At 72.3% G+C, this 54995-nt stretch carries 36 protein-coding genes and 1 other RNA gene; 18 read left to right on the forward strand and 19 right to left on the reverse strand.

Annotated features, from left to right (window positions below):
* Positions 1-316: 316 nt before the first annotated feature.
* From ACGFRF_RS38550 to ACGFRF_RS38565, 4 genes are all read right to left on the reverse strand, one after another.
* Positions 317-1516: an acyltransferase gene (locus tag ACGFRF_RS38550; RefSeq protein WP_393748370.1), complete on the reverse strand. Its 1200-nt coding sequence runs from the start codon at positions 1514-1516 to the stop codon at positions 317-319.
* 140 nt (positions 1517-1656) lie between these two features.
* A complete protein-coding gene (locus tag ACGFRF_RS38555) occupies positions 1657-3837 on the reverse strand; it encodes a glycosyltransferase (protein ID WP_393748269.1) in 2181 nt (726 codons plus the stop codon).
* A 19-nt stretch (positions 3838-3856) separates the two neighbouring features.
* Positions 3857-4672 carry a hypothetical protein gene (locus tag ACGFRF_RS38560; RefSeq protein WP_393748271.1) on the reverse strand — a complete coding sequence of 272 codons (816 nt, stop codon included), beginning with the start codon at positions 4670-4672 and terminating at the stop codon, positions 3857-3859.
* 270 nt (positions 4673-4942) lie between these two features.
* Positions 4943-5914 carry a LysR family transcriptional regulator gene (locus ACGFRF_RS38565; protein ID WP_393748273.1) on the reverse strand — a complete coding sequence of 324 codons (972 nt, stop codon included), beginning with the start codon at positions 5912-5914 and terminating at the stop codon, positions 4943-4945.
* 84 nt (positions 5915-5998) lie between these two features.
* Between ACGFRF_RS38565 and ACGFRF_RS38570 the strand changes: the two genes are divergently transcribed.
* Positions 5999-7246 (forward strand): MFS transporter, encoded by a 1248-nt coding sequence (locus ACGFRF_RS38570; protein WP_393748275.1) that lies wholly within the window; start codon positions 5999-6001, stop codon positions 7244-7246.
* Positions 7247-7358: 112 nt separating this feature from the next.
* Here ACGFRF_RS38570 and ssrA read toward each other — a convergent pair.
* From ssrA to ftsE, 5 genes are all read right to left on the reverse strand, one after another.
* Positions 7359-7727, reverse strand: a transfer-messenger RNA (tmRNA) gene (gene ssrA / locus ACGFRF_RS38575).
* 110 nt (positions 7728-7837) lie between these two features.
* Positions 7838-8383, reverse strand: coding sequence for an SsrA-binding protein SmpB (gene smpB / locus ACGFRF_RS38580; protein WP_391845018.1), 546 nt, complete (start codon positions 8381-8383; stop codon positions 7838-7840).
* Between the two features lie 56 nt (positions 8384-8439).
* Complete coding sequence (locus tag ACGFRF_RS38585) at positions 8440-9609, reverse strand: S41 family peptidase (RefSeq protein WP_393748277.1); 1170 nt, start codon at positions 9607-9609, stop codon at positions 8440-8442.
* 67 nt (positions 9610-9676) lie between these two features.
* Positions 9677-10594, reverse strand: a complete 918-nt coding sequence (gene ftsX, locus ACGFRF_RS38590) for a permease-like cell division protein FtsX (RefSeq protein WP_393748279.1) — start codon at positions 10592-10594, stop codon at positions 9677-9679.
* 35 nt (positions 10595-10629) lie between these two features.
* Positions 10630-11319, reverse strand: a complete 690-nt coding sequence (gene ftsE, locus ACGFRF_RS38595; RefSeq protein WP_031159396.1) for a cell division ATP-binding protein FtsE — start codon at positions 11317-11319, stop codon at positions 10630-10632.
* 238 nt (positions 11320-11557) lie between these two features.
* Here ftsE and ACGFRF_RS38600 point away from each other — a divergent pair, with 238 nt between their 5' ends.
* On the forward strand, positions 11558-11749 hold the full coding sequence (locus ACGFRF_RS38600; protein WP_393748281.1) for a hypothetical protein: 192 nt from the start codon (positions 11558-11560) through the stop codon (positions 11747-11749).
* 98 nt (positions 11750-11847) lie between these two features.
* Here ACGFRF_RS38600 and ACGFRF_RS38605 read toward each other — a convergent pair whose 3' ends face one another.
* The 4 genes from ACGFRF_RS38605 to ACGFRF_RS38620 form a co-directional block, all read right to left on the reverse strand.
* Positions 11848-12732, reverse strand: coding sequence for a hypothetical protein (locus ACGFRF_RS38605; protein WP_393748283.1), 885 nt, complete (start codon positions 12730-12732; stop codon positions 11848-11850).
* A gap of 297 nt (positions 12733-13029) precedes the next feature.
* Positions 13030-14136: a peptide chain release factor 2 gene (prfB, locus tag ACGFRF_RS38610; RefSeq protein ID WP_393748285.1), complete on the reverse strand. Its 1107-nt coding sequence runs from the start codon at positions 14134-14136 to the stop codon at positions 13030-13032.
* 73 nt (positions 14137-14209) lie between these two features.
* A complete protein-coding gene (locus ACGFRF_RS38615; protein ID WP_393748287.1) occupies positions 14210-15436 on the reverse strand; it encodes a serine/threonine-protein kinase in 1227 nt (408 codons plus the stop codon).
* 134 nt (positions 15437-15570) lie between these two features.
* The gene (locus ACGFRF_RS38620; RefSeq protein WP_393748289.1) at positions 15571-17277 is read right to left on the reverse strand and encodes a serine/threonine-protein kinase; all 1707 of its coding nucleotides are present in this window, start codon (positions 17275-17277) and stop codon (positions 15571-15573) included.
* A gap of 363 nt (positions 17278-17640) precedes the next feature.
* Here ACGFRF_RS38620 and ACGFRF_RS38625 point away from each other — a divergent pair, with 363 nt between their 5' ends.
* The 7 genes from ACGFRF_RS38625 (at position 17641) to ACGFRF_RS38655 (ending at position 32772) form a co-directional block, all read left to right on the forward strand.
* A complete protein-coding gene (locus ACGFRF_RS38625) occupies positions 17641-21930 on the forward strand; it encodes an FHA domain-containing protein (protein WP_393748291.1) in 4290 nt (1429 codons plus the stop codon).
* A gap of 242 nt (positions 21931-22172) precedes the next feature.
* Positions 22173-23549, forward strand: a complete 1377-nt coding sequence (locus ACGFRF_RS38630; RefSeq protein ID WP_393748293.1) for an ABC transporter substrate-binding protein — start codon at positions 22173-22175, stop codon at positions 23547-23549.
* A gap of 7 nt (positions 23550-23556) precedes the next feature.
* Positions 23557-24900, forward strand: a complete 1344-nt coding sequence (locus ACGFRF_RS38635; protein WP_393748295.1) for a carbohydrate ABC transporter permease — start codon at positions 23557-23559, stop codon at positions 24898-24900.
* A complete protein-coding gene (locus ACGFRF_RS38640; RefSeq protein ID WP_393748297.1) occupies positions 24897-25808 on the forward strand; it encodes a carbohydrate ABC transporter permease in 912 nt (303 codons plus the stop codon). Before ACGFRF_RS38635 ends, ACGFRF_RS38640 begins: the two co-directional genes overlap by 4 nt.
* A 155-nt stretch (positions 25809-25963) precedes the next feature.
* Positions 25964-28231 (forward strand): CDP-glycerol glycerophosphotransferase family protein, encoded by a 2268-nt coding sequence (locus tag ACGFRF_RS38645; RefSeq protein ID WP_393748299.1) that lies wholly within the window; start codon positions 25964-25966, stop codon positions 28229-28231.
* A 125-nt stretch (positions 28232-28356) separates the two neighbouring features.
* The gene (locus ACGFRF_RS38650; protein WP_393748301.1) at positions 28357-30558 is read left to right on the forward strand and encodes a CDP-glycerol glycerophosphotransferase family protein; all 2202 of its coding nucleotides are present in this window, start codon (positions 28357-28359) and stop codon (positions 30556-30558) included.
* Positions 30559-30564: 6 nt separating this feature from the next.
* Positions 30565-32772, forward strand: coding sequence for a CDP-glycerol glycerophosphotransferase family protein (locus tag ACGFRF_RS38655; RefSeq protein WP_393748303.1), 2208 nt, complete (start codon positions 30565-30567; stop codon positions 32770-32772).
* A 55-nt stretch (positions 32773-32827) separates the two neighbouring features.
* On the opposite strand, the gene ACGFRF_RS38660 is transcribed toward ACGFRF_RS38655, so the two are convergent.
* Complete coding sequence (locus ACGFRF_RS38660) at positions 32828-33241, reverse strand: organic hydroperoxide resistance protein (protein ID WP_393748305.1); 414 nt, start codon at positions 33239-33241, stop codon at positions 32828-32830.
* A 125-nt stretch (positions 33242-33366) separates the two neighbouring features.
* Here ACGFRF_RS38660 and ACGFRF_RS38665 point away from each other — a divergent pair, with 125 nt between their 5' ends.
* On the forward strand, positions 33367-33867 hold the full coding sequence (locus tag ACGFRF_RS38665) for a MarR family winged helix-turn-helix transcriptional regulator (protein ID WP_393748307.1): 501 nt from the start codon (positions 33367-33369) through the stop codon (positions 33865-33867).
* 67 nt (positions 33868-33934) lie between these two features.
* Here the strand turns inward: ACGFRF_RS38665 and ACGFRF_RS38670 are convergent, their stop codons facing one another.
* Positions 33935-35446: a glycosyltransferase family 39 protein gene (locus ACGFRF_RS38670; protein WP_393748309.1), complete on the reverse strand. Its 1512-nt coding sequence runs from the start codon at positions 35444-35446 to the stop codon at positions 33935-33937.
* 202 nt (positions 35447-35648) lie between these two features.
* Between ACGFRF_RS38670 and ACGFRF_RS38675 the strand changes: the two genes are divergently transcribed.
* Genes ACGFRF_RS38675 through galE form a run of 3 tightly spaced genes read left to right on the forward strand, consistent with a single transcriptional unit; the run spans position 35649 to position 39648 of the window.
* Complete coding sequence (locus ACGFRF_RS38675) at positions 35649-36920, forward strand: glycosyltransferase 87 family protein (protein ID WP_393748311.1); 1272 nt, start codon at positions 35649-35651, stop codon at positions 36918-36920.
* Between the two features lie 44 nt (positions 36921-36964).
* Positions 36965-38629 (forward strand): glycosyltransferase family 2 protein, encoded by a 1665-nt coding sequence (locus ACGFRF_RS38680; RefSeq protein ID WP_393748313.1) that lies wholly within the window; start codon positions 36965-36967, stop codon positions 38627-38629.
* A gap of 38 nt (positions 38630-38667) precedes the next feature.
* Positions 38668-39648, forward strand: a complete 981-nt coding sequence (gene galE, locus ACGFRF_RS38685) for a UDP-glucose 4-epimerase GalE (protein WP_393748315.1) — start codon at positions 38668-38670, stop codon at positions 39646-39648.
* 108 nt (positions 39649-39756) lie between these two features.
* On the opposite strand, the gene ACGFRF_RS38690 is transcribed toward galE, so the two are convergent.
* Positions 39757-40395: a TetR/AcrR family transcriptional regulator gene (locus ACGFRF_RS38690; protein WP_393748317.1), complete on the reverse strand. Its 639-nt coding sequence runs from the start codon at positions 40393-40395 to the stop codon at positions 39757-39759.
* Positions 40396-40598: 203 nt separating this feature from the next.
* Here ACGFRF_RS38690 and ACGFRF_RS38695 point away from each other — a divergent pair, with 203 nt between their 5' ends.
* The 4 genes from ACGFRF_RS38695 to ACGFRF_RS38710 all read left to right on the forward strand — a co-directional run bounded on the left by ACGFRF_RS38695 (position 40599) and on the right by ACGFRF_RS38710 (position 46449).
* On the forward strand, positions 40599-41513 hold the full coding sequence (locus ACGFRF_RS38695) for an ABC transporter permease (protein ID WP_393748319.1): 915 nt from the start codon (positions 40599-40601) through the stop codon (positions 41511-41513).
* Positions 41506-42348: an ABC transporter ATP-binding protein gene (locus ACGFRF_RS38700; protein ID WP_393748321.1), complete on the forward strand. Its 843-nt coding sequence runs from the start codon at positions 41506-41508 to the stop codon at positions 42346-42348. The genes ACGFRF_RS38695 and ACGFRF_RS38700 overlap by 8 nt, the downstream gene beginning before the upstream one ends.
* Before the next feature lie 226 nt (positions 42349-42574).
* Positions 42575-44788, forward strand: coding sequence for a CDP-glycerol glycerophosphotransferase family protein (locus ACGFRF_RS38705; protein ID WP_393748323.1), 2214 nt, complete (start codon positions 42575-42577; stop codon positions 44786-44788).
* Complete coding sequence (locus tag ACGFRF_RS38710) at positions 44785-46449, forward strand: glycosyltransferase family 2 protein (RefSeq protein ID WP_393748325.1); 1665 nt, start codon at positions 44785-44787, stop codon at positions 46447-46449. The genes ACGFRF_RS38705 and ACGFRF_RS38710 overlap by 4 nt, the downstream gene beginning before the upstream one ends.
* A 268-nt stretch (positions 46450-46717) precedes the next feature.
* Here ACGFRF_RS38710 and ACGFRF_RS38715 read toward each other — a convergent pair whose 3' ends face one another.
* The 3 genes from ACGFRF_RS38715 to ACGFRF_RS38725 form a co-directional block, all read right to left on the reverse strand.
* A complete protein-coding gene (locus ACGFRF_RS38715; protein WP_393748327.1) occupies positions 46718-48232 on the reverse strand; it encodes a hypothetical protein in 1515 nt (504 codons plus the stop codon).
* On the reverse strand, positions 48213-48428 hold the full coding sequence (locus tag ACGFRF_RS38720) for a hypothetical protein (protein WP_393748329.1): 216 nt from the start codon (positions 48426-48428) through the stop codon (positions 48213-48215). The genes ACGFRF_RS38715 and ACGFRF_RS38720 overlap by 20 nt, the downstream gene beginning before the upstream one ends.
* 132 nt (positions 48429-48560) lie before the next feature.
* The gene (locus ACGFRF_RS38725; protein ID WP_393748331.1) at positions 48561-53504 is read right to left on the reverse strand and encodes an NAD-glutamate dehydrogenase; all 4944 of its coding nucleotides are present in this window, start codon (positions 53502-53504) and stop codon (positions 48561-48563) included.
* Between the two features lie 542 nt (positions 53505-54046).
* On the opposite strand from ACGFRF_RS38725, the gene ACGFRF_RS38730 reads away from it, so the two are divergent.
* Entirely contained in the window at positions 54047-54613 is a 567-nt protein-coding gene (locus ACGFRF_RS38730; RefSeq protein ID WP_393748333.1) for a DJ-1/PfpI family protein, read from the forward strand.
* Positions 54614-54995: the final 382 nt, after the last annotated feature.

Consider the following 54995-nt stretch of genomic DNA (forward strand, 5'->3'; position numbering starts at 1 on the left):
CCCCCCCCCCCCCCCCCCCCCCCCCCCCCCCCCCCCCCCCCCCCCCCCCCCCCCCCCCCCCCCCCCCCCCCCCCCCCCCCCCCCCCCCCCCCGCCGCTCTGACCTCAGTGGATGTAATTGCTCTCACGAAAGGTGAGTCAGCATGTTCGGGGTAATGACAGTGAGCGAGAAGCTCACGATGGCCGGCATGATTGTTGCCGCGATCGTCCTTGTGGTCGGAGCCGCTCGCTGGCTCTCGAGCCGAAAGTGATGATCGTGGCACGGCGGGGCCGGGTTCCGGCTCCGCCGTGCCGACGGCTCTGCCGTTTCCAGGGCGTCAGGCCCGATGCGCCAGCGGCTTGGGGCGGGCCCGCTTCTCCTGTGACCCGTCCGGCCACAGCCGTGGCTTCCGCTTCGCGGCCAGGTCCTCGACCCAGCCGAACCAGACGACGCAGCTGAGGATGAACATCCAGGTCACGGCGAGTACCGGCCAGGGGCTCTCCAGCAGCCACGAGAAGTGCTCGTACATCACGTCGAACTGCCACAGCTGGTCCCACAGCGTGGCGGCGACGAGGATGCACAGGTTGTGCCAGAGGTAGATCGTCACCGCCCGCGAGTTGAGCAGCGTGATCAGCCGGTCGAAGGGGCGCAGCCAGCGGGGCCAGTCGGTCCAGGACGGGCTGATGTGCAGGAGCAGCAGCACGGTGGCGAAGGACCACAGGGACTGGGCGAACGGGATGTCGTCCAGGTCGTGCCCCTCCTTGAAGCCGTGACTGAGCGCGTACCACAGGCCGACGGCGGCGATGACCGGGGCCACCGAGGGGACGACGTAGCGGGGCATGCGCTTCAGCACGCCCTCCTGGTGCGCCATGCCCAGGATCCAGCAGGCGCCGAAGGTGCTGAAGTCCGTCAGGGCGGACGGGATGCGCTCCCCGGGCAGGTTGAGGTAGCCGAACTCGAAGGCCGCGGAGAGGGCGATCGGCGACAGGACGGTCGCCCACGGCAGCGCCCGCAGGGCCTTGAGCAGGAACGGGGAGAGCAGGACGTACCAGAGGTAGGCGCGGATGTACCAGAGCGGGCCGGCCAGTTCCGCCGCCCAGTCCTCGCCGAGGATGCCGTGGATGCCCTTGAGGCCCTCGGCGTACGGCGGATCGCTCAGCGGCAGGATCCAGAAGCCGAGGTGCAGCCACCACCAGCCGGGGTGACCGTCGTCGTTGGGACCCCACCCCTGCAGCACCATGCCCGTCACCCCGAGGGCGCCGAGCAGCCACAGCGGCGGCAGCAGCCGGCGCAGCCTGCTGCGGACGACCTGCAGCGGCGGACGCTTGAGCGAGCGGGCCATGAGGTTGCCCGCGAGGGCGAACATCACGCCCATGGAGGGGAAGACGACGGGCAGCCAGGCCCACCCCATGAGGTGGTAGAAGACGACACGGAAGAGGGCCACCGCGCGCAGGAGGTCGAAGTACCGGTCGCGCACGGGCGTGCGCCGCTGCTCCGGCCGCGGGGGCGAAGTGGGCTCGTCCGTGCCGGACGGCAGGGTGGGAACGGTCACGTGCTGGGCTTCCTGGGTGGTCGTCGTCGGGGCCGGCCGGTACGCGAAGGGCGGGGCCGGCCGGTATGCGAAAGGCGGGGCCGGCTGCCCGTCCCGCGCCGGGCCGGGCTCGAAGGGTGAGGTGGTCATCCGGCGGTCCGCCCACCCATGACGGGCCCCCTCGGCACCGGCGCTGCCGGGGGTGCGGCCACGCCGCCGTTGCGGCGCAGTTTCTGCCAGCGCAGGCGGCCGCCGGTGAGCGCCGTGATCCAGGACTGGAGCAGCACGACGTACATGAGCTGGCGGTACAGGATCTGTTGCAGGGGCAGCGAGATCAGCGGGGTCAGCGGCTCACGGTCCAGCCAGAACGCGTACGCCGCGCACACCGCCTGGATCGCGAGGACGCCGAACCAGGCGCCGATCGTCTTCTCGGTGGGGCCGAACACCAGGCCGTACACGAGGAAGATGTCGATCAGCGGGGCCAGGAGCGGGGCGAGGACCATGAAGAGCGACACCAGGGGCAGGCCCACCCGGCCGAACCGCCCGGACGGGCCGCGCTCGAAGAGGGCGCGGCGGTGCTTCCAGATCGCCTGCATGGTGCCGTACGACCAGCGGTAGCGCTGGGACCACAGTTGCTGGACGGACTCGGGTGCCTCGGTCCAGGCGCGCGCGTTCTCGGCGTACACCACGCGCCAGCCGTCCCGGTGCAGCGCCATCGTGATGTCGGTGTCCTCGGCGAGGGTGTCGTCGCTCATGCCGCCGACGCGTTCGAGGGCCGAGCGGCGGAAGGCGCCGACGGCGCCGGGGATGGTCGGCATGCAGCGCAGGACGTCGTACATGCGCCGGTCGAGGTTGAAGCCCATCACGTACTCGATGTGCTGCCAGGCCCCGATGAGCGTGTCCTTGTTGCCGACCTTGGCGTTGCCTGCGACGGCCCCGACCCGCGGGTCGGCGAAGGGCTGCACGAGTTCGCGGACGGTGGCGGGCTCGAAGACGGTGTCGCCGTCCATCATGACGATCAGGTCGTACCGGGCGTTGGCCAGACCGCGGTTGAGGGCGGCCGGTTTGCCCGCGTTGAGCTGACGGATCACGCGGACTCCGGGCAGCCCCAGTCCCTCCACGATCCGTGCCGTGCCGTCGGTGGAGCCGTCGTCGATGACGAGGACCTCGACGGGATGCTCGCTGCGCATCAGCGAACGGACGGTGTTCTCGATGCACTTGGCCTCGTTGTACGCCGGGACCAGCACCGACACGGGTTCGGTCACCGGATGATCACCCCAGCGGAAGCCACGGCGCCGGGTCCGGCGGGCGTGCACGCCGGACAGCAGGAGCATCAGGCCGAACCGCCCGAACACCAGGAAGCCGATGACCGCGAGGCCCACGACCAGGGCAGCGGTGAGGTGGTCCGCCGCCGTCACCAGGAAGATCCAGGCCTTCCCCTTCCACAGGTCGAGGCCGGTCACCGGGGTGTCCGCGCTCGGGGCGCGCAGCGCCTCGGTGAGCGTCTGGAACTCGTAGCCCTGCCGCTGGAGCTGGGGCAGGAACCGGTCCAGGGCCTGGACCGTCTGGTGGCGGTCGCCGCCCGAGTCGTGCATGAGGACGACCGCGCCCTTGCCGCCCTTGGGGGTGGCCTTGCGGATGATCGCGTCGACGCCCGGCTTGCGCCAGTCCTCGCTGTCGGTGTCGTTGACGACCGTGAGGTAACCGCGGCTGCCTATGTACTCGGTGACCGGCCAGGACTTGTTGTCCATGGCGTCGGCGAAGGAGGAGTACGGCGGCCGGAACAGCGAACTGCGGATGCCGGCCGCTCCGGCGAGCGTCAGCTGGTTCTGGGAGAGCTCCCAGTCGATGCGCTTCTTGGAGTGGTACGACAGATCGGGGTGATTGAAGGTGTGCAGGCCGACCTCGTGGCCCTCGTCCACCATGCGCCGGACGAGGTCCGGGTGGCGCGAGGTCATCGTGCCGGTGACGAAGAAGACCGCGTGCGCGTGGTGCTTCTTGAGGATGTCGAGGACCTTCGGTGTCCAGGTCGGGTCGGGACCGTCGTCGAAGGTGAGGACGATGCGGTGGTCGGGCACCCGCATGCTGTCCGTCCGGCCGCCCCGGGTGTCGATGACCGGGCCGCCTTCGAGGATCTTCTCCGGCACCTTGTCGCTCGCGGCCTCGGGCTGAATGCGGTAGTCGGCGAGGATCTCGTTGTGCACGTATCCGCGCAGCATGAGCATCGCCAGGGTCGCGCACAGGACCAGGACGGGCAGCAGGTAGCGCAGCGGCAGCCGGGGGCGCCGGGCGGGGGACGGGGTACGGCGACGGGAACGTGTTGCCATCAGAGGGTGTTTCCCCTGGTCAGAGAGTGATCTTGGGGTGCCGGGTCGGGTGCCCCCGGGTGGGGGTGCCCGTGCCGCCCGACGCCGGCGGCGCGGGAACGGAGGAGGCGGCGCCGGTGGGCGTGGACGGGTCCGGGGAAACGCCGGTGGAAGGGGCCGACGCGGACGGGGACTTCTCGGTGGCGCCCACGGGGCTGGTCTCGGCGGAGGTGCCGGCCGCCGGCCCGTCGGCGGAGGTGCCGGCCTGGGGGCGGAAGGTTCCAGCACCTCCTCCGGCGGTGGGGCGCGCCGTGGGGGAGGCGGCCGGGCCGGTCGCCGCGCCGGTTCCCGGGGTCGCGGCGTTGGAGGTACTGGGCAGCGGCGAGGTGTCGATCTGGCTGGCGGGCTTCTCCTCGTTCTGACCCGGCACCGGCAGCCACGGCGCGTCGGAGCTGCCGGACATCAGGGTGGCGACGATGACGACGGCGAAGACCGTGCAGGCGACGGCGACGAGCACGCCGAGGAGGCGGAAACGGCGGCTGCGGCGGCCCGACTCGTCGACGAAGACCGGTCCGTCGGCGTCGCTGCCGCGCGGCGCACCGGCGGCCGGGCTCAGCCGGACGTCACCGAGCTGGACGGCGTCGAGCTGCACCGTCACCTCGTGCGGGTCATGGGTGGGGTCGGCGGCGGACCCGGCGGGCGTCCGCGGGCCGCGTTGCGCGGAGTCGAGCGCGCTCCTGGCGGACTCGCCCCAGGGGTCGCGGAGGGCGCCGCTGGGCTTGGGGAAGCCGGGGGCACCGGCGTTCCTGCCGACCGAGCGGATGGACAGGACCATGGTCTGCTCGGTTTCGGCCACCGGGGGCAGGGGCTCCGGGAGGGCACGGCTGTCACCCCCCGGTGCCGGCAGGTCCCGCATCGCCGATGCGACTGCGGGCCACTCCGGTTGGGCGTCTTCTCGCCACTCTTTCACGCGCGCACATCCCCCCACGGGATTGTTCCGGGTGCGCTGACGACTCCGGGCACCCGTCGATCGAACCAGGCCCCCACCCGGCCCGAGCGCCCCCAATACCACACCGTGCCCGGGCCATGAATGTAGCGCACGCGGAGGGCTGGTGCCTGCCACGTGTCAGTTATGTACGCTCATCACACGATCATCAGTGGCCGGAATCCATCCATCGGTGGGCCGTCGGAGCCACCTCTCCGCCTCCGCGACCTCGGTCGCCGCCCTGCGCAGCGCGTCCAATCCGGGATGGACCAGCCCCTTCCGCCACACCAGGGAGACGGGAGAGAGCGGGACGGGATCGACGAGGGGCCGCCGTACCGTCCGGGGCATGGCCGGAAAGTCCACGACGGCCAGCACCGGATTCCGGGTCTTGGCCATGATCCGCTCGAACTCCTCGTCCCCGACGGCCAGCGGAACGGGTGAGGCGAGCCGGATGCCGTGCCCCTCGAAGAGCTGACGTGCCAGGTCGGTCCACTCCCGGGTGCGCGGGTTCCCGGCGCCTGCGTACACCTCCTCCCCGGCCAGCGCGGCCGGGGACACCTCCGCCAGGGCGGCCAGGGGGTGGTCCTCCGGCAGGATGACGGCCATCGGCTCGAAGCGCACCGGCTGCTGCTCCAGACCGGACCGCAGTGCCGGGTCCAGGCCGGCGAAACGGCCGAAGGAGGCGTCCAGCCGGCCGGCCAGCAGTTCGGCGGCGGCTCCGGTGAGACCGCTCTCGTAGCGGGCCATCAGCTCGCAGTCGGGGGCGAGTTCCCGGGCCCGGTGCAGCACCCGGCGGCCGGTGACCAGGCCCGGCGTGTTGAGATCCACGAGCAGCGGGCGGGCCTGCCCGAACGCGGCGAGCAGATCGTCCTGGGCGGCCAGGACCCGCCGGGCGTGCGGCAGCAGGCGCTCGCCGTCGGCGGTCGGTGTCACCTGCCGGGTGGTCCGCACGAACAGTTCCACGCCCAGCTCCCGTTCCAGCCGCCGTACGTCCCGGCTGAGCGCCTGCTGGGCGACGTACAGACGGGCGGCGGCCCGGGTGAAGTGGAGTTCCTCGGCGACGGCGACGAAGGCGCGCAGCAGGCGGGGGTCCAGGTGGGCGGGCGCGGGCATGACGGCGAACTTACAACACAGGTGCGTCAATCGGTCCCGAGAAGGTGTTGGACCCCGTGATCCGCTCCGGGTGACCGTGGAGCCATGCCGCAGCAGACCACCGAAGAGCGACGCATACCGGCCACGGCACCGCAACGGTCCGGGTACCGCCGCCTGTTCCGCCTTCCCGGCGCCCGCGCCTTCACGGCCGGCAATCTCCTCGCCCGGCTGCCCATGGGCATGTTCGGCGTGAGCGCCGTCGTGATGATCGCCGGTGCCCGGGGCTCGTACGCCCTGGCCGGTGCCGTCACCGCGACCGGGCTCGCCGCGACCGCGCTGGCCGGGCCGTGGATCGCCCGGCTCGTCGACCGGCACGGGCAGACCCGGGTCGCCGTGCCGGCCACGCTCGTCTCCGTGCTCGGCAGCCTCGCCCTGCTCCTGTGCGTTCGCTACGACGCCCCCGGCTGGACCCTGTTCGCCGCCTACGCGGCCACCGCGACGACCCCCAACATCGGCGGTCTGTCCCGTGCCCGCTGGGCCCACCTGCTGCGCGACGACCCGGGCGCGCTGCACGCCGCGAACTCCTTCGAGCAGGCCGCCGACGAGCTGTGCTTCATGCTCGGGCCGGTGCTCGCGTCCTTCCTGACCGGCACGTTCTTCCCGGAGGCGGGCACCCTCGCCGGGGCGGCGCTGCTGCTGTCGGGCATGCTGCTGTTCACCGCGCAGCGGGCGACCGAGCCGCCGGCCCGGGCCCGTTCGAAGGCGCCGTCGCCGCTGCGCAGCCCCGGCATCCCGCCGCTGCTGGCCTGCTTCACGGCCACCGGCGCGGTGTTCGGCTCGATGGAGGTCGTCACGATCGCGTACGCCGACGCGCAGGGGCATCGGGCGGCGGCCGGTGTCGTGCTCGCGCTCCAGGCGGCGGGCTCGTGCGCGGCGGGGCTGGTGTACGGGGCGCTGAAGCCGGCCGGCCTCGGTCTGACCCGGTGCCTGGCGGCGATGGCCGCGCTGATGACCCTGCCCTGGCTGTCCGCCACGCTCACCGGTTCCCTTCCGGTGCTGGCGGGGACGCTGCTGGTGGCGGGCATGGCGACCGCGCCGACCATGGTGACGGCGATGACCCTGGTGCAGCGGCGCACGCCGGCCGACCGGCTCAACGAGGGCATGAGCCTGGTGGTGACCGCCCTGCTCGCCGGGATCGCCGCCGGTTCCGCGACCGGCGGCTGGGCGGTCGAGCATCTCTCGCCGGCCTCCGCCTTCGCCGTCTCGACGGGAGCCGCGACGCTCGCCCTGGGCCTGGCCTGCCTCACCCGCGCCGACGGGTGCCGCGCAGCCGACGGCACCGCGGCCCCCTAGGGCGAACGCTGCCGTACACCCGCCCGCGGAACAGGGTCCACACCCCATGGCAAAGGCCCCGCCGCTTCGAGCGACGGGGCCTTTGCCCACATGGGGTACCCCCGGAGGGGTGTCGTGGAGATGGCGGGAATCGAACCCGCGTCCAACGGTGCGGAATCAGGGCTTCTCCGTGTGCAGTCCGCTGTGCTTTTCTCGGCCCCGGCGATCACGCGAACAAGTCGCCGACGGGCCCAGTCACTGTTTGGTTTCCCTCTTCACCCCGTGACCGGGATCAAGGTTTAGTTCCCTAGCTGATGCCAGGATCCGGGTCGGGAACAGTCCCGGGCTGACACTTCGCAAGTCGCTACTTAGGCAGCGAGGGCGAAGGAATCGCGCTTGGTGTTGGCGATTATTTTTTTCGGCCTGTGGTTTACGAGATCATGGCCGCTTCCTCGACACGCTTCCCCTGCTTCGACAGCCGCTGTCGAAACCGATCATCCCCATGTTGATTTTTCAAACCCCTCCGTGGAGGGGGCGCGCACCCGCTGCGGAGTGCACTGCCATCGTACGTGACCAACACGCGCCGGTGCCAGCCTATTCCCGGCGGCCCGGTCAGACGCCCCGCTGCTTGCGCTTCGCCGCCGCGATGGCGCGGTCCGACTCCCGCCGGTCCTGCTTCTCCCGCAGGGTCTGCCGCTTGTCGTACTCCTTCTTGCCCCGGGCGAGGGCGATCTCGGCCTTGGCGCGCCCGTCCTTGAAGTACAGGGCCAGGGGCACGATCGTGTGACCCGTCTCCTGGGACTTGGACTCCAGCTTGTCGATCTCCTCGCGGTGCAGGAGCAGCTTGCGCTTGCGGCGCACGGAGTGGTTGGTCCAGGTGCCCTGGCTGTACTCGGGGATGTGGGCGTTGTGCAGCCACGCCTCGTTCCCGTCGATCTGGACGAAGCCGTCGGTCAGCGAGGCGCGCCCCTGACGCAGCGACTTCACCTCGGTGCCGGTGAGCACGAGCCCGGCCTCGTAGGTGTCGATGATCGCGTAGTCGTGCCGTGCCTTCTTGTTCTGCGCGACGATCTTGCGCTTGCCGTCCTTGGCCGCCTTCGCGGCCCCTCCGCCCTGCTTGGGCTGGGACTCCTTGGGTACGTACATTCCCTTGCTCATAGTGCCGACCATTTTCGCACCATGGAGGGGGTGCGGGGGAAGCGCATTATCGGGATCTACGACGGGTCGCCGAGGCCGGTGAGGACCGTCTCGGCCCGTTGCAGGGCCCCCGCGCCCGCCTCCAGGTCGGGGGTGACGCCCCGGCCGTCGACCGTGTGTCCGGACGGGGTGCGGTAATGGCCGACGGTCAGCTCGGCCACCGAGCCGTCGGGGAGCTTCGTCGGCATCTGGATGGAGCCCTTGCCGAAGGTGCGGGAGCCGATCACCACCGCGCGGCCCCGGTCCTGCAGGGCGCCGGTGAGCAGTTCGGCCGCGCTCATCGTGCCGCCGTCGACGAGGGTGACCAGGGGCCGGTCGGTGTCGCCGCCGGGGTCGGCGTGCAGGGCGCGCTGGGCTCCCTCGACGTCGTAGGTCGCGACCAGGCCGCCGTCGAGGAAGGCGGAGGCGGTGTCCACGGCCTCGGTGACCAGGCCGCCGGAGTTGCCCCGCAGGTCGAGGACGATCCCGGCGTCGGCCGGGGCCTCGCGCAGGGCCGCGCGGACGGCGTCGGCGGAGCCCTTGGTGAACGCGGCGATCTTGATGACGGTGACCCCGCCGGGCAGCCTGCGGACGGTCACGGAGTCGGTGGACAGCCGGGCGCGGTGCAGCTTCTCGGTCCACGCGCGCGTGCCGCGCTGCAGACCGAGGGTGACCGTCGTACCGGCCGGGGCGTCCTCGGCATCGCCGCGCAGTAAGGAGACCACCTCGGTGACCGGCCGCCCGTCGACCTTGCTGCCGTCGACGCTGCGCAGCCGGTCGCCCCTGCGGATCCCGGCGGCGGCCGCGGGCGAGCCGGGCTGCACCTTGGTCACCTCGATCCGGCCGTCCCGCTCGCGCCGCGCCCACAGGCCGACGCCGGTGTACCGGCCGTCGAGGGCCTCCTGGAACTCCTCGTACTCGCCCTCGGAGTAGACGGCGCCCCACCGGTCCCCGCTGCGGCTGACGGCCCGCTCCGCGGCCTCCGTCGGGGACTTGCCGTCGGCCATCGCCTCGGCGGCGGCCCGCCGCACGGCCTCGTGCCGTCCGGCCAGGCCCACCGGCCCCGAGGCGGCCTTGCGCGCGGGGTGTTCGGGCTGCGGGAAGGATCCGGTGGCGGCACCGGCGACCAGCACGCCGGCGAAGACCAAGGTCAGGGCGGCCCCGCGGCGGAGGCGACGGGGCTGACAGAACAGGTCACGGCCTGACATGGCGGTGAGTCTAGGACAACGCGAAGGGCCGTACGGCCGGTTGCTCGTACGGCCCCCTTGGCATGCGTCACACCTTCAGGTACTTGCGCAGCGCGAAGAACGCCGCCAGTGAAGGCATCAGCACGCTCGTGGCGAGGATCAGCGGCAGTTTGGTCAACACCGCGTCCCAGCCGACGAAGTTGATCAGCGTGAGCTTGTCGGACAGGGCCATGCCGTGGTCGATCGTGAAGTACCGGCCGATCACGAGGAACACGCAGGCGAGGCTGCCGCCGATGAGACCGGCGACGGCCGCCTCGGCGATGAACGGCGCCTGGATGTAGAAGCCCGAGGCGCCGACCAGGCGCATGATCCCGGTCTCCCGCCGACGGCTGAACGCCGAGACGCGCACGGTGTTGACGATCAGCAGCAGCGCGACGAGCAGCATCAGCGCCATCACGCCGAGCGCCGCCCGGTTCATCAGGCCGAGCAACTGGAAGAGGTTGTCCAGGATGCCCTTCTGGTCCTGCACCGACTGCACCCCGTCACGCCCGTTGAACGCGGACGCGATCACCTGGTACTTCTGCGGGTCCTTGAGCTTGATCCGGTACGACTCCTGCATCTGGTCCGGCGTCAGGGAGCCGGCCAGCGGGGAGTTGCCGAACTGCTCCTTGTAGTGCTTGTACGCCTGGTCCTGGGACTCGTAGTTGACCTGGTCGACGACCGGCATCTTCTTCAGGTCGGCGAGGATCTGCTTCTTCTGGTCCTCGGTGACCGCGCCCTTGGCGCAGTTGACGTCCGAATCGGCATCGTGCTTGTTGCACAGGAAGATCGAGACGTTGACCTTGTCGTACCAGTAGCCCTTCATGGTGCTGACCTGGTCGCTCATCAGCAGGGAGCCGCCGAAGAGCGCCAGCGACAGGGCTACGGAGACGATGACGGCGAAGGTCATCGTCAGATTGCGGCGGAGACCGACACCGATCTCCGACAGGACGAACTGGGCGCGCATGGCGTCTGGTCAAGCCTTTCCGTCGTGAACTTGCTTCAGTGCTGGTAGCCGTAGACGCCGCGGGCCTGGTCGCGGACGAGGCGGCCCTTCTCCAGCTCGATGACGCGCTTGCGCATCTGGTCCACGATGTTCTGGTCGTGCGTCGCCATGATGACGGTGGTGCCCGTCCGGTTGATGCGGTCGAGCAGCTTCATGATGCCGACGGAGGTCTGCGGGTCGAGGTTGCCGGTGGGCTCGTCGGCGATCAGCAGCTTGGGCCGGTTGACGAAGGCCCGCGCGATGGCCACGCGCTGCTGCTCACCACCGGACAACTCGCCCGGCATGCGGTCCTCCTTGCCGCCGAGCCCGACGAGGTCGAGCACCTGCGGCACGGACTTGCGGATCTCGCCCCGGGACTTTCCGATGACCTCCTGTGCGAAGGCCACGTTCTCCGCGACCGTCTTGTTCGGCAGGAGCCGGAAGTCCTGGAAGACCGTCCCCAGCTGGCGGCGCATCTGCGGCACCTTCCAGTTGGAGAGGCGCGCGAGGTCCTTGCCCAGCACGTGCACCTGGCCGTGGCTGCACCGCTCCTCGCGGAGGACGAGCCGCAGGAAGGTGGACTTTCCGGAGCCGGAGGACCCGACGAGGAAGACGAACTCGCCCTTTTCCACCTCCAGGGAGACATCCCTCAGGGCTGGGCGGGTCTGCTTGGGATAGACCTTGGAGACGTTGTCGAATCGGATCACGGATGCACCACGAGTCGCCGGGGGTAGATGAGCGTGACCATACGCGAACCGGGTGCGCAAGTGCAGTCGCAGGTGGAGGTTGGGCAAGACTTGTACGTTTTTGTACCGGCCTCTGTTCTCACCCCGTGATTCCGGGGCCCCGCGCACGCTCCGCGGGAACCTGGCACAGTGGAGGGGGGAACGTTCCGGTTCCCGTGCGCGTTGTATGTGTGATGGCCGGTGCAAGGAGGGCGAGCGCATGACGTACGACCGGTTGGTGTGCGCGAACTGCGCGGCGCCCGTGAGCGAGGGCCGGTGCCCGGTGTGCCGTGCCAACCGCGAGCGGCTGCAGCAGGAGGGCTTCCTCGGGGGCCTGAACCCGATGGCGCTGATCGCGCTGCTGGCGGTGCTGATCGCAGCGGTGGCGCTGCTGGCGCACCAGACCGCGTAGGCAGGCAGCGAGCCCGGAAGCGGCGAAGGGCCCGGAGCGCCGAGCTCCGGGCCCTTGTGCGCACGGCGTGCGCGCAGCGCGTGACCGTACGGCTACGGTCAGGCGGCCGCGCCGCCCCGGCCGCCGGCCAGACGCGGCAGAATGCGGAAGCCGATACCGCCGGCGATCATCGTCGCGGCACCGATGAGCAGGAACGCGGTCTGACCGGCACCGGTCTCGGCGAGCTGCTTGTCGCCGCCCTGGGCCGTGGTGTCGGAACCGGTGTCGGTGAGGGCCGAGGAGCCCTCCTGCTGGGAGGAGTTGTTGTTGCCACCGTCGGGGGTGGTGTTGTTGCCCCCGGTGCTGGTGGAGCCACCGTCGCTGGAACCACCGGAAGTGCCACCGGACGTGCTGGAGCCGCCCGAGTTGCCGCCATTGCCACCCGAGTTGCCGCCGTTGCCGCCCGAGTTGCCGCCGTTACCGGACCCACCGTTACCGGAGCCACCGTTGCCGGAGCCACCGTTGCCGCCCTCGGTGCTGCCCTGGGTCGAACCCTCGGTGCTGCCCTGGGTCGAGCCCTCGGTGGCACCCTGGGTCGAACCCTCGGTGGAGCCCTGGATGGCCCCCTCCGTGGTGCCTTCGGTGGAGCCCTGGATCGCCCCCTCCGTGGTGCCCTCGGTCGAGCCCTCGGTGCTGCCCTGGATGGAGCCCTCGGTGGAGCCCTGGACGGCCCCCTCCGTGGCACCCTGGGTCGAACCCTCGGTGGCGCCCAGAGTGGCACCCTCGGTCACGCCCAGGGTGGCACCCTCGGTCGCGCCCTCGGTCGTGCCTTCGGTCGTACCCTCGGTGTCGCCACCGTCCGTGGTCACGCCGATGCTGATCGGACCCGCCTGGACATCAAGGTCCAGGGCAGAGGCCGCACCAGCGGCGGTCAGCGACGCACCGGCCGCGATCACGGCGCCGGCGGCTATCCGCGCGACCCGGATCCGCGTCTTCTTCGTCATATGGTTGCTACCCCCAGTAGCTGTTCGTCAATGAGGCGGCGCGCGGGGCTTGCCGTGATCGACGGAGGCAGCTGGGTGACGAAATCCGCGTCAACTCGATCCCCCGGTTCACATGCGCCCCTTGAGTACGCATGCCGCGCCTCACCCTTCCGATTTTTCAAAGCAACGTCAAGGCCATTGCGGGCGCAATGTCCGGTGAGGCGGTGTTTATGGGGAGTTGAAGCCTGTGACTGTGATGTAAAACCCAGACATACGGCAACTGCCGCCTCCAGGGCGGCAGTTGTCATGTCGACAAAGTTACTTCTCCTGCTGCTTGCGCCAGCGAATACCGGCCTCGAGGAACCCGTCGATCTCACCGTTGAACACGGCCTCGGGGTTGCCCACCTCGTGCTCGGTGCGCAGGTCCTTGACCATCTGGTACGGGTGCAGCACGTACGAACGCATCTGGTTGCCCCAGGAGTTGCCGCCGTCGCCCTTGAGGGCGTCCATCTTGGCCTGCTCCTCCTGCCGGCGCCGCTCCAGCAACTTGGCCTGCAGGACGTTCATCGCGGTGGCCTTGTTCTGGATCTGCGACCGCTCGTTCTGGCAGGAGACCACGATGCCGGTGGGGAGGTGGGTGATGCGGACCGCGGAGTCGGTCGTGTTGACGCCCTGGCCACCCGGCCCGGAGGACCGGTAGACGTCGATACGCAGGTCGGACTCGTCGATCTCGACGTGGTCGGACTGCTCGACGACGGGAAGCACCTCCACACCCGCGAAGGAGGTCTGGCGGCGCCCCTGGTTGTCGTAGGGCGAGATCCGGACGAGCCGGTGCGTGCCCTGCTCCACGGAGAGGGTGCCGTAGGCGTACGGCACCTGCACGGCGAAGGTGGTCGACTTGATGCCGGCCTCTTCCGCGTACGACGTCTCGTAGACCTCGGTCTTGTAGCCGTGCTGCTCGGCCCAGCGCAGGTACATGCGCTGGAGCTTCTCGGCGAAGTCGGCGGCGTCCACGCCACCGGCCTCGGCGCGGATGTTGACGAGCGCCTCACGGGCGTCGTACTCACCGCTGAGCAGCGTCCGGACCTCCATCTCGTCCAGCGCCTTCCGCACGGAGACCAGCTCGGACTCGGCCTCGGCGCGGGTGTCCGGGTCGTTCTCCTCCTCGGCCATCTCGAAGAGGACGGCGAGATCGTCGATCCGGCCTCGCAGCGCCTCCGCCTTCCTGACCTCGGCCTGGAGGTGGGAGAGCTTGCTGGTGATCTTCTGCGCCTCGTCCGGGTTGTCCCACAGGGACGGCGCGGCCGCCTGCTCCTCGAGCACGGCGATGTCTGCCCTCAGCTTGTCGAGGTCCAGGACGGCCTCGATCGACTCCATGGTCGAGGAGAGGGACTTCAGCTCTTCGGATACATCGACGACTGCCACGCCTCCAGCGTAACGGCTCCGCAGGGTGGGCAGGGCAGGGTGCGCCCGGCCCCGCCTCGGCCCCGCCCTCCGCTCAGGGCGCCGACGTGCTGTGGGTGTCCTGGGCCGGCTGGTCGTCACCGCCGGAAGAGGCCCACCACGCGCCGACACCGATCACCGCCGCGACGACCACGCCTGCCACGCCCAGCGTGATCCGGCGCCGCCGCACAGTCGCCCGGTGCCGGGCCGAGCCCGGCCTCGGCGCACCGGGCGCCCGCGGCACGCGCGCCGTCCCGTGGGCGCCGCCCGCCAGCTCGTCCGGCCCCGGCACCCGCATCGAGGTGTGCGTGTCCCGGTTGGAGTCCGGCTTGGCCCCGGGGACCAGGGAGACCGCACCCCGCCGTCGTACCGGCTCCCCGCCGGTCGGGGCCGACGGCGCCGGCTCGTCCGCGCCCTCCTCGGCGACGTCCGGCTCGTCCACGTCCAGCGGCGGCATCCCGGCCAGCGTCGGCAACTGCTCGCGCAGCCGCGCCGCCAGCTCCGAGGCGCGCAACCGGGAGGCGGGCGCCTTGGCCAGGCACTGCACGAGCAGTTGCCACAGCTCCTCGGGGATGCCGGGCAGCGGTACGACGGTCTCGGTGACATGACGGCGCAGGACCGCACCCGGGTGTCCGCCGCCGAAGGGGGTGAAGCCGGCCAGCAGCTCGTACAGGACCGTCGCCAGCGCGTAGATGTCCACGGCGGCGCGCGGGGGCAGGCCCTCGACGATCTCCGGGGCCAGGTAGTCCGGCGTGCCGATGATCTTCGTGGCCCGGGTCCGCTTCGGCGAGTCGATCAGCTTGGCGACGCCGAAGTCGGTGAGCAGCGCCGGGTGCGCTCCGCCGGGGCCGAGCGGGCCCTGCATGTCCAGCAGGACGTTCTCGGGCTTGACGTCCCGGTGGACGACGCCGGCCGCGTGGGCCGCCGCCAGCGCGTCGGCGACGTCGGCGACGATCGCCACGGCCGCCTCGGGGGCGAGCCGCCGCTCACGTTCCAGGCGGGTGCGCAGGTCGGTGCCCCGGACCAGGTCCATGACCAGGGCCAGGTCGTTTCCGTCGACCACCAGGTCGCGTACGGAGACGATGTGCGGATGCTCCAGGCCGAGCAGCGCCGTGCGCTCCTGGACGAAGCGTCCGACGAGCTCCTGGTCGGAGGCGAGGTCCTCACGCAGCAGCTTGACGGCGACGGGGCCCTCCGGTCCCTCGCCCAGCCACACCGTGCCGGCGCTGCCCCGCCCCAGGATCTGGTGCGCGGTGTACCGGCTGCCGATCTTCCGTGCCAAGACTGCTCCTACAGACGCGTGTTGTCGTTAAAACTACGCGTCCGACGAGCCAACCTTCACCGCGGAGACGGAAATCACCCGCCAGATGTCGACAAATCCCCAACCCTGCGATCGGTTTCGGCTGCTTCGCCCGCTCAGTTTCCGCTGCCGGAGGAGCCGCCCAGGTCCTTGATCCAGTCGCCCACCTTGCCGGCCCAGTCGCTCATCTGGTCCCAGTAGCCCTTGCCGGTGCCGATCCAGTCCTGCAACGGCGTCAGCTCCCAGATCAGCCAGCTCGCGACGACCAGGATGACGATCGTGAACAGGCACCCCTTGAGGCAGCCCAGCCCGGGGATCTTCGTCGGGTTGGCACTGCGCTGCCGGGGCGCCCGGGGCTCGCGCGCGGGCCGCTGCGGCTCCGGGGCGGGCGGCGCGTACCGCTGCGGCTGCTGCGGCCGGGCGTACTGCTGGGGCTGCGGCGGGGCGTACTGCTGGGGCTGCTGCTGCGGGTGGCCGTACCCGGTCGGCGCCTGCTGCCGGCCGCGCGGCTGCGGCTGCTGCGGGCGGGCCTGCGGGGTCTGGCGCGGCTGCTGCTGGGGCCGGGCGACCTGCCGCTGGGGGCGGCGGCGCAGCGGGTCCTCGTCCGGGTCGAGGTACTGGATCTGCGTCTGCTCGTTGCGGTCACGGGCGGCGCGCAGCTGGGTCTGCCAGGGGTGCGGCTGATCGGGCTGCTGCCCCTGCTGACCCTGGGGCACCGGTGGCAGGACGGCCGTCGGGTCCGCCGCGCCGGTGTTCGGCAGCACGGCGGTGGGGTCGGCGGCACCGGCCGGGCCGCCGGTGTGCGGCAGGACGCTGGTCGCGGCGTTCGGGTCGTACGTCCCCGGCGGCGCGTTCGTCGGCAGCACCTGGGTGGGGTCGGCGGCACCGGGCACCCCGGGGACGGCGGTCGGCGCCGGGTCGGGGGCGAGCAGGGCGCCGACGCCCTCGGCGGCGGCGATCTGGGCGGCGTTCGCGTGCACGCCGATGCCCTCGGCGACGACCCGCAGCCCGCGCGCGAGGTTCTCGGCGCTCGGCCGCTCGTCGGGGTTCTTGCGCAGGCAGCGCTCTATCACCGTCCACAGCGGGTCCGGGACGGTGGAGGGGCGGCGCGGCTCGGCGCTCAGGTGCTGGTGCAGGACCTCCAGGGCGGTGCCGCCGGAGAACGGCGGGCGGCCGGTGACCAGCTCGTACAGCAGGATGCCGGCGCCGTAGATGTCGACCGCGGAGGTCTGCGGGCGGCCCTCGGCGGACTCGGGCGCCACGTACGCGGGCGTGCCGACGAACTCGTGGGTGCGGGTCAGGCCGGGGGAGTCGGCGAGGCGGGCGATGCCGAAGTCGGTCAGCATCGGGTGCATCTGGCCCTCGTACTGCTGGAGCAGGACGTTGGCGGGCTTCAGGTCGCGGTGGACCACGCCGTCGGCGTGGCTCGCGGCGAGCGCGTCGGCGATCTGGGCCGTCATCAGCGCGGCCGCGACCGGCGAGAAGGGGCCGTTCTCGCGCAGGTAGCGGTGCAGGTCGGGGCCGTCGACGAGGTCCATGACCAGCGCCAGCAGATCGCCCTCTACGACCAGGTCGCGGACCCGGACGATGTTCGGGTGGGTGAGGCGCAGCAGGACGGAGCGCTCGCGCAGGAAGCGCATCACGATGTCCGGGTCGCTCGCCAGCTCCTCCTTGAGGACCTTGATCGCGACCGTCTCCCCGGGCTGGCCGGGCACGGCCGCCTCGGCGCCCGCGGTCTCGCGCTGGCGGGCACGCCAGACGGTGCCTGTGGCGCCGCGTCCGAGCGGCTCCTCAAGCAGGTACTTGCTGCCGACTGGCCGCACGTCACGCGCTCCCTGCTGCTTGCTGATGCTTGCTTGCCTGCATTCCGGTGTCCCGAACCACTGTAGTGCCGTGCTTCAGGGCACTACGTACGCGTTACCGAGCATGTTCGAAGGAAAGACGCTCCGTCCGGTCTCGTGGTTGCCGGGGGCCGGACGTGACCGATCTCAACTGATCACGGGCGTGCCACTGGTCAGGCACTTTTGGGGGCAGAGCCGACCAATCAAGATCACTTGTCACCGGGTGCGGGGCGCCGTGTCGGTGGCAGGTGCGAGGATGCCTCCCAGTACTGGCCGACGTGCTCGTGTGGGGTGGGGGGAAGTCCGCGCCCGCGCAGACCCGCGCAGAAGGGACCGCTGACGCCGATGCAGATCCGGCTGACCGTCGTAGACCCGCTCGGCCCGTCCCCGCAGCGGGGCCGCGCCGCGAGCCGCGACGTGCTGGTCACCGCGCCCACGGGCACGGACCTGGCCGCGGTCGCGTCGGCACTGGCCGGTGCTGTCACCGGCGAGGGCGGCACCGGCCGCGACGCCGGCGGTTCCGCCGTGGTCCTGTACGCCGGTACCGACCGCCTGGACCCCCGCCGCTGCGTCCTCGGTGAGCCTCCGCTGGTCGACGGTGCCGTGCTGTCCCTCGGCGGTCCCGCGGCCCCCGAGCCGCACCCCGAGCTGGACGACGCGCCTACCCAGCTGCACGTGGTCGCGGGCCCGGACGCGGGCGGGGTCCATCTGCTGCACGGCGGCCGCATCACCGTGGGCCGTTCCGCCGAGGCCGACGTGCCGCTGGACGACCCCGACGTCTCCCGGCTGCACTGCGCGGTCACGGTCGGCGCCGACGGTCGCGTCTCGGTGGCCGACCTGAACTCCACGAACGGGACGGCCCTCGACGGCACGCGCGTGAGCGAGCGGCCGGTGCGGTTCCCTGCGGGGGCGCTGCTGAGGATCGGGGAGTCCGCGCTGCGGGTGACTCCGTCCGGGGGTCCGGGGGCGCGGGTCCGGGCGGTGGCGGACGGGGAGGGGTGCGTGCGGGTCGCCCTCTCGGGCGGGGACGCGGGTGTGGATCCCGGCGCGGGCGCGCCCGGGTCCGTGTTCCCACCCGCGCCGTCCGTGCGGGAATCGTCGACGGGTGCGGGTGGCCCCGGTGGGGCGGAAGTGCCGTCGGCGCGTGCGGGTGGGGCCGGCGGGGGGCGGTCCACGTCGGCGGGCGCGGCGTCCGGGGCCGCGGCCGGGGGGCCTGCCGTACCCGGTGCCGGTTCCGGCGCCGCCGGACACGCGCGCGTGGTGCCCGGGTCGGCCGTCGGCGCCGCTGGTTCCGCCGGCTCGGCACATCACGCCTACGACGCCGCCGGCTGGGACGCCTCCGGCGGCGGCACGGACGCTCAGGAGCACCGGCCCGGCGAGCCCCCGGTGGTCCCGGGCCAGCCCGCGGCACCGAGCATCGAGAACCGCGGCGGGGGGCGGGGGGCGAGCGGTACGGCCTCCGAGACCTGGAGCGGCGGCCCCGGGGGCGCCGGCGCGGCGCCCGAAGGGTGGAGCGGGGGCCCGCAGGGGACCCGTACGGGCTCCGGTCGCTGGAGCGGGGCCTCCGGGACGACCGGCGCGGCACCCGAGAACCGCGGCGGGGGGCCCGAGGCGACAGGACCGACGTCCGAGTCCTGGAGCGGGGGCCGGGGAGTGGGCGGTACGGCCTCCCAGAACTTGAGCGGGGGCCCCAGGGGCTCCAGCGCGGCACCCGAGGGCCGTAACGAGGGCCCGCAGGAGACCACCCGTATGGCCTCCGGCCGCTGGAGTGGCGGCTCCGCGGCGGGCGGTGCGGTGTCCGAGGACCGCGGCGGGGGGCGGGCGGGAAGCGGCGCGGGTTCCGGTGGCGAGACGCATGCCGGGCGGTTCGGCGTCGGTGGGGCGGCCGGGATGTCCGCAGACCCGGACGCCGGTGGGGCGGCACGCGGTCAGGTGGACGGCGGCACGTACCGCGGGGAGGACGCTCGCGCGGGCGGCCGTAAAGGCACCCCCCTCAGCGGTACCGACGCCCCGCAGGGCGCGCGGCGGCGCGGGCTCGGCGCGTGGGCCCGTCGGCTGGCGGGCGGACGCGCGGAGCAGCCGGCCGGCCGGGGGACGTACGACGGTACGGCGGCCCACGCGGCCGAGGTACCGGCGCCCGGTTCCCCGCAGCAGCCCGAGACCTGGCCGGATCCGGCCGCACTGCTGCTGACGGCGCTGGGTCCCGGTCCCCGGCTGTGGGAGCGGGGGACCGGCCACCCGGAGATGCTGACGGTACGGCTCGGCACGGCCGACCGGAGCGCGCCGGACGGCTCGGGTCTGCTGCCCGCCGTACCGGTGACGGCGGCGCTGCGCGAGGTGGGCGCACTGGGCCTGGCCGGCCCGCGCCCCCGGCTGTCCGGGCTGGCCCGCGCGGTGCTGGCCCAGCTCGCCGCGCTGCACTCCCCCGACCTGCTGGAGATCGTCCTGATCAGCGCGGACCGCGCGCGGCCGGTCGAAGAGCGCACGGCCGAATGGTCCTGGCTGGGCTGGCTCCCGCATGTCCGGCCCGGCCACGGCCAGGACTGCCGTCTGCTGCTCGCCTACGACCGCGAACAGGCGGCGGCCCGCACGGAGGAACTGCTGCGGCGGGTGGAGGACCACGCGGCGACGGGCCGAAGCGCGGCGCATCCCGCCCCGTCCCGTGTCCCGGCCCCGCCGACGGCGACCGCCGGCCCCGGGCACACCGCGCCTCCCGCCACCCCGGATCGCACAGCCCCCGGGCACACCGCGCGTCCCGGCACGCCTGGCGCCCCGGATCGCACGGCTGCCCTCCCCGGCACGCCCGGCGGCGCCGCCCAGGGCCCGCTCCCCGGCGCGCCCGGCGCAGCCGCCCCGGGCACATCCGCCGGGGCACCCGGAGCGGTCGAGCGCGGCTACCGTCCCCGGACCGCAGGCGACCCCGACTCCGGGACGCGTGCCTCCGCTTCCCGCTCCGCGGGGTCCCTGACCGGTCCCGCCGGGTCGGCCGTCCGCGGGGCCGACGCCCACGGTGCCGCCGTACCCGCGCCCCACCGGGCCGCCGGCTCCGACCGCCGCCCCTCGTGGGCCAGGGAAGATGCCGGGGTCGGGGCCGGCGGTGGGTTCTCGGGGCCGTACACCGTCGTCGTCGTGGACGGGGATCCCGGCGGGGCCGCACTGCGGGAGGCCGTCGCGCGGCTGGCGGTGGCCGGACCGCGGGCCGGGATCCATGTGGTGTGTCTCGCCGAGACCGAGCCGGCCTCGCCCGCGTTCCCCGTGGCGCAGACGTACGAGGCCGCGTGCGCGGTGACGCCGACGTTCCGGCACTGCGGTGCCGTCGCGCTGCTCAGCGGGGACGTCGCCACCGCGCTGCACCTGATGCGGGTCGCGCCGGGCGGGCCCGTCGGCCCGGGCACGGTCGCCGCCGTGGACGCCGTCTCCGCCGCCTGGGCGGAGCGGTTCGCACGGGCACTGGCGCCGCTGCGTCCGGACGGCCCCGTCGGCGAGCGGCACGCGCGCGTGGCCACGCCGTTGCCGCGGTCGGCGCGGCTGCTGGACGAGTTGGGGCTGGCCCGGGCCACTCCGGCGTCGCTGATGGCGCGCTGGGCCGACGCGGCCGATGACACGGATTCGCTGGGCGGCCGGGCGCGGGCGGTGCTGGGGGCCGGGCCGCGCGGGCCGGTCTCCGCCGATCTGGTGGCCGACGGGCCGCATCTGCTGATCGAGGGCCCGGTCGGCAGCGGCCGTACCGAGCTGCTGCGGGCCGTGGTCGCCTCGCTGGCCGCCGCCGAGCGCCCGGACCGGCTGGGCGTGGTGCTGATCGACGGCCGCGACGGCGTCGGCACGGGCGGACGCGACGAAGGCCTGCGGGTCTGTACCGACATACCGCATGTCACCACGCACCTCGCCGCCAACGACCCGGTGCGGATGCGGGAGTTCGCGCAGTCGCTGAGTGCCGAGCTGAAGCGGCGGGCCGAGCTGCTGGGCCGGACGGACTTCGCCGAGTGGCACAGGGGGCGCGAGGTGTCGGGCCGTATCGTCGCCCAGCGCACGCCCGCCGGCGGTGACATAGACACGCCGCCCAGCTCCACCCTGCGGCTGCGCCCAGGCATGGCGGCACGGCAGCGCGCCGAGGCCGCACCGCCGCTGCCCCGGCTCGTGGTGGTCGTCGACGACCTGGACGCGCTGGTCTCCCCGCCGCTCGGCTCGCCGGGCCGGCCCGCCGCCGGGTCGGTGATGCGGGCGCTGGAGGCGGTCGCCCGGGAGGGTGAGCGGCTCGGTGTGCACCTGGTGGCGGCGGCCGGCGCCGACGGCCGTACGGCGGAGACGGAACCGGCGCGCCGGGCCGGCTTGCGGGTGACGCTGGACGTCCCCGAGCCGGGTCCGGACGAGCCGGCGCCGGGGCGTGGGCGGCTGGCGTGCGCGGACGGGCGGGTCACCGAGTTCCAGGGTGGCCGGGTGACGGGCCGGATCCCGCGTACCGCGACCCAGCGGCCCACGGTCGTCCCGCTGGAGTGGCAGCGCATGGGCGACCCGCCGGCCCGCCGGCCCGTGCGGGAGCTGGGCAACGGCCCCACCGACCTGGCCCTGCTGGCGAGCGCGGTGGAGCGCGCGGCCCGGCAGGTCTCGGCGGCGGAGGTCCCCTCCCTCCTTTAGGACCTGTCTGACATTCGGCAGACGGCAATCGTCAGACGCCCCCTGGCTCGAGACCTCTGCGCCGTATCGAAACAGAGACGCATACACCCCCGGTCACGAGCCGGTCACGATGGGCGGGTCGACACCGCAGGCGCTCTTGCCCGCGTCGAGCGGCGCGGCGTACACCGGACCGCACGGGACAGAGTTCTGATGTTCAACAACGTTCGAACGACGTTCAACGGAGAACGACGAACGGGGAAGTGATGCACAGCAGCAGCACCATCCGGACACACAGGGCCGTCACCACGCTCGCCGCACTGCTCACGGGAGCGCTCGCGCTCACCGCATGCTCCGGCGGCGACAACGACAAGAAGGACAACGGGGACGAGAGCAGCGCAGCCACCGGCTCGACCCTCACCCTGCCGAAGCTGAACGGCGCGAGCCTGGAGGTCGCCGCCGTCTGGACCGGCACCGAGCAGGCGAACTTCAAGAAGGTCCTGGCGGAGTTCGAGAAGCGCACCGGCGCGAAGGTGACGTTCGTGCCCGCCCAGGACCCGATCATCAACTTCCTCGGCTCGAAGATCGCGGGCGGTCAGCCGCCGGACGTGGCGCTGCTCCCCCAGCCGGGCGCGATCAAGCAGGCCGTGGACAGGAAGTGGGCCAAGCCCCTGGGCGCGGACGCGCTCAAGGAGTTGCAGAAGAACTACTCGCAAGGCTGGCAGGACATCGGCAAGGTCGACGGCAAGCAGTACGGCGTTTACTACAAGGCGGCCAACAAGTCGCTGATCTGGTACAACACCGAGGCCTTCGAGAACGCGGGCGCCAAGGAGCCGAAGACCTGGCAGGAGCTGCTCACCGCCGCGCAGGCGGTGTACGACTCCGGTGTCACCCCGTTCTCGGTCGGCGGCGCCGACGGCTGGACGCTGACGGACTGGTTCGAGAACGTCTATCTGTCCCAGGCCGGGCCGGAGAAGTACGACCAACTGGCCCAGCACAAGATCAAGTGGACCGATCCCTCGGTGAAGCAGGCCCTGACCACTCTCGCCCAGATCTGGGGCAAGAAGGACTTCGTGGCGGGCGGTGCGAGCGGCGCGCTGCAGACCGAGTTCCCGGCCTCGGTCACGCAGACCTTCACCGGCGGCGACCAGCCGAAGGCCGCGATGGTCTACGAAGGTGACTTCGCGCAGGTCAACATCGGCGAGACCAAGGCGAAGGTGGGCACGGACGCGAAGGTCTTCCCCTTCCCGGCGGTGGGCTCGTCCGCGCCGGTGGTCTCCGGCGGCGACGCGGCGGTGATCCTGAAGGACTCCAAGGCGGCGCAGGCGCTGGCCACCTTCCTGGCCTCCCCGGACGCGGCAACGATCCAGGCCAGGCTCGGCGGCTACCTGTCGCCGAACAAGAACGTGCCGGAGTCGGCCTACCCGAACGCGGTGCAGCGGAAGATCGCCAAGGCGTTGATCGCGTCCGGTGACGATTTCCGCTTCGACATGTCCGACCAGGCCCCGCAGGCCTTCGGTGGCACCCCCGGCAAGGGCGAGTGGAAGGACCTGCAGGACTTCCTGAAGAACCCGACGGACATCGCGGGCGCCCAGGCGAAGCTGGAGAAGGACGCGGCGGCGGCCTACGGGAACGGGAGCTGACCCGGCGATGGCGTCGGCAGCGGCGGCCGGGGCTCCACCGGGCCCCGCCGCACCGAAGAGCCGCAAGAGCGTGACCGGTACCCGCAGGACCGTGGCAGCCCTGTTCCTGCTGCCCGCCCTGGTGCTGCTCGGCGCGCTCGTTGTCTACCCGATCGGGTACTCCGTCGTCCGCAGCTTCTACAACGCCTCGGGCGACGGCTTCTCCGGCGTCGACAACTACAAGGCGCTGTTCACCGACGACGGCATCCGTACGGCGCTGAAGAACAACGTCATCTGGGTGGTGTTCGCGCCCACGGTCTCCACCGCGCTCGGCCTGGTCTTCGCGGTGCTGACCGAACGGGTGCGCTGGGGAACGGCGTTCAAGCTGGTCGTCTTCATGCCGATGGCGATCTCGATGCTGGCGGCCGGGATCATCTTCCGGCTGGTGTACGACCAGGACCCGGACAAGGGTGTCGCCAACGCGGTGTGGGTGGGTGTCCACGACACCTTCGCACAGTCGTCGGCGTTCCCGAAGGCGCATCCGGGCCGCGAGTCGCCGCTCGTCGCGCAGGGCGGCGGCTTCGTCACCCGGGCCGCCGTCCATGCCGGGCAGCCGGTCACCCTGCCCCTGGTCGGCGTGGCCCCGGACCAGATGCCCGACGGCGCGCAGAAGGCCGTGGCCGCGAAGGCGGAGCCGGGGAAGATCACCGGTACCACCTGGCAGGACTTCACCCGCGGCAAGGGTGTCGGGAAGCTCGGCGCGCCCGACCCCTCCGAGCTGGGCTACGCCGGGATGCGGATCGAGGCGGTGAAGGACGGGAAGGTGGTGGCGTCCACCGAGGCGGCGGACGACGGCACCTTCACGCTCCCCGCGAAGGCCGACGGAGCCCGGTTGCGGCTTCCGGCGGGCAACTTCAAGGAGCCGTACAACGGCGTCGACTGGCTCGGCCCCGCACTGGTCACCCCCGCCATCATCGGGTCGTACGTGTGGATGTGGGCGGGCTTCGCGATGGTGCTGATCGCGGCCGGGCTCGCGGGCGTCCCCCGGGAACTGCTGGAGGCCGCGCGGGTTGACGGCGCCACCGAGTGGCAGGTGTTCCGCAAGGTCACCGTGCCGCTGCTGGCACCGGTCCTGGCGGTGGTCACCGTCACGCTGATGATCAACGTGCTGAAGGTGTTCGACCTCGTCTACATCATCGCCCCCGGGTCCTCCCAGGACGACGCGAACGTGCTCGCCCTGGAGCTGTACCGCAAGGGCTTCGCGGAGAGCCAGCCGGGCATCGCGAGCGCGATCGCGGTGTTCCTGCTGCTGCTGGTGATCCCGGTGATGCTGTTCAACATTCGTCGGCTGCGGCGGGAGGTGCGGCGATGACGGCGACCGCCGGAAGCATCGGGAAGGCGTCCTCCGCGGATCCGGCGGTGAAGGGCAGGCAGTCGCTCGGCTCGAAGATCGCCGAGAAGCTGAGCGGCGGGCTGGTCCGCGTGTTCCTGATCGTCGTGGGCCTGTTCTGGCTGGTGCCGACCATCGGCCTGCTCATCTCCTCGCTGCGCGCGCCGCAGGACATGAGCGCGAGCGGCTGGTGGAAGGTGTTCTCCGAGCCGTCGCAACTCACCGTCGACAGCTACCAGAAGCTGCTGGAGAACGGCGACATCACCGACTCCCTGGTGAACACCGTGCTGATCACGGTTCCGGCGACCGTGCTGGTCGTCGTGATCGGCTCCCTCGCGGGGTACGCGTTCGCGTGGATGGAGTTCCCGGGCCGGGACTGGTGGTTCCTGGGCGTGGTGAGCCTGCTGGTGGTGCCCGTGCAGGTGGCGCTGATCCCGATCGCCGAACTGTTCGGCCAGATCGGGCTGTTCGGGTCGATCCTCGGGGTGATTCTCTTCCACGTCGGCTTCGGCCTGCCCTTCGCGGTGTTCCTGCTGCGGAACTTCTTCGCGGAGATCCCCCGGGAGCTGCTGGAGGCGGCCCGGCTGGACGGCGCCGGTGAACTGCGGCTGTTCGCCCGGGTGGTGATGCCGCTCGGCGGGCCGGCGATCGCGAGCCTCGGCATCTTCCAGTTCCTGTGGGTGTGGAACGACATGCTGGTGGCGCTGGTGTTCACCAAGTCGGGCTCGCAGCCGATCACGGTCGCCCTGCAGACGCAGGTACGGCAGTTCGGCAACAACATCGATGTGCTGGCGCCCGGCGCGTTCATCTCCATGGTGATCCCACTGGCCGTGTTCTTCGCGTTCCAGCGGCAGTTCGTGTCCGGCGTGATGGCGGGCGCGGTCAAATAGCCACGAGGGGAAGGTTTTTCGAGGGGGCGGGCCTTCGCCGGCCCGCCCCCTCGCGTTCACCTCATGTAGCCCACATGCCGTACGCGCCGTAACCAAGTCACTCCATCGGCCGTTCCCGGGCAGAACGCCCGCGCCGACCGACCCATGGATGCCCCTTGCCCAGGTTCAGTGTCATCGTCCCCGCGTACAAGGTCCAGGCGTACCTCTCCGAGTGCCTGGAATCGGTGCTCTCGCAGTCGTATGCCGATCTCGAACTGATCACCGTGGACGACTGCTCACCCGATGCCTGCAGCGCGATCATCGACGAGTTCGCGGCCCGGGACGCGCGCGTGAAGCCCGTGCACCTGGCGGAGAACCAGGGGCTCGGTCGCGCCCGGAACGCGGGGATCGCCGTGGCGGGCGGTGACTACCTGGTCTTCCTGGACAGCGACGACACGCTCACCCCGGACGCGCTGCGCTCGGTCGCCGACCGGCTCGAGGAGACCGGCCAGCCGGACGTCCTGGTCTACGACTACGCGCGCACGTACTGGGACGGCCGGACGGTCCGCAACCAGCTCGCCGGCCAGCTCTCCGAGCAGGGTCCGGCGCCGTTCCGGCTGCAGGACCGGCCGGGGCTGCTCGGGGTGCTGATGGTGGCGTGGAACAAGGCCTACCGGCGGGGGTTCGTCGAGGAACACGGCTTCGCGTTCCCGCCGGGGTACTACGAGGACACCCCCTGGACCTTCCCGGTGCTGATGACGGCGGAGTCGATCGCCACCCTGGACCGGGTGTGCGTGCACTACCGGCAGCGCCGGCAGGGCAACATCCTCGGCACCACCAGCGAGAAGCACTTCGACCTCTTCGAGCAGTACGACCGGGTGTTCGCGTACGTCGAGCAGCGGCCCGAACTGGCGCGGTGGCGGCCGGAGTTGTACCGCCGCATGGTCGAGCACTACGCCGTGGTGTTCACCAGGCGGGGCCGGCTGCCGCGCGGCAGCCACGGCGACTTCCTGCACCGGGCCCGCGCCCACTGCCGCCGCTACCGGGTCCCCGGGGCACGGCTCCGGCTGCGACACACCCTGGTCCGCTACGGCCTGCACCGCACGTTCCGGGCGCTCCGGCTGGCCTCGGCCGCCCGCCGGCGCACGCTGAAGTCGGCCGTGAAGCTGGTCCGCGCCCTGCGGTCGGGGATGCTCCGGCTGCACTACCGCATCCAGCTGCGGCTGCCGCTGCGCGGCGACCGGGCCGTGTTCGCCGCCTCCTGGGGGCGCCGCGACCCGGGCGCGCTGGAGGAGGCGTTCCGGACGCACGCCCCGCACATCCGCACCGCCTGGATCGCCCGCCCCGGGCAGCAGCACACCGTCCCGCCGGGCCCGCGCCGGCTGCGTCCGGGCACGGCCGCCTACTGGACGGCGCTGGCCCGCTCCAGGTACCTGGTGCACGACGCCGGCTTCGAACGCAGGCTGCGCAAGCGCCCCGGCCAGGTCTTCGTCCAGACCCAGCAGGGCACCCCGCTCAAGCGGATGGGCCTCGACCTCCAGGAGCACCCGGCCGCCGCCCGGGACACCGACTTCGAGGAGCTGCTGCGGGGCGTCGACCAGTGGGACTACGTCCTGTCGGGCAACCGGCACTCCACCCTCACCTGGGAGCGGGTCTTCCCCGGCCGCTACACCACCCTGGAGTACGGCTCCCCGCGCAACGACCTCTTCCAGCGGGCGACGTCGGCGGACGTGGCCCGGCTGCGCGAGTCGCTCGGCATCCCCGAGGGCACGGTCGCGATCCTGTACGCGCCCACGTACCGCGACCACCGCCGGACCCAGCGCCCGCTGCTGGACCTGGAGCGGATCGTGCGCCGGCTCGGCCCGCGCTTCGTGATCCTGGCCCGCCCCCATCCCGCGCACGGCGGTTGGCTCGGCGAGGGCACCCGGATCATCGACGTCGGCGGCCACCCGAGCGTGGAGTCCCTGTGCCTGGCCTCGGACGCGCTGCTCACCGACTACTCGTCGATCATGTTCGACTACGCGGACCTGGACCGGCCGATCGTCGTGCACACCGCGGACTGGGAGGCGTACCGGGCCGCCCGTGGCACCTACTTCGACCTGCGCGCCTTTCCGCCGGGCGCGGTGGCGCGCAGCGAGGACGAGCTGATCGACATCTTCGCCACCGGCCACTGGCGCGGCTCGCGCTCCGCGCAGCTGCGGGCGGCGTTCCGGGAGCGGTTCTGCCCGTACGACGACGGACGCGCCGCCGAGCGGGTGGTCCGGCGTGTGGTGCTGGGCGAGACGGCGGGGCTGCCGGAGGTCGTACCGCTCGCCCAGCGCAAGCCGGTGCCTTCGGCCGCGTCGGCGTCGGCGTCGGCGTCGGCCGCGTCGACGTCGGCGCACCGCCCGCCGGCCGCCGTGCCGCAACCTTCCGGTGCCCGCCCCGTCACCGAGAGCCGCTGAACGCCGTTGGTCCCTTTGGGAGTTCCCATGCCCCTCGGCTCGACGCGGCCCACCCCGAGCCGGCCGTCCACCTGGCGTCCGGCGGGACGGCCCGGCCGCGCCCGCAAGACGACAGAAAGAACAGAATGCCCCGCTTCAGCATCATCGTCCCGTCCCACGGGGTCACCGGCCGGCTGTGCCAGGCGCTGGACTCGGTCCTCGGCCAGTCCTTCGGCGACCTGCAGCTGATCCCGGTCTGCGACGCCCCCGACGCCCCGGCCGCCGCGGTTGCCGCCGGGTACGCGGAGCGGGACTCCCGGGTGACCCCGGTCCACTCGCCGCCGTCCGCCGGTCTGAGCGGGGCGCGCAACGCCGGGATGCGGGCGGCGACCGGCGCCTATCTGCTGTTCCTCGACGGCGACGACCTGCTGCTTCCGGGCGCGCTCGCGGCGCTGGACGCCCGCCTGGCCGAGACCGCAGGCGTGGACGTGCTGTACGCCGAGCACGAGCGCGCCCCCTGGTGGGAGGGCGAGTCGACGAATCCGACCGCGCCCCTGTTCGCCAAGGCCCCCAAGGGCCCTTTCGCCCCCGCGGACCTGCCCGCACTGACCGGTGTGCCGCTCCCGGCGTGGAGCGCCGTCTACCGCCGCGGTTTCCTCACCGAGCATGAACTCGCCTTCCCCGAGGGCCACTTCACCGATCTCGGCTGGGGCGGGCTGATCACGGTCGCCGCCGAGCGGATCGCGGTGCTGCGCCGCGTCGTCGTACGCCACCGGCTGCGCCGGCAGGGCAGTCGGCTCAATCTGCCCGGGCCGCACCAGCACGCCCTGCTCGACCAGGTGGAACTGGTGCTGACCCGGGCGGCCGAGCGCGCCCTGCCGGCCGAGCGGACCGGGCCGCTGTTCGAGCAGCTGTTCGCGGTGGTGCTGAAGACGGCGTCCCGCCCGGAGCGGCTGCCCTCCGGGCACCGGGCGTTCTTCCGCCGGGCCGGCCGTCTCTACCGACGGCACCGGCCCACCGGCTACCGGGCACCGGGCGGCAGCCTGGGCGTGCAGCACCGGCTGCTGGCGGCGGGCGCGTACACCGCCTTCCGTGCCCTGCGCGGCGCCAACCAGGCGGCGGCACGCTCGGCCGATGCCCTGCCCCGCCCACGCATGCTGCGCACCCGGCTGCGCTACGCGCGCGACCTGCGCCGCCCGCTCGACCCCCGTCTCGCGGTCTACTGCGCCTACTGGGGCCGCGGCTACGCCTGCAATCCGGCCGCGATCCACGCCAAGGCCCGCGAACTCGCCCCGCACATCCGCTCGGTGTTCCTGGTCGAGGCCGATCAGGCCCACGCGATGCCCGAGGGCGTCGAGTACGCGGTGATCGGTTCGCGCCGCTACTGGGAGGTGCTGGCCCGCGCCACGTACCTGATCAACAACGCCAACTTCGCCGAGGGCGTCGTCAAGCGGCCCGGCAGTGTGCATCTGCAGACCCAGCACGGCACCCCGCTGAAGACGATGGGCGTGGACCAGTCGACGTATCCGGTGGTGGCCGCGCAGTCCGGCAGCTTCACCAAGCTGCTGGGCCGTGTCGACCGCTGGGACTTCAACCTCTCCGCCAACCGCCACTCCACCCAGATGTGGGAGCGCGCCTTCCCCGGCTCGTACGAGCATCTGGAGTACGGCTATCCGCGCAACGACGTCTATTACACGGCGACCGCCGAGGACGTCGCCCGGGTCCGCCGGGAGCTGGGGGTCCCGGAGGGCAAGACGGCCGTGCTGTACGCGCCGACCCACCGCGATCACCACACCGGCTTCGAGACCGGACTGGACCTGGAGGCGTTCTGCGAGGCGGCCGGCGAGGACGTCGTCGTGCTGCTGCGCGCCCACTACTTCTACGACCGGGGCCGTCCCGAGGGCTCCGGCCGGATCATCGACGTGACCGCGCACCGCTCCTCCGAGGATGTGTGCCTGGCCGCGGACGCGCTGGTCACGGACTACTCGTCGATCATGTTCGACTACGCCAACCTGGACCGGCCGATCGTCGTGTACGCCGACGACTGGGACGTCTACCGGGAGACCCGGGGCGTCTACTTCGACCTGCCGGCCGAGCCGCCCGGCCCGGTCGCCCGCACCCCCGAGGAACTGGCCGCCGTCTTCCGCGACGGCTCGTACGCGGGCCCGGAGGCCAGAGCGCTCAGGGCCGCGTTCCGTGAGCGGTTCTGCGAGTTCGACGACGGGCGGGCCGCCGAGCGCGTCGTCCGGCGGGTGCTGCTCGGCGAGCCGCCGGAGGCGATCGCGCCCGTGATCCCGCTCGCGGAACGCGTCCCCGCCCCCGCCGCCGCGACCCTCGTGAGGAGCTGACCCGCCGTGCCCCGCTTCAGTCTGATCGTGCCCTGCTTCAAGGTGCAGGGCTTCCTGCGCGAGTGCCTGGACTCGGTGCTGACACAGTCCTTCGACGACTTCGAGCTGATCGCCGTGGACGACTGCTCCCCGGACGGCTGCGGCGCGATCCTCGACGAGTACGCCGAGCGGGACCCGCGCGTGCGGGTGCTGCACCTGCCGGAGAACGTGGGCCTCGGGCGGGCGCGCAACGCGGGCCTCCCCCTCGCCGGCGGCGACTACCTCTTCTTCCTCGACAGCGACGACACCCTCACCCCGGGTGCCCTGCGGGCCATCGCCGACCGGCTGGAGGAGGCCGCCGACCCGGACGTGCTGGTCTTCGACTACGCGCGCACCTACTGGTGGGGCGGCACCCGGCGCAATGTGCTGGCCGACGTGCTCGCCGAGGCCGGCCCGGGCACCTTCACGGCCGCCGAGTACCCGCGGATCCTCGACCTGCTGATGGTGGTGTGGAACAAGGTCTACCGGCGGGAGTTCGTCGAGGAACACGGCTTCGCGTTCCCGCCCGGCTACTACGAGGACACCCCCTGGACCTTCCCGGTCATGCTCAGCGCCGGGCGGATCGCCACCCTGGACCGGATCTGCCTGAGCTACCGGCAGCGCCGGCAGGGCAACATCCTGTCCACCACCAGCCGCAAGCACTTCGACATCCACGACCAGTACGCGCGGGTCTTCGCCTTCGTGGAGCAGCGCCCGGAACTGGCGAGCTGGCGGCCGTACCTGCACCGCAAGATGGGCGAGCACTGCCTGGACATCCTGGCCAAGCCGGACCGGCTGCCGCCCGCCGACAAGGCGGAGTTCTTCCGGCGTACGGCGCGGATGTTCCGCACGCACAAGCCCGAGGGCGCCCTGGTGGACGGCGAGGTGGCCGTGCTGGAGGGTTCCTGGGCGGGCTACCGGCTGAGGCGGCAGGCGGCGCGGGTCGGGCGGGAGGCGGCACGGCGGGCGGACCTGGCGCGCCGGGCGGCGGCCGCGCAAGCCCGTACCGGCTGGGCGTCCCTGCACGCGCACCGCCCGCTGGACGAGGATCTCGTGGTGTACTCGGCGTCCTCGCACCGGGGCGTGCTCGGCGACCCGGCGGCCGTCTACCGCAAGGCGCGCGAGATCGCCCCGCGGCTGCGCGGGGTGTGGGTGGTGCGGGACGCGGAGACCGCCGGGCAGCTGCCGCCCGACGTGGAGCACGTGATCGTGGGCTCCCGGCGCTATCTGGAGGTCACCGCGCGGGCGAAGTTCTTCGTCAACGACGTCAACTGGCCCGGCACGCTGGCGAAGCGGCCCGGCAGCGTGCACATCCACACCCACCAGGGCACCCCGCTGAAGTACATGGGCGCCGACCTGCTGGACAAGTCCGGCGCCCGGCTCGGCTTCGACGTGCCGCAGATGCTGCGCCGGGCCGACCGCTGGGACTACAGCCTGGTCGCCAACCGCCACTCGGAGCTGGTCTGGGAGCGGGCCTACCCGTGCCACTTCACCTCGGTGCGCACCGGCAGCCCGCGCAACGACGTCCTGGTGAACGCCGGTCCCGGTGACTTCCGGCAGCGGCACGGCATCCCCGAGGACCACACGGTCGTGCTGTACGCGCCGACCCGCCGGGACTACCGCCGCAGCGGGCACGTGGACCGGTTCGACCCGGCCCGGTTCGCGGCCGACCTCGGCGAGGGGCACACCCTGGTGGTCCGGCTGCATCCCTCGCTGGCGAACGGTCCCGCGCGGGGCCTGGGCCTGGCCGAGCTGGCCCGGCGCGGGATCGTGATCGACGCGACCGACGAGCCGCGGGTCGAGGAGGTCCTGCTCGCGGCGGACGTGCTGGTCACCGACTACTCGGCCGTGATGTTCGACTACGCCAACCTCGACCGGCCGATCGTGGTGCACGCCGACGACTGGCCCGCGTACACCGCGAGCCGGGGCACCTACTTCGACGTCACCGCCGAGCCGCCGGGCCATGTCACCGGCTCCTACCGGGAGCTGGCGCGGCTGTTCGCCTCGGGTTCGTGGCGGGACGAGGAGTCGGCGCGGCTGCGGGCGGACTTCCGGGCCCGGTTCTGCGAGTACGACGACGGGCGCGCCGCCGAGCGGGTCGTACGGACCCTGCTGCTGGGCGAGGCGATGCCGGACGCGGCGGCGGTACGCATCCCGGGGCAGGCCGTCGCCCGGGACGCGCTGACGTCGGCGTAGACGCGGAAGGGCCGGCCCCGTCCCCGGGCCGGCCCTTCCGCGGCGCACGCGGCGCCTACTCGATGACGAGGTCGACGTCGATGTTGCCGCGGGTGGCGTTGGAGTACGGGCAGACCTGGTGGGCGGCCTCGACCAGCTTGCGGCCGGTCGCCTCGTCCACGGTGCCGGGCAGCTCGACGCGCAGCGTCACCTTCAGCCCGAAGCCCTCGCCCTGCTTGCCGATGCCGACCTCGGCGGTCACCGACGCGTCGCTGACGTCCACCTTCGCCTGGCGCCCGACGAGCCCGAGGGCGCTGCCGAAGCAGGCGGCGTAACCCGCGGCGAAGAGCTGCTCGGGGTTGGTGCCCTGGCCGTTGCCGCCCAGCTCCACCGGCATGGCCAGGGCGACGTCGATCTTGCCGTCCGAGGAGACGGCACGGCCCTCGCGGCCGTGGGTGGCGGTGGCGACAGCGGTGTAGAGCGCGTCCATGGAAGAACCATCCCTCTCGATGTGGGGTGCGGTGCGGGATCCGTTTGCGGTCCGTTGCGAGCACAAGTAGAGCACACGATTCAGTTGTGCACAACTAAATGGCTCACCAGAGCTACCCTGGATGCATGACCGTCTCGCCGACCCCGCAGACCGCCGCCGCCTCCGACACCGACTGGCTCCGCCTGGACCGCCAGATCTGCTTCTCCCTGCACGCCGCGTCCCGCGCCTTCAACGGCGTCTACCGCGTGGTCCTCAAGGATCTCGGGCTCACCTACCCGCAGTACCTGGTGATGCTGGTGCTGTGGGAACAGGGCGACCTGCCCGTCAAGAAGCTCGGCGAACATCTGCGGCTCGACTCCGGCACGCTCTCCCCGCTGGTCAAACGACTGGAGGGGGCCGGTCTCGTACGCCGCGAGCGCAGCGCGCGGGACGAGCGGTCGGTCCAGGTGCGGCTCACCGAAAAGGGCGTGGCGCTGCGCGAGCGGGCCCTGGAGGTGCCGCGGCGGATCGTGACGGCGACCGGCTTCGACCTGGCGGAGATCGGCGAACTGCGCGATCGGCTCGACCAGCTCACCACCGCGCTGGACGCGGCGGCGTCGGCGGAAGCGGACGGCGCCCGGCCTTAGGGCCTGTCCGACACTTCCCGTCCGCCGCGCTTCGGGCGACGCCGTCGATTGCCAGACGGCCCCGGTCCTAGCCCCGGCGGGCGTAGAGCCGTACGGTCACCCCGTCGCGCACGACCTCCTCGCGCCCCGCGAACTGCTGGTCCAGCACGGCGAGTTTGGCCCGCTCGGTGGGGTTGCGCGGGGTCCAGCGGCCGGCCAGCAGCGCCTGATCCGCGACGACCCACACCCGGTCCAGCCGGGCCAGCCTCCGGCGCAGCTCACCCGGCCCGGCCTCGCGCCCGTACAGCGTCCCGGACGCGGCGGCCCCCTCCACCAGGGCCACGTCCCGCGTCCCCCGGAACGCCCCCGGGTAGGTGAGCGCCGCGTTCCGGGTCTGCGCCGGCAGGAACAGCACCGGGTCCCCGGGCGCCAACTCCCGTGCGGCGACCCGGGAGACGGCGGCGAGATCGTCGGGCCGGGTGTCCGGGCTGCGGTCGGCACGGAGGAGGGGGATGTGGTGCAGGAGGGCGAGGGCGACGGCTAAGACGCCCGCGAGGGTGACCACCTGAGGCGGCGGCACCAGCAGAGGGTGCCTTCTCGGCCGGCCACCGGAGCGCAGGCGGCCCACCACCCCCGCCGCCCGCTCGGCACCGGCGGCGACCAGCAAAGGCGCCCCCGAGAGGGCATACAGCACGTACCGGTCGACGTACAGCGGCGAGAACTGCGACGCCAGCATCAAGGTGACCGGCGGCACCACCGCCAACGGCAGGGCCACCCCCGCACAGGTGAGCTCACCGCGCCGGCCCGCCAGCCCCGCCAGCCCGAGCAGAGCCAGCACGAGACACACCCAGTACACCCCGGACTCCTGCCCCAGGAAGCCCCGCCAGAGCCCTTCCGCCGTGGCCGCCGTAGGCCGCCGCAGCCAGGCGACCTGCGCCGCCTGCGACCGTGACACCAGGATCATCGGCAGCAGCGAGAGGACGACGGCGCCGCACGCGCGCCCCCAGCCCCGCCACACCCGCGCCCCGGTCCGGGCGAGCGCCAGCGACACCGCGTGCGCGAGCAGCAGCAGGACCGCGAACTCGTGCAGCCAGCAGGTGAGGCCGAGGACGGTGCCGTAGGCCCACCACGAGCCCCCCTGCACGGCCCGCACGAACAGCAGCGTCGCGCCCGTGGCCCCGGCCGCCACCAGGGCGTACGAGCGGCCCTCCTGGGCGTAGTGGCCGACCATCGGCGTGACCGCGTACAGCAGCCCGGCCCATAGCCCGGCGCGCGGCCGCAGCAGGCGGGCGCCGAGCGCGGCCACCAGGGCGGCCGTCACCGCCGCCGCGCACACGGACGGGAGACGCAGGACGACCTCGCCGGGGTGGACGGTGAGGACGGCGTGCATGAGGAGGTAGTACAGGCCGTGCACCACGTCCACGTCGTGCAGCAGCCGCCAGATCTGTGGCACCGTGCGGCGTCCGACCTGGAAGGTGACGGCCTCGTCGCGCCACATCCCGCCCCGGTCGAGGCCCCAGAGCCCGATCGCGAGTATCGCCAGGGCCGCCGGTGCGCACACGGCGGCGGAACGGCGGGCCCGCGCCGCACGGCTCGGCACGCGGTCCGGCGCACCATTCGGCGGCTGCGTCGTTGCACCGGTAGACGCGACAGCTTTCGCTCCAGCCGCCCGGCGCGACTGCGGTTGCACAGGAAGCCCGACGTTCACCACGGCCCGATCTTTTGCGATTAGCCAATCTTTGCCCCGCATCGACGGCGTATCGGCATGGATACACCATCCGTAACGCTTAGGCTCCCATGTGATGAACCGTCTCCGTGTCACCCCCGGCCCGGTCCTCGCCCTCACCGCCCTCTGGCTCGCCGCCCGTGCCCTGACGCTGTGGCTGCTCCTGCACGACAGCGCCCCGCTGCTGGGCGGCGGTTCGGTGGCCCGTGAGGTGTGGCGGCTGTACTTCCACTGGTACGGCGTCCTCGCGCACGGCTCCTTCCCGGCGCACGACACGCTGTGGCAGTACCCGCCGGGCGCGGGCGCGGTGCTGCTGGCGCCGGGTCTGCTGCCGGGGCTGACGTACTTCCAGGCGTTCGTGGTGCTGACGCTGGCCGTGGACGCGCTGATCGCGGCGGTGCTGGTCCGCGCGGGCACGCGGCCGGGGCGGAGCCTGCTCGGCGCGGCCCTGTGGACGGGCGGCCTGCCGCTGCTGCTGCACCTCCCGCTCGCCCGGTACGACGTGGCGGTCACCGCCCTGGCCGTCCTCTCCCTGCTGACGGTGTCGCGTTCCCCGCGCGCGGCCGGGGTGTTCGGGGCGCTGGGCGCGCTGGTGAAGGTGTGGCCGGCGCTGGTGCTGCTGGGCACGCCGCCGGGGCGGTCGACCCGCACGGCGTGGGCGTGGGCGACGGCCGCCGGGACCGCCGCCCTCGGAGTTCTCGCCGTCTTCTTCACCGCCCCGCTGTCCTTCCTGCGGGAGCAGGGCGGCCGTGGGGTGCAGATCGAGTCGCTCGGCGGTACGGCGCTCAACCTCGCGCGGCACGCGGGCTGGAGCGGCCGGGTCCGCTACCAGTACGGCGCGATGGAGCTGGTCGGCCCGCACGCGCACGCCGTCGCGAGTGCCTCCCTCGCGCTCACGGCGGTCGCCTTCGGGCTGCTGGTGCTGTGGCGGGTGCGGGCGGCCCACTGGAACGAGGCCACCCCGTACGACGCGGCGCTCAGCGCGGTGCTGCTGTTCACGGTCACCAGCCGGGTCATCAGCCCGCAGTACATGATCTGGCTGATCGGGCTCGCCGCCGTGTGCCTGACCTCGCGGCGCACGAGCCAGCGGCCGGTGGCGGTGCTGGTCCTGGCGGCGTCCGCGCTGAGCACGGTGGCGTACCCGATGTGCTACCGCGAGGTGGTCGACGGCAGCTGGAGCGGCTGCCTGCTGATGCTGGCCCGCAACGCGCTGCTGGCGGCCGCCGCCGTGCTGTCCTTCGTGCGGGTGTGGCGGGCCGCGCGGCCACCGGCCGGAAAGAACGCGCCGACGACGCAACCCCGGCCCGGTTCCGACCGTCTTCCGGATCGAGCGCTGACCACCTCTTAACGGGGTATTACCGAATATTTCTACGCCCCCGGCCCGTGGACCCCATGCATCCAGACACGCCAGATCCGACCGACACGCCAGATCCGACCGACCCGTCGGACCGGTGCCCGACGCCGCAGGTCGCCGTCGTCGTCATCGGCTACGACGACCGCGCCCATGTGGGCGACGCGGTGCGTTCCGCGCTGGCGCAGGGGCCGGCGGTCGCCGAGGTGATCGCCGTGGACGACTGCTCCACCGACGGCAGCGCCGAACTGCTCGACCGGCTGGCCGCCGGGGAGCCCCGGCTGCGGGTGGTGCGCCGGGGGGTGAACAGCGGCGGCTGCGGCAGCCCCCGCAACACCGGGATCGACGCGGCGACGGCGCCGTACGTGATGTTCCTGGACAGCGACGACGTCCTGCCGCCGGGTGCGGTGGAGGCCCTGCTGGCCGCGGCCACGCGGGCGCACGCCGAGGTCGCGAGCGGACTGTGTGTGCGCCGGGAGCTGCCGTCGGGACGCGAGCAGCCCTGGCAGGAGTCCCTCTACACGGCGCACACCGTCCTGGCGCGCCCCTCCCAGCGCCCGCGGCTGGTCCACGACACGCTGTGCGTCAACAAGCTGTACCGCACCGACTTCCTGCGCGAGCACGGCATCCGCTTCCCCGAGGGCCGCTTCCTCTACGAGGACTTCGTCTTCACCGCGCGTGTGCTGGCCGCCGGCCCGCGCATCGCGCTCGTCCCGGACCGTGTGTACGTGTGGCACGTGCGCCGGTCCGCCGAACAGCTGTCGCTCTCCCTGGACCGGGAGCGCATCGACAACTGGAAGGCGCGCGTCGAGGCCTGCGCGCTGGCGTACGACATTCTGCTGGGCGCCGGGCAGAAGGAGCTGGCGCGGGCGGCGCGGGCCAAGTTCCTCGACCACGAGGTGCGCATGTACGCGCGGGAGCTGGGGCTGCGCGACGCGCACTACCGGCGCGCGTGGTGGACGCACACCCGCGAGTACCTCGCGCGCTACGCCGCCGTCGACCGGGAGATGGACCCCACCTCTCCCGGTCGCCTGGTGGCGCGGGTCGTCCTGGCGTCCCCCGAGCCGCGCGATCTACCCCGCCTGCGGGAACTCGCCGCCCGCCCGGCACGGCTGCTCCCGCCCTGCGCCCGCACCCCCGACGGCGTCCCCGTCTGGTCCCCCGACCTCCCGCAGGTCTCCCTGGCCCAGCTGCTAACCCGCCCCACCGGTGCCCTGCCGCTCGCGGTGGACGCGGAACTGCGGCCACGCGCGCGTGGGTCGCTGCTGCGCCTGCGGCTGCACGAGCTGTACGGGAGGGTGGCCGAGGCGGGCCCGCGCGAGCTGGACGTGCACTGGCACTCCCGGGAGGACGACCGGACGGTCGCGCGCACGACGACCGCCCTCGCCCCCTCCGGCACGGACACCTGGTCCGCCGAGGTGCCCGTCGACCTGGCCGGGCTCGGCGAAGGCACCTGGGACCTGCGGCTGACCCTGCGTTTCGCCGACGGCGCGCACCGGGAGGTCACGGCGCACGCACTGGCGGGCGCCGGGCGCCTGCGCCGGCGCGCTGTCCCGAGCGCCCGGTACGGCGTACTGCTGGTGCAGCCGTACGCGACCCACTCCGGCGCGCTGGCGCTGCGCGTGGCGCCCGGAGTGCGCGGGGTCGTCAGGGTGGCCCGCGGCCGGCTGCGCCGCCTGCTGCGCCGAGCGGCACCGGCTGCTTGACTGGGACACCCGGACACCTCACGAGGGGACGGCCGCACATGACCTGGCTGATCACCGGCGGCGCCGGATACATCGGGGCGCATGTCGTACGGGCGATGACCGAGGCGGGCGAGCGCACGGTCGTCTACGACGATCTGTCCACGGGTGTCGAAGAGCGCGTACCGGCGGAGGTCCCGCTGGTGCGGGGCTCGACCCTGGACGCGGACCGGCTCTCCCGTACGCTCGCCGAGCACCAGATCACCGGGGTGGTCCACCTGGCGGCGAAGAAGCAGGTGGGCGAGTCGGTGGACCGTCCGCTGCACTACTACCGCGAGAACGTGGAGGGGGTGCGCGTCCTGCTGGAGGCGGTCACGGCGGCGGAGGTCCCGTCCTTCCTGTTCTCCTCGTCGGCGGCCGTCTACGGCATGCCGGACGTCGACCTGGTGACGGAGGAGACGCCCTGTCACCCGGTGTCCCCGTACGGCGAGACGAAACTGGCCGGCGAGTGGCTGGTCCGCGCCACGGGCCGGGCGACCGGCCTCGCCACCGCGTCCTTGCGCTACTTCAACGTGGCGGGCGCGGCCGCACCGGAGCTGGCCGACACCGGCGTCTCCAACCTCGTCCCGATGGTCTTCGAGAAGCTCACGGAGGGCGCGCATCCCCGCATCTTCGGCGACGACTACCCGACCCCGGACGGCACCTGCGTCCGCGACTACATCCACGTGGTCGACCTGGCCGAGGCCCATGTGACCGTCGCCCGTGCGCTGGGCTCCTCCCCCGGCACCGAGCTGACCCTGAACATCGGCCGCGGGGAGGGCGTCTCCGTCCGCGAGATGATCGACCGCATCAACGCGGTGACCGGCTACGACCGCCCCCCGACCGTCACCCCGCGCCGCCCCGGCGACCCCGCCCGCGTCGTCGCCTCCGCCGACCGCATCGCCACGGAACTGGGCTGGCACGCCAAGTACGACGTCCAGGACATGATCACGTCGGCCTGGGAGGGCTGGGTCCGGCTTCATCCTGAGGCGGCGCGGTCCTAGCGAACCCGCCGTTGCCACCGCGGACCGCCGCGACTGTGTGGCCGGCCGGTCCAGTTCCGCGCGCCCCGTGGGGCGCCGCAGCCGGGCCCGGCGCCGCACCGCCCACCGTCACAACGCCTTGAGCGCCCCCGCGGTGGCCCGGGCCAGCTTCTCCAGGTAGCCCTTGGGGGGCTTGGGGGAGCGGATCACCACCGAGCGCCAGTAGAGGGGGCCGGAGATCAGGTCCAGGGCCAGGTCGGGGTCGACGCCCGCGCGGATCTCGCCGCGCTGCTCCGCCGCCGCCACGATCCTGCTCGCCACACTCTCCTGACCGTCCCTGAGGGCCTTCTGGAAGGCCTCGGCGATGTCGGGATTGCGGGCCGCCTCGGCCTGCAGGTCGGGGATGATCTGCGAGGCGACCGGGTGGCGCAGGGCGCGGGACGTGACCTCGTAGAGCAGGCGCAGGTCGCCCTCCAGGGAGCCGGTGTCGGGCACCGGGAAGCCCAGCACCGCCATCGCCGAGACGACGTCCAGCACCAGGTGCAGTTTCGAACGCCAGCGCCGGTACACCGCCGTCTTCCCGACGCCGGCCCGGCGGGCGATCCCCTCGATGGACATGCGCGCGTAGCCGACGGCCGCGAGTTCCTCGAAGACGGCCGCGCGGATGGCCTCGGTGACGTCCTCCCGGAGCACGGCGGCCCCGGCGGGGGCCCGGCGGCGCGGACGCGTCGGGGGCTCGTCGGCGGACTCGTCGGCGTTCGTCGTCATGCCGCACAGCATAGGGCGTTACGACGAAACGGTTGCGTTCCGACGCTCGTTGGGCCTACGCTCGCGTTGCGACGATACGGTCCCGTCCCGACGTAAGAGAACGTGAAGAGAAGCGTAAGGAAACGCCGGACGACGGGAACGGACGCGGCACCTCCGGCGACAGCCGGACGCAGCACCCCCTCCCCCGAGCGAAAGCAGCGGATGTGAGCCAGGTCCTCCACACACCGCCCCCGACCCAGGCCCCGGCCGACGAAGACCTCGCGGCACTGGCCGCCCGGTACGGCCTCTCGGTCAGCGGCGCCCGCCCCTCCCTGCCGGAGTACGTCCGCCAGCTGTGGGACCGGCGCCACTTCATCACCGCCTTCGCCACCGCCAAGCTGACCGCGCAGTACAGCCAGGCGAAGCTCGGCCAGGTCTGGCAGGTCATGACCCCGCTGCTGAACGCGGCGGTCTACTACTTCATCTTCGGCGTCCTGCTCGGCACCAAGCAGAACGTGGCCGACTACGTGCCGTTCCTGGTCACGGGCGTGTTCATCTGGACGTTCACGCAAAGCTCGATCATGGCGGGCACCCGGGCGATCTCCGGCAACCTCGGCCTGGTCCGCGCGCTGCACTTCCCGCGCGCCGCACTGCCGATCTCCTTCGCCCTCCAGCAGCTCCAGCAGCTGCTGTTCTCGATGGCCGCGCTGCTCGTCATCCTGCTCTGCTTCGGCGTGCCGGTCACCGCCTCCTGGGTGCTCGCGATCCCCGCGCTCGTCCTGCAGTTCACGTTCAACGCCGGCGTGTCGATGATCATGGCGCGGATGGGCGCGAAGACCCCGGACATCGCGCAGCTGATGCCGTTCGTGCTGCGCACGTGGATGTACGCGTCCGGCGTGATGTGGAGCATCGACAAGCTGGCCAACAAGGACGACCTGCCGCGCATCGTCACCGCCCTGCTGCAGATCAACCCGGCCGCCGTCTACATCGACCTGATGCGGTTCGCGCTGATCGACAGCTTCCGCGCCGACTCGCTGCCCCCGCACGTGTGGGCGGCGGCCACCGGCTGGGCCCTGCTCGCCGGGGTCGGCGGCTTCATCTACTTCTGGAAGGCTGAAGAGAGGTACGGCCGTGGCTGAGCGGACCAGCGCGAAGATTCCCACCGTCGTCGCCGACGGCGTCGACATCGTCTACCGGGTCAACGGCACCGGCGCGGGCCGCGGCTCCGCCACCGCCGCCCTCAACCGCATCCTGCGCCGCAAGCAGGCCGAGAAGGCCTCGGGCGTGCGCCGGGTGCACGCGGTGAAGAACGTGTCCTTCGCCGCCTACAAGGGGGAGGCCATCGGCCTCATCGGCACCAACGGCTCCGGCAAGTCCACCCTGCTCAAGGCGATCGCCGGGCTGCTCCCCGTGGAGAACGGCCACATCTACACCGACGGCCAGCCCTCCCTGCTCGGCGTCAACGCCGCCCTGATGAACGACCTGACGGGCGAGCGCAACGTCTTCCTCGGCGGTCTCGCCATGGGCATGTCCCGGGAGCAGGTCAAGGAGCGCTATCAGGACATCGTCGACTTCTCCGGGATCAACGAGAAGGGCGACTTCATCACCCTGCCGATGCGCACGTACTCCTCCGGCATGGCCGCCCGGCTGCGCTTCTCCATCGCCGCCGCCAAGGACCACGACGTCCTGCTCATCGACGAGGCCCTGGCCACCGGAGACCGCTCCTTCCAGAAACGTTCCGAGCAGCGGATCCGCGAACTGCGAGCGCACGCGGGCACGGTCTTCCTGGTCAGCCACAACAACAAGTCGATCCGCGACACCTGCGAGCGGGTCCTGTGGCTGGAGCGCGGCGAGCTGCGCATGGACGGGCCGACGGAGGAGGTCATGAAGGAGTACGAGGCCTTCACCGGCGACAAGAAGCCGGCCGCCAAGAAGCCCGCGCCGGCAGCTGACACCGCGAAAGCGGGCGCCTGAGCCGCAGACGCCGCGGCACCAGGCACCACGCGACCGGACGCCGCCGCGGCGAACGCCGCGAAAACAGACGCCCGCAAAGGGGACACACCGCAACCGAACGCGCCGAAAGTCGCTCTTCCTTCCTGAGTCCGGTTCTTACCACCCGCGTGGTTATCCCTTTCATCCACTTAATGACGCTATGTTAGGAAGGATGCCAGGAGCCGACGAGCCGAAGGAGTCCCCTGCGATGCCCCATCTCAGCGTGATCGTCTACGGACCGAACGCACAGGGGCATCTCACCGAGCTGCTGGACTCCCTGGAGGCCCACCCGCTCCTCGATGCCGAGGTGATCGTCGCCGCGGTCGGCGACTGGGCACGGGAGACGGCGGAAGGCCACGCCCCGGAGACGATCGTGGTGCCGTTGCCGGACGGCACCGGTGACGCGGCGGCGCGGGCGGCCGGCGCCGCCCGCGCGTCCGGCCGCTGGCTGCACTTCGTACGCGCCGAGGACGGCCTGCCGGCCGGCGCGCCCCGCCTGATCGCCGAGCGGACCGCCGAGCTGGACGCCACAGCCGCCCCGGACACCCCGGTGGACGTGCTCCTCTTCGACCATGTCACCACCACCTGGCAGACCGCCGCCTCCCCCTCCCGCGACGGCCGCTTCCTCGCCGCCGTCGGCCGCGAGAGCCTCACCCTGGACCAGGCCACCGACCTGCTGCGCCTCGCCCCGCTGCTCGGCAACCGCGCCCTGCGCGCCGACTTCTGGCGAGCGCACGAGGAGCAGCTCACCACCGACGACGAGCCGCACGCCGCCTACGCCGCCCTGCTGCACGCCGGCCGCGTCGCCTGCCTGAACCAGGCGGCGTACGAAAAGCGCGTCCTGCGCCCCGAGAGCCTGCCGCCGCGCGCCCCCGAGGACCGGCTCGCGCTGATCGACCGCTACGAGTCCCTGCTGTCGCTCGCCAGGGACCGCCGCGCCGCCCGCAGGGTGCTGTACGTCCTGATGGTGCGCGACCTGCTGCGCACCTTCGCCCGCGAGGACCTGCCCGATCCCGTCGCCCGCGAGTTCTTCCGCCGCGCCTCCCTCGCGGCGGTCCGCTGGCGCCCCGAGGGACACCAGCGCCCGGCGGGCCTCGAGGGCGTACGCCACGCCCTGCTGGAAGAGGGCGCCTACACCAAGTACCGGGCGTTCCAGGCCGCCAACCGCACCCGCCGCGCCGCCCGCAAGACCGTACGCAGCCGCAAGCGGCAGTTGAGCGCCAAGGTCCGCGACCACCAGTACCGCCGCGCCCTGAGCCGCCCGATCGACCCCGACCTGGCCGTGTTCGCCGCCTACTGGGACCGCGGGGTCGCCTGCAACCCGGCCGCGATCGCCGCCAAGCTCGCCGAACTCGCCCCGCACATCCACCAGGTGTGGACGGTGTCGAAGGAGAACACGGCCCTGCTGCCGCCCGGCACGGACCACGTGGTCCCCGGCACCCGCCGCTACTGGGAGACGCTGGCCACCGCCAAGTACCTGACGACCAACGTCAACTTCCCCAACGCCGTGGTCAAACGACCCGAGGCCATCCACCTGCAGACCCACCACGGCACCCCGCTCAAGCGCATGGGCCTGGACCAGAGGGACCACCCGGCCGCCGCCAAGGGCCTGGACTTCGCCGCCCTGCTGGCCCGCATCGACCGGTGGGACTACAGCATCAGCGCCAACAGCCACTCCACACGCATGTGGGAGCGCGCCTACCCGGCCCGCTACACCTCCCTGGACTACGGCTATCCGCGCAACGACGTCTTCTACACGGCCACAGCCGCCGACGTCCGCGCGGCCCGCGAGCGCCTCGGCATCGCCCCGGGCAGAACGGCCGTCCTCTACGCCCCCACCCACCGCGACTACGAGGCCGGTTTCACCCCCCGCCTCGACCTCGCCGCCCTCGCCGACCGCCTCGGCGAGAACACGGTCCTCCTCGTCCGCGCCCACTACTTCTACGGCGGCGCCGCCTCCCCGCTGACCGGCCTGCGCCGCTCCGGCCGGATCATCGACGTCTCCTCCTACGACCCCGTCGAGGAACTGTGCCTGGCCTCGGACGCGCTGGTCACGGACTACTCGTCGATCATGTTCGACTACGCCAACCTGGACCGGCCGATCGTCGTCTACGCCGACGACTGGGAGACCTACCGGACCACCCGCGGCGTCTACTTCGACCTGATGGCGGAACACCCCGGCCAGGTGGCCCGCACCCAGGAGGAGCTGACGGAGATCTTCGTCTCCGGCGCCTGGCGCGACGAGAACGCGGCGAAGGCGCGGGCCACGTTCCGGCGCCGGTTCTGCGAGTACGACGACGGCCGCGCCGCCGAGCGGGTCGTACGGCGGGTGTTCCTCGGCCAGCCCGAGGAGGCGCTGCCCCCGGTGCTCCCGCTGGAGGAACGCACCCCCGCCCCGACCCCCGAGGAGGCCACGGCATGACGACTCCCGACGTCACGGTCACGGTCATCGTCTACAACGACGCGGCCCGCCTCCCCCGCGCGGTCGCCTCCCTGCGCGCGCAGACCCACGCCGACATCGAGATCGTCATCAGCGACGACCACTCCACCGACGACACGCCGTCCGTGGCCCGTGAGTTGGCGGCGCAGGACCACCGCATCCGGTACGTGCGCCTGGCGGAGAACAGCGGCGGTTGCAGCGCCCCGCGCAACCGGGCCATCGAGATCGCCCGGGCGCCGTACCTGATGTTCCTCGACAGCGACGACGAACTCCCGCCCCGTGCGGTGGAGTTGCTCCTCGCCGCACACCGGGAGCGCGAGGTCGACTTCACGATGGGCGCGGTACGGCGGGTACGGGTGGACAACGGGCGCCGCTCGACCTGGATGCCGCACCTGGTGTCCGAGCGCCGCACCCTGGAGGGCATCGAGGCCGACCCGAGGCTGCTGTTCGAGCACCTGTCCACGAGCAAGATGTACGCCCGCTCCTTCCTGGACCGGCACCGGCTCCGCTTCCCCGAGGGCATCCACTACGAGGACCAGCTGTTCTCGGCGCAGGCGTACTGCCTGGCGGAGGCGTTCACGATCATCCCGGACCCGGTGTACGTCTGGTACATCGAGCCGTTCGCGGCCGCGGACTCCGCGTCCATCTCCAACCAGCGGCACAAGATCTCCAACGTCCGCGACCGGGTCCACGTCCAGCATCTGATCGACGACTTCCTGGTGAGCAGCGGGCACGCGGCGATCCGGGAGGACAAGGACTTCAAGTTCCTCAAGCACGACTTCCGGATGTACGCCGGCGACCTGCCCTACCGGGACGAGGAGTGGCTGCGCTCCTTCGCCGAGATCATGAACCCGTACCTGGACACGCTGGCACCCGGCGCGTACACCCGGCTGCCCCGCCCGGAGCGGGTGGTGCTGCAGCTGCTGCGGGACGGCCGCCTGGCCGACGCCCGGCTGGCGGCGCGCGGTCTCGGGCACGGGGTGGCGCCGCGGCAGGTCACCACGGACGACTCCGGGGCCCCGTACTGGGGCGACCGCGTCCCGGACTCCGAGCAGGCCCGGCGCGAACTCGACCTCTCCGACCTGGAGCTGGACACGCGGCCCTTCCCCAGCGCCCAGTTCCGTCACGAGATCACCGAGCTGACGCCGGGCCCGGGCGCCTGCCTCACCGTCACCGTCCGCACCTACGACCCCGGGCTCCGGCTGCCCGTCGGCCCTCAGCGGGCCGGCCTGCTGCTGGCACCCGGCGGACGCCGCATGACGGTCCCCTTCCGGCTGGACCCGGTCCGCCCCGGCGTCTTCGAAGGCACCGTCGAGCTGGACCTCGCCTCCGCGCCGATCCCCCTCCATGGCTTCGAGGGCGTACGGCACCCGATGGTCCGCCTCCAGCAACAGGGCCTGTCCCACTCGGGTCTGCTGCTGGCCCCGCTGGACTTCCCGACCCGTACGGCCCGCATCGACTACCACTCGGGCACCACCCCGCACGAGGTCACCATCGAACCGGAGGGCCGCAACCCCGGCCGTCTGCAGCTCCGCTGGCGTCCGGTGGGCGTGACGGCCCGGGTGATCCGCCCCGTGATCCGCAGGATCGCCCGCCCGAGGATCCGCAGAGCGGCCAAGCTGGCGTCCAGCTTGCTGAGGTGAGGGGCCGGGGCTCGTAGCGCCGTCGCCCGGAAGGCCCATGCCCGTCTGCGGGCGCGCGGCAGGCTGGTCGCGCAGTTCCCCGCGCCCCTGGGGGTTGCAGCACGGCCGGCTGTGTAGTCCCGCGGCAGCCACGCACAGGCGCACCGCCCCGGCGACACCCACCCGGCAGCGGCCTTCACGCCGCCCTGGATGCCGCTGGGGCGCACGGGTGGGCGCAGCGGCACCCTGGGCGGCGCCGGTGAGCGGCGCCGGGCCGCTCAGCCGTGGCTCAGGGCACCACTCGGTACAGGACCTGTCCGCCAGGGCCGGCGGTCACCTTCCGCAGCCCGGGCCCGGCCAAGCTCCTCGGCCCCACGACCCACCGCACCGCGTACGACCGCACGATCCCCCGCCGCTGCGCCGCAGACGTCCCCGCGTCGAAGTACCGCGTCACCGCCGCCTCCCGCCGCGCGGCGTCCCGCAGGAACACGTCCGGATACCCGGGCGCCACGGTGTACGGCCCGTACGCCGGAATCTGCCGGGCGGGAAACGTACGCGCCATCACCACGTCCCCGTACCCCACCCCCGCCCTCATGATCCACTGGTAACCCACCCACGGCGTCCGGTACTTCGCCGCCACGGCCCCGGGCAACGCATCCCGTCCCGTCACATACCCGAGCGTCCCGGCCTGCGTCCACGCCCCCACCGCCAGCGCGGCGCCCAGCACGCACGCCCATCCCACCCGTACCGCCCGCCGCCCGGCCGACACGGCCTCCAGCGCGGCCGCCAGCTGGGCCGGGATCAGCGCCGCGGGCAGCGCCCGACCCCACGCATAGTGGCCGGTCAGCCCGCCCGCGGCGAACACCAGCGCGCCGAGCAGGAAGAAGAGGACCAGGGGGTCCCAGTGGTCCCGGCGCCGGCGCAGCACCAGCGCCACGACCCCGAGCAGCACCAGCCCGAACCGCTCGGCCAGGTGCTGGTACAGCGACCGGTGGATCGCCTCCAGGTCCGCCCCCGCGGAGAACAGCGCGAAGAAGTCGTAGTACGGCCACAGCCACAGCACCACCACCCCCAGGGCCGCCGCGGCGCCGAGCCGCGGCAGCATCGCCCGGCCCGGTCGCGCCGCGACCACCATGGCCAGCGCGCCCAGGGACGCCACGACCCCCGTGAACTGGTGGCACAGCAGGATCAGCGCCCACAGCGCACCGAGCCCCAGCCAGGTCAACCATACGGCCGCCCCGCGCACCGCCCCCGTCAGCCACGCCCAGAAGTGGAAGGTGAGCCCGAGCGCGAACACACTCGGATACGACATCGTCAGCGCGAGGGAGTTCAGGCCCAGGAAGCCGCTCCAGTTGAACAGCAGCGGGCCCCAGAGGAGGACCAGGCTCAGCAGGGCCAGGGCGGGGGCCGCCCGGTGCGTGCTCAGCGTCCGGACGTACCGCCACACCCCGGTGACCAGCAGCCCGAGTCCGACGAGCGCGGCCATGCGCAGCACCACGAACACCGACAGACCGGTCAGCTTGGCCAGGCAGCCGAGCACCAGCATCCACGGCGAGTAGTACGGGCTCTGCGTGTCGGCGTCGACCAGCGGGTTGCCGGGGTGCAGCAGGCTGTGCCGCAGCCGCTGCACGGTGGCCGCGTGCATGCCGAGGTCGCCCGCCCACGGCAGCCGGACGACGACCAGGAGCAGCAGTACCAGGACGAGCGCGGCGGCGGCCTGCGGCAGCGACCGGCCGGCCCGCCTGGTGCCGTGCGCCGGCGCCGTGCGGCTCACCGGCTCGAGGTCAGAGGGCGCGGCGTGCATCCTGCTGGAACACCCTGGTGCGGTAGGACAGGAGGGAGAAGGCCGAGGCGAGCACGATCGACAGTGCCTCCCCGAACAGGCCGCTTTCCATCAGGACACCGATGCCACTGAAGACGGCGAACAGGGCGATCTGGTTGCGGCTGCGCGAGGCCCGGTCGCGACAGGCGAGATGGCGCTCGGTCAGGATCACTGTCACACCGCAGACCCTATCCGAAACGCACCGATCAGCAGGAAAAGGTAAATTCGCCGCACCGTTTCGACCAGGAGCAGGCAAGAAAGAAGGCGCCCCGGGCCACTGTGTGCCCGGGGCGCCTTCCGCGCCGTACGGCTACGAGTGCGTGCGCAGCAGCGTCCGCATCGTGCGCATCGCCACCGACAGGTTGGCGAGGTCGAAGGAGTCCGAACCGCGGATCTCGTCCAGGGTGGTGCGCGCCCGGCCCAGGATCGCGCTGTTCTTCTGCTCCCACGCCTCGAAGCGCTGCTCGGGCGTCGAGGTGCCGTTGCCGGCCGCGAAGACGTCCGCGGTGAGCGCCGCGTGCGCCGCGTACAGGTCCTCGCGGATGGAGGCGCGGGCCATGGACTGCCAGCGGTCGGCGCGGGGCAGCTCGATGATGCGGTCCATCAGCTGGGTGATGTTCAGCCGGTCGGCGAGGTCGTAGTAGATCTCGGCGACGTCCAGCGGCTCCTTGCCCATGCGATCGGCCACCGAGACGATGTCCAGCGCCGGGAAGGCGGAGGAGAACCCGGCCACGCGGGTGGCCAGCTCATCCGGGACACCGGCCGCGACCAGCTCGTCGTACACGTGCTGGTACCACTCGAGGTCCGCACCCCGCAGCAGCTTCGGCAGCTGCTGCCAGACCTGCTCGACCCGGTCGGCGAAGAACTCGACCGTCTCGGCGAGCTGCAGCGGCTGCGGCCGGTTGTTGAGCAGCCAGCGGGTGCCGCGCTCGACCAGGCGGCGCGAGTGCAGCCGGATGCGGGTCTGGACGGCGGCGTCGACCCGGTTGTCCAGGGCCTCCACCGCGTCCCACACCGGCGCCGAGCAGAAGATGGCGCGAGCCGCGGTCTGGGCGCGGACGATCTCCTCCAGCGAGGCACCGGTCTCCTCGCGCAGGCGGTGCAGATACGTCGTACCGCCCGTGTTGACCGTGTCGTTGACCAGCACGGTCGTGGTGATCTCGCGGCGCAGCGGGTGGTTGTCGATGGCGTCCGCGAACCGCTCGCGCAGCGCCGACGGGAAGTAGGCGTGCAGCAGGGTGCGCAGGTACGGGTCGTCCGGCAGCGAGGTGTGCAGCAGCTCCTCGGCGACCGTGATCTTCGTGTACGCCAGCACGACGGCCGTCTCCGGACTGGTCAGGCCATGGCCCTGGGCGAGGCGCTCACGGATCTGGCGGTCGGTCGGCAGGAACTCCAGTGCCCGGTCCAGGTGGCCCTCGCGCACCAGGTGGCGGACGAACCGCTGCTGGGCGTGGAGCATGTCCTTGGCCTGGAACAGGGCGTTGGCGAGGGCGGTGTTCTGCGCGTAGTTGTTGCGCAGGACCAGGGCGCCGACCTCGTCGGTCATCTCGGCGAGCAGCTTGTTGCGCTGCTTGACGGTCATGTCGCCCTCGGTGACCAGGCCGTTCAGCAGGATCTTGATGTTCACCTCGTGGTCGGAGGTGTCCACGCCGGCGCTGTTGTCGATCGCGTCGGTGTTGATCTTGCCGCCCTGCGTGGCGAACTCGATGCGGCCGAGCTGGGTCAGGCCCAGGTTGCCGCCCTCGCCGACGACCTTGACGCGCAGGTCGGCACCGTCGACGCGGATGGCGTCGTTGGCCTTGTCGCCGACGTCGGCGTTCGACTCCGACGACGACTTCACGTACGTGCCGATACCGCCGTTCCACAGCAGGTCCACCGGCGCCTTGAGGATCGACTTCATCAGGTCGGCCGGAGTCATCTTGGAGACCTTCTCCTCGATGCCCAGGGCCTCACGGATGTGCGCGTTCAGCGTGATCGACTTGGCGCTGCGCGGGAAGATCCCGCCGCCCGCCGACAGCAGCTCGGTGTTGTAGTCGGCCCAGCTGGAGCGGGGCAGCTCGAACAGGCGGCGGCGCTCGGCGTACGAGGTGGCCGCGTCCGGGTTCGGGTCGATGAAGATGTGCCGGTGGTCGAAGGCGGCGACCAGGCGGATGCGCTCGGAGAGCAGCATGCCGTTGCCGAACACGTCTCCTGACATGTCACCGATGCCGACGACCGTGAAGTCCTCGCTCTGCGTGTCCACGCCCAGCTCACGGAAGTGCCGCTTCACGGACTCCCAGGCACCGCGCGCGGTGATGCCCATGCCCTTGTGGTCGTAGCCGGCCGAGCCGCCGGAGGCGAAGGCGTCACCGAGCCAGAAGTTGTAGTTCTCGGCGACCCCGTTGGCGATGTCCGAGAACGTCGCCGTGCCCTTGTCGGCCGCGACCACCAGGTAGGTGTCGTCGCCGTCGTGCCGGACGACGCCCTGCGGCGGCACGACCTCGCCGGCGACCATGTTGTCGGTGATGTCGAGCAGCGCCGAGATGAACGTCTTGTAGCTGGCGATGCCCTCGGCCAGCCAGGCGTCGCGGTCCACGCTCGGGTCCGGCAGCTGCTTGGCGACGAAGCCGCCCTTGGCGCCGACGGGCACGATGACCGTGTTCTTCACCATCTGCGCCTTCACCAGGCCCAGGATCTCCGTGCGGAAGTCCTCACGCCGGTCGGACCAGCGCAGGCCTCCTCGGGCGACCTTGCCGAAGCGCAGGTGCACGCCCTCGACGCGCGGGGAGTACACCCAGATCTCGTACGCCGGGCGCGGCGCGGGCAGGTCCGGGATGGCCTGCGGGTCGAACTTCATGGAGACGTAGTCGTGCGGCTTGCCGCCGACCGCCTCCTGGAAGAAGTTCGTGCGCAGGGTCGCCTTGATCACGGTCAGGAAGGAGCGCAGGATGCGGTCCTCGTCCAGGCTCGCCACCTGCTCCAGGGCCGCGTCCAGCTCCTCCAGCAGGGCGTCGGTGATCTCCAGCCCCGCCTTCTGCCGCTCGGGCGACATCCGCGCCTCGAACAGGGAGACGAGGAGCCGGGTGGTGTGGACGTTGTTGCGGAGGGTGTCCTCCATGTAGTCCTGGGAGAAGGTCGAGCCGGCCTGCCGCAGGTACTTGGCGTAGGCGCGCAGCACCATGGCCTGGCGCCAGTTCAGCCCGGCGCTCAGCACCAGGGCGTTGAACCCGTCGTTCTCCGCCTGGCCGGTCCAGGTCGCCGCGAACGCCTCCTGGAACCGCTCACGAGCGTCGTCGCCCAGGTAGTCGCCGTTGCCGCCGCCCGGCGACTTCGGCATGCGCAGACCGAAGTCGTAGATCCAGGCCGTGGTGCGGTCCGCGCAGCGCAGCTCGTACGGCCGCTCGTCGGTGACCTCGACGCCCAGGCGGCTCAGTACCGGCAGCACCTTCGAGAGGGAGACGGTGCCGCCCTTCTGGTAGATCTTGAAGCGGCGCTCGTCGGGGGCGGCGCCCACCGGCTCGTACAGGCTCAGCGAGAAGGTCTTGTCCGCGCCGAGCTGCTCCAGGTGGACGAGGTCGGAGACCGCGGCACGCGGGGAGTGGTCGGCCTTGTAGCCCTCGGGGAAGGCGTGGCTGTAGCGGCGCAGCACCTCGGCCGCGCGCTCCTCGCCGCACTCGGCGGTCAGCGCCTCCGCGAACGCGTCCGCCCAGGACCGGGCCGCCTCCACCAGGCGCGCCTCGATGCGCTCCTTGTCGGCGTCCGACAGCTCGGGCAGCTCGGTGCCCGGCGGGACCCGGACGACGAAGTGCAGCCGGGAGAGGATCGACTCGGTGTTCCAGGCGGTGAAGTCGACGCTGATGCCGCCGAGTTCCTCCTTGAGGATGTCGATGATCCGGAGCCGGACGCCGGTGGTGTAGCGGTCGCGCGGGAGGTAGACGAGGGCCGAGTAGTAGCGGCCGTACTCGTCCTGGCGCAGGTACAGCCGCAGCCGACGGCGCTCCTGGAGGTAGAGCACGCTCGTCGCGATGGACTGCAGTTCGGCGGCCGGGGTCTGGAACAGCTCGTCGCGCGGGTAGGTCTCCAGGATCTGGAGCAGGTCGCGGCCGTCGTGGCTGTGGGGCGAGAACCCGGCGCGCTCCAGGACCTCGTCGACCTTGCGGCGGATGACCGGGACGCGGCGGATGGACTCGGTGTAGGCGGCGGAGGAGAACAGCCCGAGGAAGCGGCGCTCGCCGACGACGTTGCCGTCCGCGTCGAACTTCTTGACGCCGATGTAGTCCAGGTACGACGGCCGGTGCACGGTGGCCCGGCTGTTGGCCTTGGTCAGCACCAGCAGCTTGTGCTCGCGGGCCTTGGCCCGGGCGTCGGCCGGGAGCCGCTCGAAGGAGGGGCTGACCGGATGCTGGTCGTCCTCGGCGTGGTGCGGGTCCGAACGCAGTATGCCGAGACCGGTGCCGGGCACGGCGGCGAGCGTGTCGTCGTCGCGCAGCTGGTACTCGCGGTAGCCGAGGAAGGTGAAGTGGTCGGCGGCCAGCCAGCGCAGCAGCTCACGGGCCTCCCCGACCTCGGGCTTCACCAGGTCGCCGGGGGCGGGCTCGCTCTCCAGGCCGTCGGCGATCCGGATCGCCGTGTCCCGCATCTTCTCCCAGTCCTCGACGGCCTCGCGGACGTCGGACAGGACGCGCAGCAGATCGACGGTGATCTGCTTCAGGTCGGCGCGGTCGGTCTCCCGGTCGATCTCGACGTGGATCCAGGACTCGATGTGCGTGTCGTGCGGGAGGTCCCCGGTGGGCGGGACCGGCAGGACCTCGATCAGCTTGCCGGTGAGATCGCGCCGGACGACGAACTGCGGGTGGATGACGACGTGGATGCCGCGGCCCTGCCGTGTCAGCTCATTGGTGACCGAGTCCACCAGGAAGGGCATGTCGTCGGTGACGACCTCCACGACGGTGTGGCTGCAGGTCCACCCGTTCTCCTCCACGGTCGGGGTGTGCACCCGGACGTTCGCGGTGCCCTGGGGGCGGGTCTCGGCGAGGCGGTGGTGCGAGACCGCGGCGCCGAAGACGTCGACCGGGTCGCGGTCGGCGAGGTCTTCCGGGGCGGTGTGCAGGTAGTAGCGCTGGAGGAACGCGAGCACGTCTTCGCTGTCCGGGGTGCCGGGAGTGCCCTCGCTCGTCGTCCCGGTCGGTAGGTGCCCCCCGACCGGGCTGTTCTCAGCTACCCGGGCGGCCCTCTCGAGCAGCTCGGCCTTGGCTTCGTCCAGCTTGGTCTGCATTGTCCTCTGGCTCCTGTCGCGCGCCGTTGCGTGACGTAGAAGGAAGTACGGTCTCTCCCCCTCCGGCGTAACGCCACGGCCCGGGGTGTCCGGTCCCTTCAGACGCTATGCCGCGAGGTGAGATGAGCGGGGGGAAATCGGCCATTCTCGACACGCCCGTCGGGTGTGAGGCTGCTCTCGGTGCAGCCGTGTCCGGGGGTGTACTCGGCGTCCTGGAGGCGTCCATGCCCCCGTCCCGCCCGCGAGGACCAGCGACCGCCGCCCGGTCACGGAGGTGCTCCGTGCAACCCGGGCGCAGGGCAGGAGCAGGAGAGCCCCCGCGAGATATCGCGCTGATCACGCCACAAGGCTATCGCTCCTCACCCCGGGCCCGTCATGAGCCGTATGTGTACAAAACCGAGGGGGGAACTTTGACGTTCTGCACAGCGCCGCGGCGGGCGCGGCTGACGTATCCGGTCCCCTCCGCCGGCACCGGTCCACTTGGCAAGCGCGCCCCGGGGAGGCACGGTGCCCATAACAGTGCTTGCCCGGGAGGAGCCGACATGCCCGCGAAGATCCTCATCGTCACCGGAGACGCAGCGGAGTCCCTGGAAGTCCTCTACCCCTACCAGCGCCTGCGCGAGGAGGGATACGAGGTCCATATCGCGGCCCCCACCCGCAAGACCCTCCGCTTCGTCGTGCACGACTTCGAACCCGGTTACGACACCTACACCGAGAAACCCGGCTACACCTGGCCCGCCGACCTCGCCTTCGCCGAGGTCGAGCCCGGCGAGTACGCCGCCGTCGTCATCCCGGGCGGCCGGGCCCCCGAGTATCTGCGCAACGACCCCGAGCTCCGCAAGATCCTCAAGGCGTTCTTCGACTCCGACAAGCCGGTCGCCCAGATCTGCCACGGCCCCCTGCTCACCGCCGCGATCGACAGCCTGCGCGGCCGCCGGGTCACGGCCTACCCCGCCCTGGAACTCGACATGCAGGCGGCCGGAGCGGGCTTCCAGGACACCGAGGCGGTCGTCGACGGCACCCTGGTCTCCTCCCGCGCCTGGCCGGACCACCCGGCCTGGATGCGAGAGTTCCTCAAGGTGCTGCGCTCAAAGGCACCGGCCGACTGAGCCCCGCAGCCGGGGAAGACCGCCTCCGCCGTAGCCGCGGTCAGCCGAGCCGCTGAGACGGCGCCCAACCGGCGGCGGCTGATTGCGCGTGGCTGCGGGCACTCGCCCCGCCGGAACGGCACCCACCTGCCAGCGGCTGGATCTGTGTGACTGCGGGCTCGCCCCGCCGGAACGGCGCCCAACCGGCAGCGGCTGAACCTACGTCGCTGCGGGCAGTCGTGCCGCTGGAACGGCGCCCACCTGGCAGCGGCTGGACGTTTACGGCTACGGGCGTCACAGCGCCGGAACGGCGCCCAACCGGCAGCGGCTGAACCTACGTCGCTGCGGGCAGTCGTGCCGCTGGAACGGCGCCCACCTGGCAGCGGCTGGACGTTTACGGACG

Origin of the sequence: Streptomyces sp. NPDC048521 (assembly GCF_043199855.1) — a bacterium.
Classification (GTDB): Bacteria; Actinomycetota; Actinomycetes; order Streptomycetales; family Streptomycetaceae; genus Streptomyces.

Coding starts and splice junctions, on each gene's coding strand:
- ACGFRF_RS38555 (WP_393748269.1), bottom strand. CDS start 3,837: ATGGCAACACGTTCCCGTCGCCGTACCCCGTCCCCCGCCCGGCGCCCC.
- ACGFRF_RS38565 (WP_393748273.1), bottom strand. CDS start 5,914: ATGCCCGCGCCCGCCCACCTGGACCCCCGCCTGCTGCGCGCCTTCGTC.
- ACGFRF_RS38570 (WP_393748275.1), top strand. CDS start 5,999: ATGCCGCAGCAGACCACCGAAGAGCGACGCATACCGGCCACGGCACCG.
- smpB (WP_391845018.1), bottom strand. CDS start 8,383: ATGAGCAAGGGAATGTACGTACCCAAGGAGTCCCAGCCCAAGCAGGGC.
- ACGFRF_RS38585 (WP_393748277.1), bottom strand. CDS start 9,609: ATGTCAGGCCGTGACCTGTTCTGTCAGCCCCGTCGCCTCCGCCGCGGG.
- ftsX (WP_393748279.1), bottom strand. CDS start 10,594: ATGCGCGCCCAGTTCGTCCTGTCGGAGATCGGTGTCGGTCTCCGCCGC.
- ACGFRF_RS38600 (WP_393748281.1), top strand. CDS start 11,558: ATGACGTACGACCGGTTGGTGTGCGCGAACTGCGCGGCGCCCGTGAGC.
- ACGFRF_RS38605 (WP_393748283.1), bottom strand. CDS start 12,732: ATGACGAAGAAGACGCGGATCCGGGTCGCGCGGATAGCCGCCGGCGCC.
- ACGFRF_RS38625 (WP_393748291.1), top strand. CDS start 17,641: ATGCAGATCCGGCTGACCGTCGTAGACCCGCTCGGCCCGTCCCCGCAG.
- ACGFRF_RS38630 (WP_393748293.1), top strand. CDS start 22,173: ATGCACAGCAGCAGCACCATCCGGACACACAGGGCCGTCACCACGCTC.
- ACGFRF_RS38635 (WP_393748295.1), top strand. CDS start 23,557: ATGGCGTCGGCAGCGGCGGCCGGGGCTCCACCGGGCCCCGCCGCACCG.
- ACGFRF_RS38640 (WP_393748297.1), top strand. CDS start 24,897: ATGACGGCGACCGCCGGAAGCATCGGGAAGGCGTCCTCCGCGGATCCG.
- ACGFRF_RS38650 (WP_393748301.1), top strand. CDS start 28,357: ATGCCCCGCTTCAGCATCATCGTCCCGTCCCACGGGGTCACCGGCCGG.
- ACGFRF_RS38660 (WP_393748305.1), bottom strand. CDS start 33,241: ATGGACGCGCTCTACACCGCTGTCGCCACCGCCACCCACGGCCGCGAG.
- ACGFRF_RS38665 (WP_393748307.1), top strand. CDS start 33,367: ATGACCGTCTCGCCGACCCCGCAGACCGCCGCCGCCTCCGACACCGAC.
- ACGFRF_RS38675 (WP_393748311.1), top strand. CDS start 35,649: ATGAACCGTCTCCGTGTCACCCCCGGCCCGGTCCTCGCCCTCACCGCC.
- ACGFRF_RS38680 (WP_393748313.1), top strand. CDS start 36,965: ATGCATCCAGACACGCCAGATCCGACCGACACGCCAGATCCGACCGAC.
- galE (WP_393748315.1), top strand. CDS start 38,668: ATGACCTGGCTGATCACCGGCGGCGCCGGATACATCGGGGCGCATGTC.
- ACGFRF_RS38690 (WP_393748317.1), bottom strand. CDS start 40,395: ATGACGACGAACGCCGACGAGTCCGCCGACGAGCCCCCGACGCGTCCG.
- ACGFRF_RS38705 (WP_393748323.1), top strand. CDS start 42,575: ATGCCCCATCTCAGCGTGATCGTCTACGGACCGAACGCACAGGGGCAT.
- ACGFRF_RS38710 (WP_393748325.1), top strand. CDS start 44,785: ATGACGACTCCCGACGTCACGGTCACGGTCATCGTCTACAACGACGCG.
- ACGFRF_RS38715 (WP_393748327.1), bottom strand. CDS start 48,232: ATGCACGCCGCGCCCTCTGACCTCGAGCCGGTGAGCCGCACGGCGCCG.
- ACGFRF_RS38725 (WP_393748331.1), bottom strand. CDS start 53,504: ATGCAGACCAAGCTGGACGAAGCCAAGGCCGAGCTGCTCGAGAGGGCC.
- ACGFRF_RS38730 (WP_393748333.1), top strand. CDS start 54,047: ATGCCCGCGAAGATCCTCATCGTCACCGGAGACGCAGCGGAGTCCCTG.